This is a genomic window from Mycolicibacterium sp. XJ879 (genome assembly GCF_053483935.1).
In genome coordinates, this window is the sequence record NZ_JBEFTH010000002.1 from 1 (window position 1) to 57671 (window position 57671).

52 protein-coding genes and 1 pseudogene (1 of these 53 running past the window's edge) are annotated in these 57671 nt (G+C 64.1%); 10 read left to right on the forward strand and 43 right to left on the reverse strand.

Annotation, left to right across the window (positions count from 1 at the left end):
• Positions 1 to 487: 487 nt before the first annotated feature.
• The gene (locus ABQF13_RS03715) at positions 488 to 1684 is read left to right on the forward strand and encodes a cytochrome P450 (RefSeq protein ID WP_448391397.1); all 1197 of its coding nucleotides are present in this window, start codon (positions 488 to 490) and stop codon (positions 1682 to 1684) included.
• A gap of 36 nt (positions 1685 to 1720) precedes the next feature.
• Positions 1721 to 3178 carry an aldehyde dehydrogenase family protein gene (locus ABQF13_RS03720; protein ID WP_448391398.1) on the forward strand — a complete coding sequence of 486 codons (1458 nt, stop codon included), beginning with the start codon at positions 1721 to 1723 and terminating at the stop codon, positions 3176 to 3178.
• A 90-nt stretch (positions 3179 to 3268) separates the two neighbouring features.
• On the opposite strand, the gene ABQF13_RS03725 is transcribed toward ABQF13_RS03720, so the two are convergent.
• The 23 genes from ABQF13_RS03725 to ABQF13_RS03835 form a co-directional block, all read right to left on the reverse strand.
• Complete coding sequence (locus tag ABQF13_RS03725) at positions 3269 to 4381, reverse strand: acyl-CoA dehydrogenase family protein (protein ID WP_448391399.1); 1113 nt, start codon at positions 4379 to 4381, stop codon at positions 3269 to 3271.
• Between the two features lie 47 nt (positions 4382 to 4428).
• Entirely contained in the window at positions 4429 to 5907 is a 1479-nt protein-coding gene (locus ABQF13_RS03730) for an MCE family protein (protein WP_448391400.1), read from the reverse strand.
• A gap of 3 nt (positions 5908 to 5910) precedes the next feature.
• Complete coding sequence (locus ABQF13_RS03735; protein ID WP_448391401.1) at positions 5911 to 7041, reverse strand: MCE family protein; 1131 nt, start codon at positions 7039 to 7041, stop codon at positions 5911 to 5913.
• On the reverse strand, positions 7038 to 8432 hold the full coding sequence (locus ABQF13_RS03740) for an MCE family protein (protein ID WP_448391402.1): 1395 nt from the start codon (positions 8430 to 8432) through the stop codon (positions 7038 to 7040). The genes ABQF13_RS03735 and ABQF13_RS03740 overlap by 4 nt, the downstream gene beginning before the upstream one ends.
• Positions 8429 to 9778 (reverse strand): MCE family protein, encoded by a 1350-nt coding sequence (locus ABQF13_RS03745; protein ID WP_448391991.1) that lies wholly within the window; start codon positions 9776 to 9778, stop codon positions 8429 to 8431. Before ABQF13_RS03745 ends, ABQF13_RS03740 begins: the two co-directional genes overlap by 4 nt.
• Positions 9775 to 10800: an MCE family protein gene (locus ABQF13_RS03750; RefSeq protein WP_448391403.1), complete on the reverse strand. Its 1026-nt coding sequence runs from the start codon at positions 10798 to 10800 to the stop codon at positions 9775 to 9777. The genes ABQF13_RS03745 and ABQF13_RS03750 overlap by 4 nt, the downstream gene beginning before the upstream one ends.
• A 34-nt stretch (positions 10801 to 10834) precedes the next feature.
• Entirely contained in the window at positions 10835 to 12187 is a 1353-nt protein-coding gene (locus ABQF13_RS03755) for an MCE family protein (RefSeq protein ID WP_448391404.1), read from the reverse strand.
• A gap of 4 nt (positions 12188 to 12191) precedes the next feature.
• Positions 12192 to 13010: an ABC transporter permease gene (locus ABQF13_RS03760; RefSeq protein WP_448391992.1), complete on the reverse strand. Its 819-nt coding sequence runs from the start codon at positions 13008 to 13010 to the stop codon at positions 12192 to 12194.
• A gap of 29 nt (positions 13011 to 13039) precedes the next feature.
• Positions 13040 to 13810, reverse strand: a complete 771-nt coding sequence (locus ABQF13_RS03765) for an MlaE family ABC transporter permease (protein WP_448391405.1) — start codon at positions 13808 to 13810, stop codon at positions 13040 to 13042.
• Between the two features lie 381 nt (positions 13811 to 14191).
• Positions 14192 to 14938, reverse strand: a complete 747-nt coding sequence (locus tag ABQF13_RS03770) for an SDR family oxidoreductase (protein ID WP_448391406.1) — start codon at positions 14936 to 14938, stop codon at positions 14192 to 14194.
• Positions 14931 to 15362, reverse strand: coding sequence for a Zn-ribbon domain-containing OB-fold protein (locus ABQF13_RS03775; RefSeq protein ID WP_448391407.1), 432 nt, complete (start codon positions 15360 to 15362; stop codon positions 14931 to 14933). The genes ABQF13_RS03770 and ABQF13_RS03775 overlap by 8 nt, the downstream gene beginning before the upstream one ends.
• The gene (locus ABQF13_RS03780) at positions 15359 to 16495 is read right to left on the reverse strand and encodes a thiolase C-terminal domain-containing protein (RefSeq protein ID WP_448391993.1); all 1137 of its coding nucleotides are present in this window, start codon (positions 16493 to 16495) and stop codon (positions 15359 to 15361) included. The genes ABQF13_RS03775 and ABQF13_RS03780 overlap by 4 nt, the downstream gene beginning before the upstream one ends.
• Positions 16492 to 18123 (reverse strand): AMP-binding protein, encoded by a 1632-nt coding sequence (locus ABQF13_RS03785; RefSeq protein ID WP_448391408.1) that lies wholly within the window; start codon positions 18121 to 18123, stop codon positions 16492 to 16494. The genes ABQF13_RS03780 and ABQF13_RS03785 overlap by 4 nt, the downstream gene beginning before the upstream one ends.
• A gap of 133 nt (positions 18124 to 18256) precedes the next feature.
• A complete protein-coding gene (locus tag ABQF13_RS03790; protein WP_448391409.1) occupies positions 18257 to 19045 on the reverse strand; it encodes an enoyl-CoA hydratase/isomerase family protein in 789 nt (262 codons plus the stop codon).
• A gap of 37 nt (positions 19046 to 19082) precedes the next feature.
• Complete coding sequence (locus tag ABQF13_RS03795) at positions 19083 to 20066, reverse strand: acyl-CoA dehydrogenase family protein (RefSeq protein WP_448391410.1); 984 nt, start codon at positions 20064 to 20066, stop codon at positions 19083 to 19085.
• A gap of 47 nt (positions 20067 to 20113) precedes the next feature.
• Positions 20114 to 21328 (reverse strand): acyl-CoA dehydrogenase family protein, encoded by a 1215-nt coding sequence (locus ABQF13_RS03800; RefSeq protein ID WP_448391411.1) that lies wholly within the window; start codon positions 21326 to 21328, stop codon positions 20114 to 20116.
• Positions 21325 to 22587 (reverse strand): acyl-CoA dehydrogenase family protein, encoded by a 1263-nt coding sequence (locus tag ABQF13_RS03805; protein ID WP_448391412.1) that lies wholly within the window; start codon positions 22585 to 22587, stop codon positions 21325 to 21327. The genes ABQF13_RS03800 and ABQF13_RS03805 overlap by 4 nt, the downstream gene beginning before the upstream one ends.
• A 46-nt stretch (positions 22588 to 22633) precedes the next feature.
• Positions 22634 to 23413 (reverse strand): enoyl-CoA hydratase/isomerase family protein, encoded by a 780-nt coding sequence (locus tag ABQF13_RS03810; protein ID WP_448391413.1) that lies wholly within the window; start codon positions 23411 to 23413, stop codon positions 22634 to 22636.
• 30 nt (positions 23414 to 23443) lie between these two features.
• Positions 23444 to 23989 (reverse strand): MaoC family dehydratase, encoded by a 546-nt coding sequence (locus ABQF13_RS03815; RefSeq protein ID WP_448391414.1) that lies wholly within the window; start codon positions 23987 to 23989, stop codon positions 23444 to 23446.
• On the reverse strand, positions 23982 to 25202 hold the full coding sequence (locus tag ABQF13_RS03820) for a CaiB/BaiF CoA transferase family protein (RefSeq protein WP_448391415.1): 1221 nt from the start codon (positions 25200 to 25202) through the stop codon (positions 23982 to 23984). The genes ABQF13_RS03815 and ABQF13_RS03820 overlap by 8 nt, the downstream gene beginning before the upstream one ends.
• Positions 25199 to 26377 (reverse strand): acyl-CoA dehydrogenase family protein, encoded by a 1179-nt coding sequence (locus tag ABQF13_RS03825; protein WP_448391416.1) that lies wholly within the window; start codon positions 26375 to 26377, stop codon positions 25199 to 25201. Before ABQF13_RS03825 ends, ABQF13_RS03820 begins: the two co-directional genes overlap by 4 nt.
• Positions 26374 to 27282 (reverse strand): SDR family oxidoreductase, encoded by a 909-nt coding sequence (locus tag ABQF13_RS03830; protein ID WP_448391417.1) that lies wholly within the window; start codon positions 27280 to 27282, stop codon positions 26374 to 26376. Before ABQF13_RS03830 ends, ABQF13_RS03825 begins: the two co-directional genes overlap by 4 nt.
• Positions 27279 to 28469 carry an acetyl-CoA C-acyltransferase gene (locus ABQF13_RS03835; protein WP_448391418.1) on the reverse strand — a complete coding sequence of 397 codons (1191 nt, stop codon included), beginning with the start codon at positions 28467 to 28469 and terminating at the stop codon, positions 27279 to 27281. Before ABQF13_RS03835 ends, ABQF13_RS03830 begins: the two co-directional genes overlap by 4 nt.
• Before the next feature lie 263 nt (positions 28470 to 28732).
• Here ABQF13_RS03835 and ABQF13_RS03840 point away from each other — a divergent pair, with 263 nt between their 5' ends.
• The 6 genes from ABQF13_RS03840 (at position 28733) to ABQF13_RS03865 (ending at position 34895) form a co-directional block, all read left to right on the forward strand.
• Positions 28733 to 29548, forward strand: coding sequence for a FadR/GntR family transcriptional regulator (locus tag ABQF13_RS03840; protein ID WP_448391419.1), 816 nt, complete (start codon positions 28733 to 28735; stop codon positions 29546 to 29548).
• Between the two features lie 743 nt (positions 29549 to 30291).
• Positions 30292 to 31587 carry a class I adenylate-forming enzyme family protein gene (locus tag ABQF13_RS03845; RefSeq protein ID WP_448391420.1) on the forward strand — a complete coding sequence of 432 codons (1296 nt, stop codon included), beginning with the start codon at positions 30292 to 30294 and terminating at the stop codon, positions 31585 to 31587.
• Positions 31584 to 31982 (forward strand): FAS1-like dehydratase domain-containing protein, encoded by a 399-nt coding sequence (locus ABQF13_RS03850; RefSeq protein ID WP_448391994.1) that lies wholly within the window; start codon positions 31584 to 31586, stop codon positions 31980 to 31982. Before ABQF13_RS03845 ends, ABQF13_RS03850 begins: the two co-directional genes overlap by 4 nt.
• A complete protein-coding gene (locus ABQF13_RS03855) occupies positions 31979 to 32401 on the forward strand; it encodes a MaoC/PaaZ C-terminal domain-containing protein (protein ID WP_448391421.1) in 423 nt (140 codons plus the stop codon). The genes ABQF13_RS03850 and ABQF13_RS03855 overlap by 4 nt, the downstream gene beginning before the upstream one ends.
• A 456-nt stretch (positions 32402 to 32857) precedes the next feature.
• Positions 32858 to 33622: a pirin family protein gene (locus ABQF13_RS03860; protein WP_448391422.1), complete on the forward strand. Its 765-nt coding sequence runs from the start codon at positions 32858 to 32860 to the stop codon at positions 33620 to 33622.
• Positions 33600 to 34895 (forward strand): PQQ-dependent sugar dehydrogenase, encoded by a 1296-nt coding sequence (locus tag ABQF13_RS03865; protein ID WP_448391423.1) that lies wholly within the window; start codon positions 33600 to 33602, stop codon positions 34893 to 34895. The genes ABQF13_RS03860 and ABQF13_RS03865 overlap by 23 nt, the downstream gene beginning before the upstream one ends.
• Here the strand turns inward: ABQF13_RS03865 and ABQF13_RS03870 are convergent, their stop codons facing one another.
• Entirely contained in the window at positions 34896 to 35174 is a 279-nt protein-coding gene (locus ABQF13_RS03870; protein WP_448391424.1) for a GlsB/YeaQ/YmgE family stress response membrane protein, read from the reverse strand.
• Between the two features lie 214 nt (positions 35175 to 35388).
• Here ABQF13_RS03870 and ABQF13_RS03875 point away from each other — a divergent pair, with 214 nt between their 5' ends.
• Positions 35389 to 36489, forward strand: coding sequence for a phosphodiester glycosidase family protein (locus ABQF13_RS03875; RefSeq protein WP_448391995.1), 1101 nt, complete (start codon positions 35389 to 35391; stop codon positions 36487 to 36489).
• A 1-nt stretch (position 36490) separates the two neighbouring features.
• Here ABQF13_RS03875 and ABQF13_RS03880 read toward each other — a convergent pair whose 3' ends face one another.
• From ABQF13_RS03880 to fadD5, 17 genes and pseudogenes are all read right to left on the reverse strand, one after another.
• On the reverse strand, positions 36491 to 38773 hold the full coding sequence (locus tag ABQF13_RS03880) for an ATPase (RefSeq protein ID WP_448391426.1): 2283 nt from the start codon (positions 38771 to 38773) through the stop codon (positions 36491 to 36493).
• A gap of 152 nt (positions 38774 to 38925) precedes the next feature.
• Positions 38926 to 39695 (reverse strand): annotated as a pseudogene (locus tag ABQF13_RS03885) (fructosamine kinase family protein).
• Positions 39696 to 39697: 2 nt separating this feature from the next.
• Positions 39698 to 40528 carry an SDR family oxidoreductase gene (locus ABQF13_RS03890; RefSeq protein ID WP_448391427.1) on the reverse strand — a complete coding sequence of 277 codons (831 nt, stop codon included), beginning with the start codon at positions 40526 to 40528 and terminating at the stop codon, positions 39698 to 39700.
• Between the two features lie 62 nt (positions 40529 to 40590).
• Complete coding sequence (locus ABQF13_RS03895) at positions 40591 to 41274, reverse strand: YoaK family protein (protein ID WP_448391428.1); 684 nt, start codon at positions 41272 to 41274, stop codon at positions 40591 to 40593.
• A gap of 16 nt (positions 41275 to 41290) precedes the next feature.
• Positions 41291 to 42139: a mammalian cell entry protein gene (locus tag ABQF13_RS03900; protein WP_448391429.1), complete on the reverse strand. Its 849-nt coding sequence runs from the start codon at positions 42137 to 42139 to the stop codon at positions 41291 to 41293.
• Positions 42106 to 42657 (reverse strand): Rv1363c family protein, encoded by a 552-nt coding sequence (locus tag ABQF13_RS03905; RefSeq protein ID WP_448391430.1) that lies wholly within the window; start codon positions 42655 to 42657, stop codon positions 42106 to 42108. The genes ABQF13_RS03900 and ABQF13_RS03905 overlap by 34 nt, the downstream gene beginning before the upstream one ends.
• The gene (locus tag ABQF13_RS03910; RefSeq protein WP_448391996.1) at positions 42654 to 43625 is read right to left on the reverse strand and encodes an RDD family protein; all 972 of its coding nucleotides are present in this window, start codon (positions 43623 to 43625) and stop codon (positions 42654 to 42656) included. The genes ABQF13_RS03905 and ABQF13_RS03910 overlap by 4 nt, the downstream gene beginning before the upstream one ends.
• Positions 43626 to 43636: 11 nt before the next feature.
• Entirely contained in the window at positions 43637 to 44296 is a 660-nt protein-coding gene (locus ABQF13_RS03915) for an Rv1363c family protein (RefSeq protein ID WP_448391431.1), read from the reverse strand.
• Positions 44266 to 45828 carry an MCE family protein gene (locus ABQF13_RS03920; RefSeq protein WP_448391433.1) on the reverse strand — a complete coding sequence of 521 codons (1563 nt, stop codon included), beginning with the start codon at positions 45826 to 45828 and terminating at the stop codon, positions 44266 to 44268. The genes ABQF13_RS03915 and ABQF13_RS03920 overlap by 31 nt, the downstream gene beginning before the upstream one ends.
• 3 nt (positions 45829 to 45831) lie before the next feature.
• Positions 45832 to 46983 carry an MCE family protein gene (locus ABQF13_RS03925; RefSeq protein ID WP_448391434.1) on the reverse strand — a complete coding sequence of 384 codons (1152 nt, stop codon included), beginning with the start codon at positions 46981 to 46983 and terminating at the stop codon, positions 45832 to 45834.
• A gap of 32 nt (positions 46984 to 47015) precedes the next feature.
• Complete coding sequence (locus ABQF13_RS03930) at positions 47016 to 48647, reverse strand: virulence factor Mce family protein (protein ID WP_448391435.1); 1632 nt, start codon at positions 48645 to 48647, stop codon at positions 47016 to 47018.
• 11 nt (positions 48648 to 48658) lie between these two features.
• A complete protein-coding gene (locus ABQF13_RS03935) occupies positions 48659 to 50233 on the reverse strand; it encodes a virulence factor Mce family protein (protein ID WP_448391436.1) in 1575 nt (524 codons plus the stop codon).
• Positions 50230 to 51261, reverse strand: coding sequence for a virulence factor Mce family protein (locus tag ABQF13_RS03940; protein ID WP_448391437.1), 1032 nt, complete (start codon positions 51259 to 51261; stop codon positions 50230 to 50232). The genes ABQF13_RS03935 and ABQF13_RS03940 overlap by 4 nt, the downstream gene beginning before the upstream one ends.
• Entirely contained in the window at positions 51258 to 52469 is a 1212-nt protein-coding gene (locus ABQF13_RS03945) for an MCE family protein (protein WP_448391438.1), read from the reverse strand. Before ABQF13_RS03945 ends, ABQF13_RS03940 begins: the two co-directional genes overlap by 4 nt.
• 5 nt (positions 52470 to 52474) lie before the next feature.
• The gene (locus tag ABQF13_RS03950; RefSeq protein WP_448391439.1) at positions 52475 to 53344 is read right to left on the reverse strand and encodes an MlaE family ABC transporter permease; all 870 of its coding nucleotides are present in this window, start codon (positions 53342 to 53344) and stop codon (positions 52475 to 52477) included.
• A gap of 1 nt (position 53345) precedes the next feature.
• Positions 53346 to 54143, reverse strand: a complete 798-nt coding sequence (locus ABQF13_RS03955; protein ID WP_448391440.1) for an MlaE family ABC transporter permease — start codon at positions 54141 to 54143, stop codon at positions 53346 to 53348.
• Between the two features lie 213 nt (positions 54144 to 54356).
• Entirely contained in the window at positions 54357 to 56000 is a 1644-nt protein-coding gene (gene fadD5 / locus ABQF13_RS03960) for a fatty-acid--CoA ligase FadD5 (RefSeq protein WP_448391442.1), read from the reverse strand.
• A 139-nt stretch (positions 56001 to 56139) separates the two neighbouring features.
• On the opposite strand from fadD5, the gene ABQF13_RS03965 reads away from it, so the two are divergent.
• Entirely contained in the window at positions 56140 to 56832 is a 693-nt protein-coding gene (locus tag ABQF13_RS03965) for a GntR family transcriptional regulator (protein WP_448391443.1), read from the forward strand.
• 18 nt (positions 56833 to 56850) lie between these two features.
• Here the strand turns inward: ABQF13_RS03965 and ABQF13_RS03970 are convergent, their stop codons facing one another.
• Positions 56851 to 57291, reverse strand: a complete 441-nt coding sequence (locus tag ABQF13_RS03970) for an SRPBCC family protein (RefSeq protein WP_448391444.1) — start codon at positions 57289 to 57291, stop codon at positions 56851 to 56853.
• A 78-nt stretch (positions 57292 to 57369) separates the two neighbouring features.
• On the reverse strand, positions 57370 to 57671 hold the 3' portion of the coding sequence (locus ABQF13_RS03975) for an acyl-CoA thioesterase (RefSeq protein WP_448391445.1). Its footprint extends 136 nt past the window's final position; only the last 302 of its 438 coding nucleotides appear in the window; its start codon lies off the right edge, out of view — the gene reads right to left on this strand; it ends in the stop codon at positions 57370 to 57372.

The window sequence follows — 57671 nt, forward strand, 5'->3', positions numbered from 1 at the left end:
CCAAACTGGTGTGTATTCGCGTTGGCCCCGACCCGACGGCATCTTGGAACAAACGCTTGCGCGAATAATTCATGCGCAGTATATTTTCGCTCCGTAACATGTTGCGTTGCCCGCGGGGCCGGCTCCCGCGTCAAAGCATGATCCGATCATCGGAGGCCGCGGTGCCCCTTCAGAGCGCCATAACACTGAGGCGAGTAAGAGTTGGCTACTGACTCGGCTACGCAATGTCGTTGCGGTGTGAGACTCGGCGATACGGTGTTGCGCTCCTCCTCAGTGACCGGTGGGCAGTGCGTGCGAGGTGCACACTGTGGCCGCCGCGCCACAGCGACCCAAACAAGCACCCCTGTGCCGGAGAAGGATTCGATTTCTCGCGGCGACACCGTGCACCGGTGGAATCGCGAGTCGGGTATCCGGGTCTACAAGCCCACGCATCTATCTCAACCAGGCAAGCGGCCGAAAGGGGCCGGGGAAGAAGGAGCTCAACACGATGGATACCACCCAACGCTTTGACCCGCGGTTGGCGCCACTGAGCCGGTCGGTTGAACACATGGAGCATCCGCAGCATGTGTATTGCGAAAAGGCGCGCGACGTGCGAGCCGAACGCGTCGAGGGGGTCCTCACCCTGTACTGCCGTGAAGACATGGTCGCGGTGAACCGACATCCCGGCACCTTGGGACTTGGCGGCGGTGGCAGGTTCTTCGGTCATGACAACCCGATTATTCCCATTGAGATCGACGGTGAGGAGCACCGGAAGTGGCGCCGACTGCTGGATCCTATTTTTGCGCCTAAGCAGGTTCAGCGATACGAGAGATCAATTCGGACGCTCTCGCGCGACCTCATCGCGAAGTTTCGGTCCGTTGGCGAGGCGGAGCTCCACGACGATTTCTGCATGCCCCTGCCATGCATGTCATTCTTACGCATTGCGGGCGCCCCTCTTGAGGATCTGCCCTACTTCATGACATTCAAAGATGCCATCCTTCATCCCGAGGCCACGGGCGCGAACTCGATCGAAGAGATCAACGCGATCATGGCGGCTGCAGCCGGACAGTTCTTCGAGTACATCGCAGCCCTGTGCGAGAAGCGACGCGCAGAGCTCGAGCCCGCCGATGACGTCCTCGCCGTATTGCTCAGGTCGACTGTTGACGGGCGCCCAGTCAGGGACGACGAGGTTTACAACATCATGTTTCTACTGATGTTCGCGGGATTGGACACGGTTACTTCGTCCTTGTCATGCATTTTCAGCTGGCTCGGCGAACACACAGACGAGCGGAGGACCCTGATCGCGGACCCCGGTCTCATTCCCGCCGCGATCGAAGAACTGCTCCGGTTCGAGTCTCCGGTGCCACACGGTGCCCGATTCGCCACTGAACGGATCGACCTCGGTGAAGGACTTGTTGTCGAGCCCGGCGAGGCAATGCATACGGTTTGGGCTGCCGCAAATGTCGATCCCTCCGCGTACGAAGACCCACTCAATGTCGATTTCCATCGCGGCCGCATCAACCACATCGCTTTTGCCAGCGGCACGCATCGCTGCCTCGGTTCGCACCTCGCGCGCCTGGAACTTCGCGTCGCCGTGGAGGAATTCCTGAGCGCCATACCGGAGTACGAGGTGGCTGGGCCCGTCGTGTACTCGAACACCGCCGTGCGCGCGGCTCGAAAGCTGCCGATCCGATTTGAGGTTTGAGGGACTAATGCCGCAGCCAGGAAGGAAGGTACGACAATGGTTTTCGAGCAGCCAGTGCTACTCATCGACGGCGAGTTGACGTCCGCCGAGTCGGGTGCGACCTACGACAACATCAACCCTGCCGACGAGACTGTTCTAGGCCAGGCCGCGGATGCGTCGGTCCACGATGCCCAACATGCGGTTTCGGCGGCTCGGAGTGCATTTGACACTTCCAGTTGGAAGAGTGACACGGCGTTTCGGCAGCGTTGTCTGGCGCAGCTACAGGATGCGCTTCGGGAAAACATTCAGCACATCTACGACATCACGGTCGCCGAGGTAGGCTGCCCGCGCTCGATCACCGAGCCAGTTCAGGTCGATGGACCGGTGGACGGCATGTCGTTCATGATCGATCTGGCAGGCACTTATGAGTACGCTCGTCCGCTGCCGGATCGTGTGACCTGGGGAGTCCCAGTCCACCGGACCGTACTTCGCGAACCAGTCGGCGTGGTCGCGGCGATCACACCTTGGAATTACCCCTTGATGCTCAACCTCGCGAAGATCGTGCCCGCGTTGGCCTCTGGGTGCACCGTCGTACTGAAGGCGGCGCCTGATACGCCGTGGACGGCGGCGATGTTGGGCAGGCTCATCGCCGAGCATACGGACATGCCGCCGGGTGTCATCAACGTTCTCACCAGTTCGTCTCCGGCCGAGATCGGCGAAGTACTCATCAACCATCCCGATGTGAACGCGATCAGTTTCACCGGATCGACGGCCACCGGCCGGCACATCATGGAATGCGCATCTCGGACCGTCAAACGTGTGTTTCTGGAACTCGGTGGAAAGTCGGCCGCCGTCGCCCTGCCCGACGCGGATATCTCTGCTGCGACGGCGGCCACCGTGTCACAGGCCGTTATGCATTCCGGCCAGGGATGCGCCGCGACAACTCGGCTGTTGGTGCACCGTGATTACCTTGAAATCGCGACCGAGGCCGCGGCGCAGCTCATGAGCACCGTCGGCCACGGAGACCCCAACGACCCCGACGTCGTGTCGGGGCCACTGATCAACGCACGCCAGCGGGAGAGGGTCATCGACTTCATTGAAAGCGGAAAACGCGATGCCAAACTGGTGGTGGGGGGTGAATCCTCTCGGTTCGACAAGGGATTCTATGTTGCGCCCGCTCTCTTCACCGACGTGCCGAACGACTCTCGCATCGCTCGTGAGGAGATCTTCGGGCCCGTACTGGTGATCACCGGCTATCACACAGAGGACGAGGCGCTCGCGTTGGCCAACGATTCCATCTACGGGCTGGCGGGTGCAGTCTTTTCCGCCGATGTGCCTCGCGCCCAGCAATTTGCCGCTGGGTTGAATACCGGAAGCGTGAGCATCAACGGCGCCATGTGGCTGGCCCCGGACTCCCCCTTCGGAGGCCACAAGCAAAGCGGGATCGGTACCGAGCACGGTGTTGAGGGGTTCGAGGAGTATCTCACGGTGAAGACAGTGGCCCGGCCGGCATGAGGTCTGCGTTGCCACCAAACGGTCGCAGGTTCGGTTCGGCGTAGCTCTGCGCCTGCCGGCGCAGGAGAACGGCGCGACGAGTTCCTTGTACTATGCCAGCAGCTCGTTGGCGAGAACTTCGCGATGGGCCGCCGGGTGGCCGAACAGGTGAAGGTCCGCGCATGCACGGCGATAGTAGAGGTGAGCGGGATGCTCCCAAGTGAAGCCGATACCCCCATGAATCTGAATGTTCAGTTCCGCCACCCGTTTGAAAACATCCGAGCAATACGCCTTTGCCATGCTCGCCAAGGATGGAAGGTCGGGTGCACCCTGATCGGCAGCCATCAGGGCGTTCGCCGCCGCTGTGCGAGCACATTCGACGTCGAGAAGACTGTCGGCTAGTTCGTGCTTAATCACTTGGAAGGAACCGATGGGCCGGCCGAACTGATAGCGGATCTTTGCGTAACTCACAGCCATATCGAACGTGTGTTGCGCCCCGCCAACCTGTTCGGCCGCAACGCACGCGGCCGCCAAGTTGAACGTGCTGCCCAACAAGGGTTCTGCCGCCCCCTCGCCGCCCACGAGTCGAGCCCTGACTCCGTCGAACTCGACGGTGGCCTGTTTGCGCGTCATGTCCAAAGTCTCGGTCTGCCGGAAGTGAATTCCCGGTTCGCCTCTGTCGACGGCGAATAAGGAGATGCCGGATTGAGTCCGCGCCACCACGAGAATAAGTTGTGCCGACGCGCCGTCCACGACGTAGTGCTTTCGACCACGCAGCACCCAGTGGCCGTCGGACGGGGTAGCCGTGGTCTGCACGTCACCGGCATTCCACCCGGTAACGCGTTCCAGAAAGGCAATGGTGGCGGTCAACTCGCCGGCGACGATACGCGGTAGGTAGTCGGCCGCAACGTCGGTGTCATCAGCCGACTGCAGTGCGCTCGCGGCGAGTACAACTGTCGACAAATAGGGACTGCACAGCAGCGAGGCGCCCGCCACCTCCATGAGGACACCCAGTTCTATTGGCCCGCAACCGGACCCGCCGTATCTGGTATCGACTGCCAACCCGAGGAGATCCATTTCCGCCATGTGACGCCACGTCAGCGGATCCCAGCCGATATCGGTCGCCATGAGCTGACGGGTAACCTGTTCGGACGCACGCTCGGCGGTGAACGCACGCACGGCCTCCTGGAGATCGAGTTGGTCCTGCGTCAACGCAAACTGCATTCATACTCCTGCTCTGATTTCTCGGCCAGTCGACTACGGCTTCTGCGTCAGCTGCCTGGCGGTGTCAACATCGCCTGCCATGACTCCGCAGTTCGACTTTGTTGGCCGAGATCCGTTTGAGTGTAAGTATTTCCATCAGGTCCCACATAGGTTCCGGTCGCCGGGTCGTATTCCGCAATCGCGAGTGTGGGCACCGGTTGGACTTGCTCCGTCGAGGATCCGTGGCCCCCCTGCCCATCGGGCTGCGGCGAGGCGGCAGTAGGTAGCTGTGGCACACCCTGGCCGCTGAGCGTGGCGTTCGGGTCACCCTTCCAATTGAGGCCGTCGTTCAAAGGCACGTATTCCTCATCGCTTTCACACATGGCAACGGTCGGAGCACGCTTTCCCGGCTTGGTTGCGCAGGGGAGGTTGCGGGCGCCGCGTACGTGCCACGGCGAGTTCTGAGGAATCCTGCAGTAGAGATCGCCCGCTGGGCGGTCCGGAGCATCCTCGAAAGTTGCGCTGCGTCGTTGTTGTGCCGGGAGGAATCCGGTGTTACAGATCGGGGGGAGGTTCACGTTGGTGTTGAAGCTCAAATAGATCCCCTTATATGCCTGCTTCGTGTTGAGGTTCGCCATCGCCGTACCCTGCAGATTCGCCACCCCTTGCGGAATGAGGACCAGGAGCTGCTCGATATTCGCCCGGTACACCAACGCAACGTCGGCGACGCTGATGAGATTGGTCAGTATGACCGGTAGTGTGGGCGACAAGCTGTCCACCAGACTTCGTGCTTCGTCCGCTGCCAGGGAACCGTTGTCGAGGACGCCGCGAACTGCGTCGTCCTGACGCTGAAGCTGTGAGGTAACGGAGGCGACCTGTGTCGCCCAGTCCTGAATCGCATTCGACGTCTCGGATTGGGAAGCGAGCACGTCGGGGGCGGCGTCAATCAGGCTGGTGATTGCGTCCTGCTGGGCGCGCGCGTCGATGGCAACTCTGGTGGCACCGTTCACGAAGCGAGCGAGCTCGGGTCCGAGTCCGCCGAACGCGGTATATGCCTCGTCCAGAACGACTTTGACGTTTTCGCCCGGGATTCCGTGTAGCGCCCGGTTGGTCGCTTCCAGCAGTTCATTGACATTCGGGGGCACACTGGTTCGTGCCGCCGGAATCACATCGCCGTCCCTCAGGGGCGCGGCCTGGCCGTTGCGCGGGATCAAGGCGACGTACTGTTCGCCGACCGCGCTCTGGCTGTGAACATCTGCGTCAAGGTCCGACGGGATCTTCACATCAGAGTTGAGGTCGAGATCGGCCACTACACCGGAATTGGTGAGGCGGACGGCCGCGACACGCCCAACCTTGCTGCCTCGATAGGTGACATTCGCCTGTGGGTAGAGGCCACCCGCTGCGGGCAGCTCGACCGTGACGCGGTATTGCCCGATTCCGAAAAGCATCTGAGGCAGTCCGACGTAGCCGACCGCCATCACCACCAAACCCCCGATGGCGATGACGATGAACGCGATGAACTGTACCTTTGCTCGGCGTGTGATCATTGTCTACGGTCCCTGGTCCCATCGGTACGGAACGGTGAGTGGATTACCTGCGGTGTACGGGCTGGGGAACTGACCAATCGTTCTTCCCCATTGCAGTTCGAGTTCGGTGAGATCCCCTTCCCACCGCGTTCCGGTGAAGAGGCCGGCATCGATTCTGCTCAGCGTGAGGTCGACGATGAGGGTCAGATTGGCGTAGTCACCGCGCACCCAGTTCTCCAGTGTTTCGTTAGGCCACGGGTACGTCGCGAGATTGCTGAGCGACCTTGTCATCGCCGGGCCGGCGTTGGCCAGCGACTCCAGGATCGGACCGAGCGCCGTGAGTTGTGCGACCAGGCTCTCCTTCGAGCCTTCTATGACGTCGGTTGTCAATCCGCCGAACTTACCCAGCTTGTCAACGGCGTCGACCAGGTTTGTTCGTTGATCGTTCAAAACCTTCAGTGCATCCGGCAGCTTTTCGAGCGCAAAGTCGAGTTTGGGTTTCTGGTCGGCAAACTGGCCCACCAGGGAGTTGAGCTTATCAATCGCGTTGATGATGTCATCGCTCTGGTCGTCGAGGTACCTGACGAACCTATCGATCTCGCCGATGAGCCTCCGCATGTTCTCGCCGTTGTTGCCAAAGGCTTGGCTCATCGCGTGAGTGATGTCCTGGAGCTTTCCGATCCCTCCGCTGTTGAGCAACAGTGAGGCCGCGGCCAATGTCTGCTCGGTGGTGGGGTAACTGCCGCTGGACGCGAGCGGGATGAGTGATCCTTCGCGTAAACGACCGACGGGCTGAGCGTGCTCAGGCGTTGCGAGCTCGATATGAACGGAGCCAAGCAAGCTGGTCTGACCGAGCTTCGCAGCGGCGTTTTCGGGAAGTTCGACGTCACCAGCGAGCCTGAGCGTGACAAGGGCATGCCAGCCTTCGCGTTCGATCTTCGTTACGTTGCCGACGGTGACGTCGCCCACCCGTACCCGCGAATTCTGCTGCAGATTGGTGACATCGGGAAGCTGAACCATGACGTTGTATGCCCCTGGACCGCTCCCGGCGGTGCCCGGCAACGGCAGGGAGTTCAAGCCGCGCCACGAACAACCGCTGGTCAACAACAGACACGCCGATGCAACTACGGTGAGCGGTCTCAGAACGCCCCTCATTGTGTCGCTCCACCGGGCGTCATTAATCCGGCGAGCCCGGCCGACGGATCCGTGGAGACCGAGCGGTGCGGCGCGCCAACCGGGGGCGCCGGAGCGTCCGCGTGCGGCGCCTCCGCGGGCAGTACCTGTGCGGCGGGATTGGCCATCGCGGCGGTGGGCGGCGCTCCCCCGGCAGGGGGTGGACCTGTCAGGCCCCGCACCCGTCCAGCCTCCGTTAGCGGAGCCAGCCAGTCCTCGCTGAATGTGACCTCGTTCGGACGCGCCTGGGCTCCTACGAACGGATTGAAGCCCAGCGGCGGGAAGTTGAGCTGCCGATTCTTGACGATGGGTGCCAGATACTGCACGCACAGCTTTGCCGACTGATCGCTGTTCATCCGTGAGGCAGCCTGAATCGCAGCACAGATGAACTGGATCGGATTGGCGAAGTTGCCGACGGCCGCGACCCCCGTCAGAGCACCATTAGAGGGCTCGTAAATATTGACGAAATTGGCGAATGCGGTGGGCGTGATGTGCAGTGTCTGCTTGAGATCACCGATGCTGTCGCCAAGCGCCTTGCTGATCGATGCTAGCCGATCAAATGTCGTTCCGACGGGTTTGCGGTTCTCCTTGACGAAGCTCTCAACGTCGCGCACTGCGGTGTTCAACGTTTCGATCGCGTTCTCGATGGCCTCTGGATCGTTGGCCAGTAGACCCGACACCGCGTCAAGGTTGAGATTGAGTTGCCGCAGCAGGTCGGAACTGGATTGAAGACCCGTCGTCAGCAACGATAGATTCCGGATGCTCCCGAACAGGTCACCGCTATGGTCTCCGAGAGCCGAGAAGGTTTTCGACAACTCGATGATCGCGCTGCGGATAGCGCTACCCTGTCCACGGAAGTTGTCAGCGGCGGTGTTGACAAAAGCACCAAGAGTGCTGACGCCGCCGGCTTCTGTCGGCTGAAGTGCCTCGGTGAGTTTCTCGAGTTGTTCTCGCAGATCGTCATATTCGACGGGCACCGCGGTGCGGTCTTGCGGGATGACGGTTCCAGTGGTCATCGCGGGCCCACCGGTATAGGCGGGCGTGAGTTGAATTGCCCGGGCTGTCACCAGTGTCGGATTGATGATGACGGCTCGGGCGTTTGCGGGCACCTTGTGACCGCCGTCGACGGAGAAGGTGATCCTGGTGCGCGTGGGCTGGGGTTCGATGGCATCGATGGTTCCTACACGTACGCCCAGGATCAGTACGTCGTCGCCGACGTACACGCCATTACTTTCCTCGAAGTACGCTATGAGCCGAAGGCGCTCGGCCCGGTTGCTTAGGTCGATGGCCACGATCGCGCCAAGCACGAGGCAAGCTACCAGGCCGAAGGCGATCAAGAGCCGCCTTCTGCGCCACAACGAGAGTCGGGTCATCGTCCGGTACCTCCCTCGTTGGTGTGCGTGGTGCCGGACCCCTCTTTGGGAGCGACCGACGGTGACACTTCGTTCGGCACCGGGTGGTAAACCGGCGCGGGGGTGGGCTCGGCTGTCGACTGCAATCCGGGCGGTGCAGGGGCGGGTGGGCCAGGCGGCGGGCCTCCGGGTTCGGGCGCTGGAAGCGGCTCCCGGTAGGGATAGCTGGGATCACCCGGAACTCCGGTAATTGCGTCCGGCAGAGTCAGTCTCGGCGGTCCGCCTTGGCCGGTGCGGGGGTACGGTGCCGGCAATGCCGGGGTGCCTGGTTGCCCAACGGGTGGATCGGTGAGCTCCGATGGCAGAAGCACGTTCGGATCGAGGCCCAGATCGGAGAACGCCGCGTCGATAAACGGCTGACTGAACTGTCCGGGAAGGAGGTTTGCGACGTAGGCGTTGAAGAAGGGCCCTGATGCGACTGCCTCTCCGAGCGACATCGCATATGCGTTAAGCAGCTTTATCCCCTTCTGGACCTGCTCTTTTCGGTTGTCTACGATGGTGAGCACACCATTCAGCCGGTCCAGGGTCTGGTGCAGGTCGCTGTTCTCGGCCACCAATCCGGATAGTTGCACGCTGAGCGCCCGGATGTTCTCGGCTATCGACTCGAGTGATCCGCTCTCGGTGCGTAGTTCGGCCAGTAGCAGGTTCGTGTTGCGGATCAGATCGACGATCTGTTCGGTCCGTTGTCCGAGAACATCGGTCGCCTTCCTGGCGTTCGCCAGCAGATCACGAAGTTGAGCGTCCCGGTTGTTGATTGCCTTGGCAAATCTGGTCATACCCTGGACGGCGACCTGCAGATCTGGCGGCGTGTCTTTGAAGGTTTCCGAGAGAGTCGCCAGCGATTCTGACAGCTGCACCGTATTCAAGTCGCCGACCGTCGTCGTCAGTTCGCTCAGTGCATCCGTCAGCGAGTAGGGCGAGGTGGTCCGGTCGAGCGGAATCGGTCTTGTCAGGCGGCCCGTCCCGCGAGGCGTTACTTGCAAGATCTTGGTGCCGAGCAGCGTGTTCGTTCTGATCGCAGCCTCGGTTCGGTCTCCGAGCGCTATGTCGTCGTCGATCGTGAACTCGACGACCGCTTTGGATTCGGCGAGGCGCACCGATGAGACGGAACCGACGCTGACTCCGGAGACCTGGACGTCCGCCCCCGTCCGCAGCACGGCGGCGTCGGCGAAGTACGCGCTGTAGGCGTCGCGGCCGGCGAAGGACGTCAGTCTGTCCAGAGACAGCCCGCCCAACACGATCGCCGAGACGGCGGCAGTCGCTATGACGCCGACAGCCATTGGGTTACGTTCCGCGAAGCTTTTCATTTCGGTGCGCACCGCCCGGTGGATTGACCCGCCATCTTGACGAAGACGGGCTGCCCGCCCTTACCGTTGAGCTTCAGCAAGATGTCACAGAGGTAGAAGCTGAAGAAGTTTCCGTAAATGCCTTGGCGAGCGAGCACCTGGTAACGGTCAGGCAGTGTGTTCAGCAGGTTGTCGAGATACTCGTGGTCGGCGACCGCAAGAGACGCGACGCGATCGAGTTGACCGACCGTGGTGTGTAGCGGGGGACGGGCTTCCTGCAGGAGTCCGGCTACTGAGGCGGCGGCCCTATCGAGGTGCGCCACGCCGTTGGCGATGTCGGTCCGGCGCTGAGCCAAGCCATCGATGAGTTGAGACACATTGTCGACGCCGACGTCTAATTGCTTGCTCTGGTCACCAAGCGTTGTCATGACGGCGTTGAGGCTGGAGATGACTTCTCCGATCAAGGCGTCACGGTCGGCCAGCGTGCTGGAGAACGAACCGACATGTGCGAGTAACGATCCGAGCACTTCGCCTTGCCCTTGGAATGCGCGTATCAACTCGCCCGTCAGCTCGTTAACTTGCTTAGGGTTCAGCGCGCGGAACAAGGGCCGGAATCCGCCGACCAGTGCGTCGAGGTCCAACGCCGGTGCGGTGCGGTCCACGGGGATCGTCTGCCCGGGGCGGAGCCTTGCCCCTGCCTCGCCCTCCTCAAGCGCAAGGTATCGATCGCCGACGAGATTCTCGTAGCGGATCACGGCTCGGGTGCCATCGGTCAGGTGTACGGTCCGCTGGACATTGAAGTCGACGGCCACGGTCGTGTCCGGTTGGACGCGAACGTCGCTGACCTTCCCGACCTCCACGCCACCGATACGCACCAGTTGGCCGGACTTCAATCCGCTGGCATTGGTAAAGATCGCACGGTATGGATCTCTGTCGTCGAAACGAAACTGGCCGAACACTGCGATCATCGCGAAGATCCCAAAGAGGCACACCGTGATGAAAACGACGAGACGCCACACCGTGCCCCGAAGGCTTTCTCTCATCCGGGTTCCTCCCTTTAGCTTCGTGTTTCGTCGGTCATGGCGATGGTGCAGAGTTGTGCGGCGTCGCCGGCGGCGGGCCCGCAATGTCCGGCGCCTCGGCGGACGCCGGGCTTGGTGGTGGCGGCGGAGGCGGAGGCACAGCAACGGGTAACCCCGGAGAAGGGGGGCCCTGGCACCGAACACTGGGTGGTTCGGGCACGGCCCGGGTCACCGGTAGATAGTTCGCGTAGCAGGGGTGCCCGAGCCCGGGATTCGGACGGATGTCGATACCAGCGCTCCATCCGGTATTGGTGACCATCGCGCGCACCGGGAAGTTCTCGTATGCGTGGGGAAGCGAACCGCATCCAGGCCGGCCACCAGGACCTCCCTTTGCCGCCACGATCGGCAGATTGTTCGGATAGACGTACGGGTCGTTTCCGAGTAGTACCGCCGCGTCGACGAGAAGTGTCCGCCCGTTGCCGCCGGCGCCCGCATAGCCACCATTGTCCAGCCACCACTTCGCCCCAACGAGAAGACAAGTGAATGAGGGTTGGTATTTCATCAGCAGGTCCGTCGTCGGTCGCAACAGGTTGACAAGGTCGACGATCCCGTCCCCATTCGGTGCCAGCATGGCTGTTCCACTGTTGGCGAAGCCGATGGCGCTCAACAGCATCGAGTCGAGCGCACTCGCACGGTCTGTAATCGTGGATCCAGTGTTGGCTGCCGCATCCAGGATCTCCAATATCTCCTGTGCCGCAGAGGCGTACGTCGAACTGAAGTCGGCTAGTTCGCGCCAGTTCACATTTATCACGTCAGCTCGGGCGTTGAGCGCGGCCACCACGGAGTTCGCGCCGGCGACGGCGTCATTAATCTGTTGTCCGCGCCCGCGCAGTCCTTCCGCGAGTGCGGATAACACCCCATTGAGCTTCTCGGGATCGATCCGCTGGATGAGCGAAACGAGGTTGTCGAAGACTGTGTTGACCTCGGTGCTCACGTTCTGTGACCGCAGAACCGCTCCAGCTGCCAGTCTTGCTGCACTCGGCTGCTCGGGAATGATCAGGTCGATGTGCTTCGACCCGAAGGCAGTGTTGGCGGTGATCTGCGCAGCGACGTTGGCGGGAATGTAGTCGAGTTGTGATTTCAGAATCTCCAATTGGAGTCTCACCGGCTTGTCGCCTGTGCTGATGATCTTGTCGACGCGGCCTACGTCCACGCCGCGTAGTTTCACTCGCCCGCCGGGCTCCATCATCAACCCGGATCGCTCCGACGCCAGCGTCACTTGAATGTACGAGGTGAAGACACGCTCGAACGCCAGCCAACATGCCGCAATGTAGACCGCCATTACCGAGACCAGGATTGCGGCCCACCACCGGCGTGTGATCGCCCGTTTCTGTCTGTAGGTGGTCATCGCATCACCCCGAGAAGTTGAAGTTGCCCGTTGGGCCGTAAATAGCCAGCGAAACCAGCAGATTCGATGCAATTGCCATGACGAGGGAGGCCCGCACCGCGCGGCCGACGGACTCGCCGACCCCAGCTGGACCACCACTGGCGGTGTATCCGTAGTAGGTGTGAATAAGCATGATCACCACGGAACACGCGATTACCAATACGAAGGACCATATGAGGTCCACCGGCGACAGGAAGGTGTCGAAATAGTGGTCATACACACCCACCGATTGCCCATAGAGCAGGACCGTCACCTTCGCTGCCGTGAATGCCGTCATCGACGCGACGCAGTACAAGGGAATGACCACGATGACACCCGCGATGACTCGCGTTGAGGCAAGGTATGCGACCGACTGAACACCCATCACCTCCAGTGCATCTATCTCCTCATTGATCTTCATCGCACCAATCTGCGCAGTCGCCCCGGCGCCGATCGTGGCCGCCAGGCCCACAGTGGATACCATCGGTGCGACTACGCGGGTATTGAGATATGCCGATGCGAAGCCCGTCAGCGCCTCGACACCGACTTGCGACAGCGCGTCATAGCCCTGCACAGCCAGCACTGCACCGGCGAACAGCGTAAGAAACGCGACTATCACCACCGTTCCGCCGATCAAGGCCAGTGCCCCTGTACCGAGGCTCATTCCAGCGATAGCGCGCACCAACTCCGCCCGGTAGCTCACGAGGGCAACCCAAATGAGACGTATTGTGTTGGCGTAGAATTCGCCTTGCCTACCTAACGCATCCCAGGCGTCGGTCAGCCCCCCGAGCGGCCGGAGCGCCATGGTGGCGCGACCGGGCAGAGCGGTAGTTCTCATCTGTTGATCACCTGCAGACCGGTCGCCGTCGCTACCACGTTGATGACGAACAACGCCATGAATGTGTAGACGACGGTTTCGTTTACAGCGTTACCGACACCGGCGGAACCGCCCCCTACCGACAGGCCCTTGTAACACGCGATCAGGCTGGCCGCCAAGCCGAACAGCATCGCCTTCACCATTGCCACGATGACCTCTGGAAGTCCCACTAAGAGCGTCAGATTCGCGACATACGCACCCGGAGTGACATCCTGAATGTAGACGGAGAAGATGAACGACCCTCCCAGTCCGACGGAAGTGACCACGGCATTGAGCATCAAGGCGACGAAAGTCCCCGCGATCACACGGGGCACGACGAGCCGTTGCACCGGATTGATGCCAAGCACTCGCATGGCATCGACCTCCTCACGGATCGTCCGAGCTCCCAGGTCGGCGCACATCGCTGTCGCGGCGGCTCCTGCCACAACCACCACAGTTACGACGGGTCCAATCTGATTCACGGTGGCCATTGCTGCGCCGCTGCCTGACAGGTCTTTCGCCCCGATTTCGCCTAACAAGATGTTGATCATGAACACCGTCAAGGTGGTGAACGGTATCGAGAGCATCATCGTCGGCAAGAGGGAAACCCGCGCGACGAACCAGGTCTGCAACAACAGCTCGCGCCACGCGAATGGCGGCCGCAGAGTGAGCACGAACGCATCGAGCGCCATGGCGAAGAACTCACCGACGCCACGCACGGGCTTCGCAGCCACAGCCTGCAATGTCATCAACTCTCACCTGCCTCTCGCATGCGTCGCTTGAACTCGGTGCCGGGTGACGTCACGCACCTGCTCACCGATCGCCGCTGTCTAATTATGATCAGCTAGCTCTACTACACTAACGCTTGAACGCTGGTCTTGCAGTCATTATGAGATTATTTATGTGCATGATATAGCCGAGATTAGCAAGCCGTCCGTGCCGTGTCCAGAATCTCTTCCTTCGTTGGGCGGTGTGACGCAACGTCGCGGTGCGCTTCGGACTTCTTCTACTGCGTGCCTACCCGCTGGGTGGCAACGGAAGCCCTGGCCGTGCCGCGCGAATCGGTTCACCGCGACGCGGCCGATGACGGCATCTAAATCGGCACGGCCGGTATGCGAGCTATGCCTGAGTTAGCCCAGCAAGCTGTAACCTCCATCGACCCGCAAAATTTGGCCGGTGAAAGTGGAGAAGTCAGGTCCGACAAGTGCGCACGCGACCCTCGCGACGTCGGCGGGCGTCACGAGCTTGCGACGCAGCGGCGTCCGCTTCGCTGTTGTCTCCAGATGGCGCAGGACCGTGGGTGCCTCGTCGAAGTGCTGGAGATCATCAATCAAACAGGGGCTGATGCCGTTCACGGTGATGCCATATCGCCCGAATTCAACTGCAAGATAACGGACCACCGCTTCCAGTGCGCTTTTCGCCGGAGCGATGGCACCGTAGTAGGCGGCATAGCGCTCTGATCCGAGGCTACTGAAAGCGACCAGACTGCCTTCGGATTCAGAGAGGAACGGCTGCGCGGCCAGCGCTATTCCCCGGAATCCGTGTACGGTCACGCGCATCGCACTGTCGATGTCAGCGTCCTGGAGTTCAGTGAGTCTTCCGGTGATAATCGGAACTGCAGTGAAAATAACCGCATCCAGACCGCCGAGGCCGTTCGCGGCACGTGCCGCCATATCAGCGGCATCGGTGGCCACATCGCCCTGCACAAGGACGGCCCGCGAATCCGGGCCGAGTGACTCCGCGGTGATTCTGGCCGCCTCTTCGTTCTTGTGAAACCCTACGGCGACATCCCAGCCACGAAGCGATAATTCGACAGCAGTTGCCCGTCCGACCCCTCGGCTTCCGCCGACGACGAATGCACGCTTTCGTTCACTCATTGCCTACCTCCTGTAGTTGGGCCGTCGGCGCAGAGAAGTCACCGCCCGGCAGTTGATCCACCGACAGGCGTACTTCGTCACCGATAACCGGCTCGCGTCCGAGTGGATCGTCATCACCGACAACACACGCGATCCGGACACCTGGTTGTTCGACGAGCTCGACGATGACGATGTAGTAGGGCACCTCGAAGCCCGGCACCGATGCCCGGTCGACGCGTATCCAGCTGTGCACACGGCCGATACGCGATACCTCTTCGAACGACGTTTCCCCCCCGCAACGGCGGCATCGTTCCAGCGGCGGATGCATCCAGAGGTGACACGCTTGGCATCGGCAGATCGCGAGGACACCCGCACGCGTGGCATGCCAGTAGCCCTCGGAATCCGCATCCGGAAGGGGTTGCGGGTAGTTGACTGGTTCGTTCATACCGACTCCGACGAGTAGACGATCGCGCCCCCGTATGGTCCGGCCCCGGCCGTGGTCAAGGCGAGGGCCGCACCCGTGACCTGGCGTTCACCTCCGTCACCACGCAGCTGAATAACTGCCTCGTAATGGTGGTTCAAGCCATGAAGGTAGCCTTCCGACAGTAGGCCGCCGTGCGGATTTATCACGACCTCGCCGCCGAACGTTGCTCGGCCCGCGCGATAGAACTCGCCTGCCTCGCCCTTCTCGCAGAAGCCGTAATCCTCGACCGTAGCCAGGACCGTGTACGTGAAACAGTCGTACATCAGCGCGACGTCGATGTCGCTGGGGTGCAGGCCGGTTCGCGCCCACAGTCGTGGGGCTGCGACGCGTGAGTACATCGATGTCATGTCGCCCCAGCCCAACCATCCGGAGCCCGACGCGGAACTCGCGTGTCCGAGGATGGACACCGGCTTGGACGCGGTATCGACCGCCCGTTCTGCCGAGGTGATCAGTAACGCCACCGCCCCGTCGACCTCGAAGGCACAGTCGTTCACACGAAACGGCTCGCAGATCCATCGGCTGGCAAGGTAGGAGTCCATTGTCAGCGGATCTCGCATTGCGGCGTTCGGATTGCGTTGGGCATGTCGGCGCTGTGTCACCGCCACCGCGCCGAGGTCCTCGGACGTCGAGTTGTACTCGTGTTGATACCGCCGTGCCCACGCCGCGACGAACTGCGGTGGCACAAGCAATCCCGAAGGCGCATCGAACTGACCGGCGCCCCCGACAGCGATCCCGTCGGTCATGGTTCCGAATCGCATCCCGGACCGCCCGTTGAGGGACCGGTAGACAAGAACCGCATTGCATACACCGCGCTCCACCATCGCCGCGGCATTCGCAACGACCTGAACCGCCAGATCTCCACCACCAAGCGGGGCGGACGCCCAGGCGATTTCGTCACGGCCGAGCGCCCAGGCCACGTCGATTGGCATCGCCGAGTCGTTGTACTGAAAACAGGTCACGCCATCGACATCGTTGACATCCATGCCCGCATCATTCAGCGCGGCTCGGCACGCCTCGACGGCCATGGCGAGCGGCGTTCTTCCGGACGCACGACTGAATGCGGTCCGGCCAACTCCTACAATCACCGCGGTCATCTGCGGTCCCGCCGTTTCACCACGTATCCTGCCGCTTCCCGATCGTATGTAGTCGGGCTCACCCCGCACGCTCGGAGCTCGTTCTTCAGGATTCGGCCCACTGGGCCCCGAGGTAGCGAGTCGGTGAAATCGATATACCTGGGCACCGCAAAGTAGGGAACATTGGCGACGCAGTGATCGACGAGCTGCTCGTAGGTCAGATCGGCTCCGGGTGCGAGCACGGCAGTCACCATCACCTCGTCCTCACCGAGCTCGCTGGGAACACCGTAGACAGCACAGTCGTCGATCGCGGGATGTGCATTGATCGCCTGCTCTACCTCGAAGGAAGATATGTTCTCACTTCGTCGCCGGAGGTAGTCCTTCTTGCGATCGACGAACGCGATTTCGCCTTTCTCGTTCGCCCTGCCCAGATCACCTGTGTGGAACCAGTTGTTACGCCACGTCGCAACGGTCGCTTCGGGGTTGTTCCAGTAGCCCTCGAACATGACGTGTGGCTCCGTTGGCCGACAAACGATCTCACCAACTTCACCCGTCGGAACCTCGACATCATCTTCATCGAACAATCTGATGTCGAAGAGGGGATTTGCTCGGCCGGAATAACCTGGCTCCGGTGGATCCTCGTGTGAGTACAACAGCATCGGAACACACTCGGAAAGACCGTAGGACAACACGATACGAAAGCCATAGCGTTCTTCGATTGCCCGGTGGAGCTCCTTCGGGACCGGCACGGCGAGGCAGATGCGCACCGCGTTGTCGCGGTCGCTATCGGCGGCCGGGAGGTTCCACAGCATCTGCAACATCGGCCCGAGGATGGAGAGCTGAGTCGCTCCATGTCGCCTCACCCGATTCCAGAAGTCCGACACCGAGAAATGCTCGTCGATGACGGCCGTCGCGCCGCGTAGCAGAGGTCCCAGCGCTCCCAGCAGCATGGCGTTCTGGTGGAATAGCGGCAGGGGCGTGTAGTAGATGTCGTCCTCTCTGCCGTCCTTGATGTCGTCGATCTGGCTCGCTGCCCGAACGAGATAGTTGTGCGTCGCGACAGAGCCTTTTGAAGGGCCGGTTGTCCCCGCGGTGAAGACGACAGCGTTGTGATCCGTCCACTTCGGTTGGTAAGAACTCTTGAGTCGGCTACCGTCTGCGGCGCGAAGGCCGGACATCGGATGCACCGACATGCCGGCGAGTCCGGGCAATCCGTCCGCATCGCCCCGGACGATGACATGCTGAAGCGATTCGATCCGCGGTAGGACCTCGAATGCCGTTGCTGCCAAGTGGCAGTCGACGACGAACACCGGCGGTGCGACCACTCTCAGCTGATGTTCGAGGAACAATCCCGAGTAGGCGCTGTTAATCGGCACGAAGACCGCCCCCAGGAGGGAGGCGGCCAGCCACGTCAGCAATTGGTCGGTGGAGTTGCGCATCATCACCGCGACGCAGTCGTTCCGCTGTACGCCGAGCTCGGTCAGCCCATTGGCGACGGCCACTGTCTGCTCCCAAAGTCGGGAGTAGGTGAGCTCCTCGTCGGGGAATATGACGGCGGTCTTATCGGGACGAGCCTCCACGACAGGCCGTAAGGAGTCAGGAATGGTCAGCCGTGCGGGCTCTCGCCACGGTGCTCTAAGGCCCGTCATGGTAAGTCACCTTCCCGGTAAATCTTGTCGTCGTCAGCCATAGGCTTGTCGTCCTCCTTGAGTGCCGGGGTCTGAGTGGTTCGGCGACCGCCCAGGCATGCGGGCCGCTTCGTGGTTTCCTGGTTCATCAGCTCTACCGTCCGGTGAACACCGGCCTCCGCCGTTCGACGAACGAGCGCAGGCCTTCCTTGGCGTCCTCGGACCGCATGCATATCGTCTGGGCGAGCTCCTCCCGCGTCAGACACGCTTCTAGAGAGGACGTCGTGGCGGCCGTGAGAAGATCTTTCGTGATCGAGAGCGCCGTGGGTGCTGCGGCCGCGAGTTGCACGGCCCAACGCCACGCCGCGCCTTCGAGTTCGCCATGATCGACGAGCTTGTTGATCATGCCCAACCCGAGCGCTTCACGAGCTGTGACCGGCGTCGCGAGAAACGCGAGTTCCTTCGCCTTGCGTAGCCCTAGCGACTGGGTCAGCAACCAACTTGCCCCGCCGTCCACCGCCAGGCCCCGCTCGGCGAAAGACTGGCAGAAGGTGGCGGACTCGTCGGCGATTACCAGGTCGCATCCCAAGGCCAGGCTCGATCCGATTCCATAGGCGGACCCCTGAACGCACGCGATGGTGGGTTGCGGCAGCTCAGCAAGTGCCCGGCACAGATCGGTGATGCGGCGCAGAAACCACACACCGTCGCGCGCTGCGGCACCCTTCAAGTCGATGCCAGAGCAGAACGACGCACCCTCGCCGGCGAGGAGCACGACGCGGATGTTTCGATCGGTCGCGGCCACTCTGAACAGTCGGGTTAGCTCGCGGATCATAGCGCTGTCGATTGCGTTCAGCCGATGTGCCCGGTTGAGCGTAATCTTCAGTACCGCATCTTTGTTGACGTACGAGACGCCGACTTCGCTATCTGATTGATGGATGTTCACTGTCCGATCTCCTTGGGTTGTAAGAAGCGCGGTCGCATCAGGTGCGCTGTGTAGCGAGTGATCCGAATCGAGGCGCGTGGGCCATCTTGCTGAGGTGATGACCCAAAGCTGCGTCCAGCTGCCGGGTGGACCCGGTGAGGGCACTGAGTGCCCAACCCCGGCGCATGAATCGGTGCAGACCGTATTCGGTGGTGAATCCGATGGCACCATGGGTCTGCAGAGATGCGTCTCCGCTGCACCGGTGGGCGTCGGCGGCTAGCGCCTTCGTAACGGCCAGGTGCATCGGATCACGAGTCTCCCAGGCGGCTTCGGCGGAGAGGTCGGCGGATTCGATCGCCACGTGCACTTCGGCGAGCTGATGGCGGACAGCCTGAAATGATCCAATCGGACGCCCGAACTGACGTCGGTGCGATACGTGTTCTGTGGCCCGCTCGAGGAGCTGCCGCGCCAGCCCGATCAACTCGTAGGACAACGCGTGGCGCGTAGCCGCAGTGGTTGCTCTCCACGCGTCAACGGCGGCATCCCCTTCCAGCAGGACCCGCGCGGAGCCGGTCATCCTCACGACGTGCAATCCCAGCGAATCGTCGATACCCGCCACTCGGGCAGCCCGCACGTCACCGGCCCGGGGGTCGACCTCAACCAGAAGCATGGTTTCGCAATCGGCGATCGGCAGGATCAGCCTCTGGGCGTCGTCGAACCCGGCAAGCGTAAGCCCATGCGCCTGTAGTCGGCCCCCGGCCATCTCACCGCACACCGGGTTGAGATAGCGGTCGAGGTGCGCCTGTACCGGATACAGGATCGCTGTCGTTGATGCGTCATGGAGGAGTTGTTCGATTCCACCGTGCGCTGACAACGCCTGCAGTGCGACGAGGTCAAGCGTCGGTGCTGCATGTGCCAACATTTTCCCTTGAAGAGAGAACATCTCGCGCAGCACGATCTGGGGTTCTTCCTCGACGATGTCGAACCATCCATCGTTCAGGAGTCGCGACTTGAGGGCTGCTCCCGTCAGCCCCGTCGCCAACACACCGGCCAAGCTACTGCGGATCGTTGCAGCATTCTCTGACATGCTCAGCCCTTCTCTCCTGGCAGCTGCAGCACACGGTCGGCGAGTATTGTCCGCTGGATCTCCGCGCTACCGCCGTAGATCGATGCGGCGCGTGCGTAGAAGTAGTCGGCCCGAAGCGCGTCATCGGCCGGCCGATCGCCGAACTCGAAGGCCTGGTAGCGAAGTTCACGCACCACCTCGAAGACGGCTTGCTCCACCTTCGACAGCAGCAGTTTGTCAACGGAGATTCCCGGTCCCGGGTTGACTGCTCGCGCCAGACTGCCCAGTGTTCTACGGGTTGCCATCCGCAACGCATGGAGAATCCGATACGCCGCGCCGATACGTTCGTCGGTCGCCGCGCCTCTCGCGAGTTCGGGCTCTGCCAGCGCCTCGCCCAACACTGAATGCAAGTCGGCCTGCCGCTGCCACGCGTACATACCCCGCTCCCATTGCAGGAGGTACATGGCGGCCTCCCAGCCGGATCCGACCTGTCCGACGATTCTTTCGGCGGAAACCCGCACGTCTTGAAATACGATTTCCGCGAACTCGTTGCGTCCACTCGCCGCCGAGATTGGCCGTACCGTGATCCCCGGTGCGTCGAGATCGACAAGGAGAAAGGTTAGCCCTCGGTGACGTTCCTCCGGATGTCCCGTTCTCGCCAACAACAGGCAGCGGTCCGCCAGGTGCCCCGAACTCGACCATATCTTCTCGCCATTGATGACGTAGTCCCGGTCGTCGCGTTGAGCGCTACACCGCAGGCTCGCAAGATCACTTCCCGCTTCCGGTTCTGAGAATCCTTGTGCCCATGTCTTATTGCCGCTGATCAACTCATTTACGAACCGCTTTGCCAATGGTCTGTCGTACTCGATCACCACCGGCGCAAGAGTCTCGAGCAACAGCATGGACTCTGGTAGCCGCATTCCGAACCGGCACAACTCCTCGTGAAGGATACCGCGCAACAGAACCGAGCCGCCGAATCCGCCGACGTCTGCCGGCCAACCCCAACGGATCCAGCCGACGTCATACAGAAGCCGGTGCAGAGGCCGCAACAGCGCATCGCGCGTCTCGATGGTGAGGGGTATGACTTCGCGGAAGTGTTGCAGGAGGGCGGTGTGGCTGGCGAGCCACTCGCGCAAGCCAACACTGAACTCGTCGGGGTCGGGTGCGCGACCGAGTTCCTCCGTGAACATCGGCGCAGGCACCGGTTCGGGGACGGTCGGCTTTACTGTCGTGCTCATCTCGCCGTCCCAACGGTTATCTCCCGGAAGGCGACAGCGCGATCAGGTGCCGCCTCGCGCGGCAGTCCAAGCACTCGTTCGGCGAGGATGTTCCGCTGAATCTGGTCGGTGCCGCCATAGATCGAGGATGCGAGATTGAACAAGACGTAGTCCACGACAGCGCCCGACTTCGGAGAGTCCACGCCGGCGAGCGTCGCGTCCATTCCGATTACGTCGCTGATGATCTCATTTGCGAGACGGCTGATGCGGCTGGTCTGTAGTTTGCTGGTCAGCGCTTCAACGCCCATTTCGGGATTCACCTTTCGTAGCGCGCGTGCACGTCTGGCATTCGCCTTCAGAATCGTTTGGTAGCTGTGGAGCTGGGCGATCTTCTGTCGTATTGCGGGATCTTCGCTACGACCGTATTGACGAATCAGATCGATCACGAGCCGCGAGCCACCTCCGCCGAGCGACATCGCGGTGCCGCTGCTTCGGCGCTTCCCCGCCATGTCGCCAGCTCGGCGGGTGAGGTAGCCGGCCCGCGAGCCGCCCGGCACCCCGGAAAGTACGTCTCCACCTTCGCCGAACCCGGCGCGTTCCGCGGCGAGCGTTGTCTGAGCGACCCGCCAGCCGTCGCCCGGCTTTCCGAGCAGCGCCGAAGCCGGGATGACGGCCTCGGTGAGGAATACCTCGTTGAACAGCGCTCTGCCGGTGAGTTCTCGCAGGGGCCGAACAGTGACTGCGTCGCCTTGACTCATTGGGCAGAGGAAAAACGAGATGCCCTTGTGCTTAGGAACTTCCGGATCGGTTCGGGCTATCAACAGCCCGAAGTCGGCATGATGTGCGTTCGACGTCCACACTTTCTGGCCGCTGACCACATAATCGTCGCCACGGCGTACCGCCCTTGTTTGGACGGCGGCCAGGTCCGACCCCGCCCCTGGTTCGCTGAACAACTGGCACCACGCATGCTCACCGGTGGCGATCGGCCACAGGTACCGCTCCTTCTGCTGGGTCGTGCCGTGCGCGAGAATGGTCGGGGCAGCCAGCGCAACGCCCAAACCCGCCGGCGGACCGAGCGCACCCGCTGCGACTCGTTCCTCGTCGACGGCCCTGGCCTCAGCTGCGGAGTACGAGCGCCCGTACCACTCGCGTGGCCACCGTGGCAGCCCCCATCCGCTTTCTGCCAGTCGCTGCCACCACTGACCCGTCGTCAGATCTGGATCCCAGTTCCGCTCGAACCATGACCGTGCGGCGCGACGAACCACGTCTTCGTCCCTCATTCGATCGACGCTTCGGTCATTTCACCGTTATCGTGCGAGACCCATATCACGTCAGAGACCTTGCCAGGAAGGCACTTACGATCGCTTGGTGATCGGAACGGTCGAATGACTTGAACTCCTCGGCGAATGCGTAATCGAGTACCCCGGGGGAAGCAGACAGCAGGTGCAGATTCAGGGTCCTTCTGGTGGACTGCACGGCTTGGGGCGGTAGCGCCGCGAGGCGTAGTGCGAAACCCTTCGCCTCGGAGAGAAGTTCGTCTTCCGATACCACTCGGTTCGCGATCCCGATTGCGACCGCTTGCCGGGCGGGGATGCGGTCGCCGGTGAGGAGATACTCTTTGGCACGAAGCAGGCTCGTCATGAACGGCCACGCCAGTGGACCGCCGTCCCCCGCGGTGAGGCCGACGGCGACATGTGGATCGGCCATGTAGGCGTTCTCTGCGATGAACACCATGTCGCTCAGAACAGCCAAACTCGCACCTAAGCCGACAGCGGCTCCATTCACCGCAGCGACAATCGGCAGCGGGAAGTTCAGCATGTGCTCAACGATGGTCCTCGCCTCGATGAGAAGGCGCGAACGTTGGTCGACGTCCCCCTGCATCTCCTGCACGAGTCGGAGATCCCCGCCGGCGCAGAAGAGGCGGCCCGCACCGGTCAGGACAACCGCGCGCGCGTCAGTGTCCTCTGCGATGTGCCCCCACACCTGCGCAAGCGCTCGGTGCAGATCCTTGTCAACGGAGTTCAGTGTCTCCGGGTGGTTGAGGGTGATCAGCCGGATGGCACCCACCTCCTCGACAAGGATGTGTGGTTCAAATGGATTGGACATCGCGTCACTTCCGTTTCGATTGGCCTGCATTCAATTACCGGCTTGATCAAGCCCGACCCGGGTCGCGATCGAAGTCTGCGGATCGGGAAACTTGCGGTTAGCCGTGCCGCGAGTCCGTTTGAGAATCAACACAGACCTCCGGTAGCTCAGGACTTCCGTGCCATCCTGATTGATGCCGCGGGTGAAACAGGTCAAGATTCCGGCGTCTGGTCGACTACGGGATTCGCGGACTCCAGTCACGATGCTTTCGGCGTACAACGTGTCGCCGACGAATACCGGTGCAGATAGCCGAATCTCGTTCCAACCAAGGTTGGCCAAGGCGTTCTGGCTGAGGTCCGACACCGAAAGGCCTAGAATCAGCGCCACGGTGAAGCCCGAGTTCACGATGGGTCGTCCGTGCTGCGATTCCGCGGCGACCGCGTTGTTGAAGTGGAGTTCGTTGGTATTCAGGGTAAGCAGGGTGAACCATGCATTGTCGGCATCCAGGATCGTCCTACCGAGCGGATGCCGGAACACATCGCCGGCGGCGAAGTCCTCGAAGAAGAGGCCCAGATTTCTGCGCATCGTGCTAGCCACTACGCGCCTCCGTCCCTGCCGGCTCGAGGCTGCGGTTGTCGGACTCGAACCCCGGGCCGGCGCTGCTGCACTCGTAGCCGATTTCACGGAATACGTCGTCGTTGTCGCGGCCGAGCTCACCTGCTTGCCGCATGGCCCCGGCGCGCTCGTCCGCGAATCGCACCGCCGGATTCGCCTGCCTCATCCGCCCCAGGACGGGATGCGGGAACTCGTCGATCACCCCTCCCGCGCGAATCTGAGGGTGCTCGTGCAACTCGTTCAATTCGACGACAGGAGCGACTGGAATGTCTAAGTTCGACAGCAATTCCACCGCCTCGGACGTAGATAGTGCCCGTACCCTGCGCACCACTTCGGTGAAGATGTCACCGCCGAGTCTGTGTACGCCTGCGGTCGGCAGATCGGCCGCGCCCGGAAGCCCTAGCCCCTCGGCAAGGCGTTTGAACGCGGCAGCCTTCACCAGAATGAAGGCAATGAGTCCGTCGGCCGTCGCGGTCAGCTGGAAGCTTCGCGCGATCGACGGCTGAGCGTCGTGCGGTTCCAACAGAGTGTTGCTCATCATCGCATCCGGCCACAGCGTTGCAACGGCCACATCCAGCATGCGTACCTCGATCGTGCGTCCGACACCGGTCCGGGCGCGTTGGAGCAGTGCCGCCGTGGTGGCCTGTGCGGCAGCCAACCCCGTCAGTTTGTCGATGATGCCTTGACGCACCAGTGCCGGCTGCGAGGTTGCCTCCTGCGTCATTCTCTGATTGGCGGCATAGCCCGACATAGCCTGAATCACGTGGTCGTACGCCGGCCGATTGCCGTAGGGCCCGACCGTCCCGAAGCCGGTGATCTCGATGCAGATCAGATCGGGCCGGTCGCGACGTACGGTCGCCGCGTCCACCCCGAGTCGTTCGGCCACACCGGGCCGGAAGTTGTGGATTACGACGTCTGCCCAATCCAACAGTTTGTCGATCAGCTCCGCGCCTTCCGACGATTTCAGATCGGCCGACACGAACCGCTTGGAGCGGTTGAGATTTGCGAAATACGCCGACATGCCGTTGCGCGCCGAACCCAAGGCGCGGATCACATCGCCTTCCGGAGGTTCCACCTTGACCACGTCAGCGCCCTGGTCGCCGAGGATCATCGTCGCCATCGGGCCTGACATGTTGGCGGTGAAATCGAGGATGTGAAAGCCCGCAAGCGGTGCCGCACGCACGTTGTCGGTCATCGCAGCGCTGCTTCGGCCAGCAAGCGCTTGGCGATCACCACGCGCTGAATTTCGTTGGTACCCTCGCCGATACAAAGCAGCGGCGCATCGCGGAAGTACCGTTCGACATGGGCTTCAGTCGAGTAGCCATAAGCGCCATGAATGCGCAGGGCGTCGGTGGCGTTACTCAGCGCTGCCTCTGTGGCCATCAGCTTCGCCATTCCTGCTTCCAGGTCGCAACGCTGGCCGGCATCGAACGCCGCTGCTGCCTCCCGCGTGAGAAGCTCCGCCGCGCGCGCCCGGCATCCCATGTCGGCGAGTTTGAGGGCGATGGCCTGGTGGTCTCCGATCGGCTTCCCCATGGTGTGTCGCATCCCGCTATATCGCACCGCAGCATTCAGCGCGGCATTGGCGACGCCGCAACCGCGGGCCGCCACGTTGATACGGCCCAGTTCCAGTCCGCCCAGAGCGTGATGAAACCCCTGCCCTTCGCGCTCCCCCAGTAGCCGGTTGGGGGGCACTTCGACGTCGTTGAACTCGACCTCGACCGTGTCGATACCTCGATATCCGAGCTTGCCGAGCTTGGGTCCGGCCACGTAGCCGTCGGTCTCCCTCTCCATCAGAAACATTGACATTCCGGTGTGGCGCGGACGTACCTTCATATTGGTCTTCGCCAGTAGGGCAAGACAATTGCCATACCGTGCGTTGGTGATCCACATCTTGCGCCCAGTGATTCGGTATGTGCCGTGCGAGGTCCGCGTCGCCACCGTTCGGATGGCCTGTAGGTCTGTGCCACAGTCGGGTTCGGTCAGGGCAAGCCCACCGCGGAGAGTTCCGGTCGCGAGCCGTGGTAGGTACTCCTGTTGTTGGGCACGGGTTCCAAAACGCGCGATGAGGTGGGCCATCATCAAATGGGAGTTCAGCACACCTGTCAGCGACATCCACGTTTCGGCGATCAGCGTGACCACGTGACTGTAAGCGGCCGCCGAGAGCCCCAGGCCGCCGTATTCGACGGGTATCGTTGCACCGAACAATCCGAAAGATGCCATTTGTTCGACGATGTCCGTTGGATAGGTGTCGCTGTGCTCAAGCTGCAGGACCACTGGTTCGACTTCCTTGTCAAGCCAACGCTTCAGGACGCCCAGCATGTCCTGAAAATCTTGGTCGCTCGGTAAGGTTGTGAGCCCAACGGTCATGACAGCGCCCGCTTCAGCGCGCGAAAGTCGTCATTCATCCCCTGAGGCAGGGTGAATCTTGAGGTGTCATTGATCTCGCTCCAGTGGTCACGTACATCTTCAGGAGTCAACTGGTCGTCCGTTCTGGTCCAGCCTTCCGTCATCGCGGTGAAGAATTTCGCCACGCGACCGCCTCCCACCGTGTAAACGCTCCCTGTCTCGGAGCACTGATCGCTTGCGAGATAGGCGACCAGCGGCGAGACAAGACCAGGACGCACCCTCGGCGCCAACGGTCCGATGATCGATTCGGTCATCCGTGTTACGGCGAATGGTGCGATGGCATTGGCAGTAATGCCATACTTGGCTCCCTCGATGGAGAGCGTTTTCGTTAGCCCGACGAGTCCCGCCTTGGCAGTGCCGTAGACAGCCTGGCCAAAGTTCCCGAAGATACCCGCCGGCGAGGTGGTGTTTATGACACGTCCGTGCTTCTGCTCGCGAAACGTCGGCCAAGCCGCCCGGGTCACGTTGATCGCGCCGCCGAGATGCACTGCGAACACCGCATCTACAGTGTCCGGGTCGACCTTGGCGAAACTCTGGTCGCGAAGGATGCCAGCGTTGTTGACGACAATGTCGAGCCCCCCATAGCTTTCAATGGCCGTCTCGACAATGTGAGCGCCACCTTCGGGCGTCGCCACCGAGCTGAAATTGGCTACGGCCTCTCCGCCCAGTGCGACGATCTCGTCCACGACGTTCTGCGCCGGCGATGTATCGTGTCCGGATCCGTCTACCGAGCCGCCCACGTCGTTGACGACCACACGAGCCCCGCGAGCTGCAAGGACAAGAGCGTGCTCGCGCCCCAACCCTCCTCCCGCGCCGGTCACCACGGCCACTTTGCCGTCGAACCTGACCTCATCTGCGGCGGTCACGACGCTCTCTCCAACAGTGTCCCGGTGGCCTCACCGCCGCCGCAGCACATTGTGACCAGCGCGGTCTCCTTGTCTGCGCGGATGAGTTCGCTTATGGCCTTGGTCACCAAGACACAACCAGTGCTCCCCAGCGCGTGGCCGTGCGCGATCGCACCGCCGTTGGGGTTGACTCTGCTGTCGTCTGGCTTGATCTCGCGTTCCCACGCAATCACCACTGAGGCGAACGCCTCGTTGATCTCGATAACGTCGATGTCAGAGATCGACAGGGAGTTTCGTTTCAAGAGCAGCTCGGTGGCCGGAATCGGGCCGGTGAGCATGAGTGTCGGATCGCTGCCGACCAAACACACATCACGGACACGCGCCAGCGGTGTCAGATCGAGCTCTGCGGCGCGGCGGGCCGTCGTCAGCAGTACGGCCGATGCCGCGTCGGCGATCTGCGAAGAGCTTCCTGCAGTGTGAACTCCATCGTCACCGACTACGGGCTTGAGGCCGGCCAAGCCGTCCAGTGTGGTAGGCCGCAGACATTCGTCTTTTTCGAACCGTTGGCTGGCTCCGGTCGGTCGCCCGTCATCATCGAGTACCGGGACGTCGACATGCGTCAATTGTGTGTTGAAGCGCGAGTCCTCCCATGCATCTGCCGCCCGCCCCTGGGACTTGACTCCGAACTCGTCAGCGTCGCGGCGGGTAATCCCCCACTCCTTTGCAATGAGCTCCGCGGCCTCGAACTGGGTTGTGTACTTGTGCCGGGCGAAATATGAACGCGGAATGCCCTTTCCGAAGCTTCCGCCTGCCAGTGCTGCACCAAGCGGCACGCGGCTCATGACCTCGACACCGCAAGCGACGGCGACGTCGATGACCCCCGCCTTGAGCAAGCCGAACGCCAGTGTCAACGCTTGCTGCGACGAACCACACTGGCTGTCCACGGTGGTCGATGGGACGGACACGGGCAGCCCCCCGGTGAGCCATGCCGTGCGCGTGACGTTGAAAGCCTGCTGACCGACCTGGCCGATGCAACCACCCACGACCTGACCGACAAGCGTTGGATCGATTCCCGACCGCTCGATGACCGCTGTTTGGACCACGGCGAGGAGGTCCGCCGAGTGCATGGTCGACAAGGCCCCATGCCGCTTACCGATCGGAGTTCTCACCGCCTCGACGATCACGACATCGTCGTCTCGCTGATTCATACGCCTAACGCTCCTTCTCATTTGACTACTCGAGAATCGCGGGCTCGCACCCGTTGACCGAGACGGTCTGATCGTTCCGCTCGCGCCACCCGCAGCGGGGGCCAGTTCGGACCGTCTTGATATCTATGAACATAGATAGACCAGGCGGACGATGTCTGTCAAGGGTTTAGGCCGCCTCGAGGGGTTTTCGGAGAGTCACGATGCGCATCGATCGGCGCCTACCTATAAGGTGGTGCCAACGACGACATTCCGCAGAAGGGCCAATGCCGAACGACAAGCGAACTACGAGGCTGGATCCGAAGCGTCCGCCGCCGGACGCCGACAGCGAAGAAGGCCAGCATGGCGATGAAGCCGGCAGGCGGCCAAAGTTGGCCGAGGTCGTCGCGCGCTCGTTGCTGGGCCAGATCGCAAACGGCGACCTCGTGGCGGGCGATTCACTGCCTAACGAACGCGTCATGATCGAGTCGTTCGGTGTGGGACGCAGCACCGTGCGTGAAGCGCTGCGACTTCTCGAGCATCAAGGTGTGATTTCGCTGCGTACAGGTCCCGGTGGTGGTCCAGTGATCCTTCCGCCGGACCCCGAGCGATTCGGCCGGGCGCTTACGCTGCAGATGCAGTACTTCGGGGCCACATTCGGGGAGATCGTGGACGCCCGGGTGGTAATGGAGCCCGACATTGTGGCCGCGGCCGCACTCGCCAGGAACGAACGGGATCTGGCGACCTTGGAGTCACACCTGACGAAATTTGCGCAGGCTGTCCCCGACATTGCTTTGTCACGGGACGCCTACAGCGATTTTTATGATGCGCTGGCCGAGGCTACCCACAATGCCGTTCTCCGGTTGATTTGCGTCGTGATCCGACGGATCGGAGATGAGTTCCATCGAGAGGTGGTAATGCGTCCCCGGGGTATGCGGCGCACTGTCGGGTTGCACCAGCAGATGTTCGAGGCAATCAAGGAGGGCGATGCCGATGCCGCCCGTGCTATAAGCAGCACATACTTGCAGGAACATCGACGCTCGATCGAATCCTTGACCCCCTATCTCCTTGAGCGAACGGTGAGTTGGTCCATCGGCCCGTAAGTCTTGGAAGTATGTGTCCAACCGCACGCCGTGGGTAACCGGCCAACAGTTGTCGGTGGGATTCGACCCAGACAGCGGCCCGGCCCGATGTCCCGGCGGCGGAAGCGGAAGTCGGGGTTGGGGTTGACTGCACCCAGTCCGCCGCCGTGATGGCATCCGGGCAGTAATCGGGTGCTTGCACCACCGGCGCAGGCCCGCCGTTTCCATCATCTGCCGGTTATCTCTGCATACAAAGGCATCTCAGCAGGTCTCTACGTCACCATGGTTATCGATGAGAATCGCAGCCAGTCGCCGGAAGTAGCCGTAGGCTGGCGCGGCATAGTGTCCTGACCGGGTTAGCGGTGTGTCATGCGGTTTCTTCCGCATAAGTTAGCCGTCTGCGCGCGTCTCACAGCCATCTGCTCGGCCCCTCCAGCAGGTGCGCACGACGCCCAACGCGTTGACATATCTCTTAACTATGATTATGAATATTCCATGCGACATGATCCCGTCACTACGGCGACTTGGTCGCAGTTGGTGCACCACGTCGCGGAATACGGGTCTCCAGCGGTCCTGAGCCCAACAGGGTCGTTTTCGGGGAGGGATTTACTCGGGCTTGCCGGCGGCGCCGCCACCCTCCTCGACGACCTCAGCGTGCCGGTCGGCGCGCCCATCGCCGGCTTGATCGATGACCTCGAAACCTCTATCGCACTTCTTCTTGCCGGTTCGGCCCTTCGACGACCGTATGCTCCTCTAGGTGTGCGGTGACTGCGGCCGAACTCGCACCGATCGTTGCGGGGCTCGACACACCCGTCGTACTTTTCTCAAGTCCGCATCGGGAATTGGCTGAAGCGATCGCGATGCGAGTTGGCGTCGCGGTTGCCGAGGTGACAGGGCTTCCACACGGTATCCCTCCCCCACCGGCAACCGATCCCGGTGCGGTCGCGGCAATTCTGCACACGTCGGGAACGACCGGCGCGCCCAAGGCGGTCGCCTACACCGAAGCGCGTTTGGCCGCGCGGTTGAACACCTGGGACGGAATCGTACCGCTCGGACCCGGGGATACGTATCTGTCGTGCGCCTCCTTCCATCACGTAGCCGGACTGGGAGCCGCCACCATGGCGCTGGGCAGAGGCGCGGCGGTCGGGCAGATTGACCGCTTCAACACGAAGAGCTGGCTCGCCTTCGGGGACCGCGGCATCACGCACGCAACCCTCGTTCCTGCCATGATTGACGGCTTGCTGAAGGCGGGCACGCTTGCTCGCATGTCATGTTTGCGGTACCTGGTCTATGGCGCCAGCCCGATCGACGCTGGCCTCCTCAAGTCCGCCATGTCAGCACTCCCCGGCGTCCATTTCGTCCAGATCTACGGACAGACCGAGGGCACGCCGATCACAATCCTGACAGGCCAAGAGCATTCGGCAGCGGCTTCGGGTCGTCCGGAACTCCTTCGAAGTTGCGGGCGCGCCGCACCAGGCGTTGAGTTGCGCATCAAGGCGCCCGACGACGACGGGGTCGGCGAGGTCTTGGCGCGTGCAGAACATCTGTCGACCGGTAGCGACGGCTGGCTCCATACCGGCGATGTCGGCCGACTAAGTGGTGATGGATACCTCTTCTTACGAGGACGGCTGGGCGACACCATCATCCGCGGAGGTGAGAATGTGCACCCCTTAGAGGTCGAGGCTGCGGTTCGAAGGCACCCGGGCGTTCTGGACGTCGCTGTCGTGGGCGTTCCGGACCCAGCTATGGGACAACGTGTGATGGCGTTCGTCGTGCCGGCCCAACACACAACGCCCGATTGGTGCGAAGTTCGCCAAGCTGCTCGAGCGCAACTTGCCGGCTTCAAAGTGCCCGAACTATGGCGAACGATCAATCGCTTACCTCGGAATGCCAATGGAAAGCTCCTTCGTCGCGAGTTGGTGGAGACCTATCTCGCCGAGATTGCCTCGCACCCGTCGCACGTGAAGACACGCGGGGACAAAGAAGTCGCCACTATCCAAAAGCGGGTCGACCGAACTAGGTCAGCCATGGGAGGAACATGTCACAACCATTCACGATGAGAGTAGAACTTGGCAAAGTCCGCGAGTTTGCACGCGCGACCCGTTCCCGGCAACCGGAGCACTACAACGAAAGCGCAGGGGTTAGTCCGGTGACATTCCTCGTGTCGTCCGCGCTGTGGGAAGAGCCCGACTCGTCCCCGGTGCGCGGCAAGATCGATTTGGCACGAGTACTTCACGGTTCGCAGGAATTCGTTTTCCACGGCCAGCCACCGGCAGTTGGTGCAGTGCTGTCCGCCCAGATGCGGCTAGGTAACCAGTACGCGAAGGACGGTAAACGCGGGGGGACGATGACGTTCACCGAAGTGATCACTGAATTCATCGACGAGGATGGAACATTGGTGGCAGAGATGACATCGACACTCATCGAAACCTCACGACCGGCGGCAAGCTCATGACCGCGGCGGTTCGTTGGGATGATCTGAAGGTCGGCGCCGAAGGTGAGCCGTTCTCCGAACCCGCGTTGCGAATCACCGACTTCGTCCGATACCAGGGCGCATCGGGCGATATGAACCCCATTCACCACGACACAGAATTCGCTAAGCGCGCCGGCTACCCCGGCCCCTTCGCCGTCGGGATGCGCCAGGCGGGCGTTCTCGCCGCATGGGTGACCGACTGGTTCGGGGCGCGAAACGTGCGACGCTTCGGTGTGAGGTTCCGAGAACAGGCTTGGCCAGGCGACATCCTGACCTACACCGGGCGGGTGACCGAGAAGCGCATCATCGACTCCGTGCGACAAGCGGATCTCGAGCTGTCGTGTACCCGGCAGACGGGCGGGATCCACCTCGTCGGCTGGGCCACCGTAATTATTCCCTAGTCCGGGTTCATATTCCCGTGGAAAACACAGTGCGGCGCACCAGCTCGGGTGTGCCTCGGTGGGCTGTCTGCAATGCCCTGAGCCACATCGGGTCAGCCGGACGATCGCTTTGCGCCGACCGTCACCGCTGTCTTGGCTTCGAGCAGCCCCGCACGTGTGTGCGGCGAATCTGGTGCGGCAGCCGCCTATGCTCCCACGCGAGCGTCTCCGCCAGCTCGTTGATCCGCCTCGGACCACCCTCTGACAGCTTCGACCGGCACGTCCTCCTCCGCCAGCGGCAACTCGCAGCCCTGCTTACCTTGCCGTGCATCCCGTTCTGCAGCAGCCTCGTGGCGGTCAGGTAACCTCGCGACGGGCTTGTCCCGCGCCGTCAGCAACGTGGAATACACGGCAGATCATCTATGTTGTGGCGTCGCGTAGCCGTCTCTAGGCTGGGATCCGGACCGAGAGGTAGCCATGACCGCCCACATCACCGTCGACATCCGTCGAGCCGGCGACCGCGCGCAGACCAAGATCGACTGGCTGCATTCCCGCCATTCATTCTCCTTCGGCAGCCACTACGAGCCCGAGAACACCCACCACGGCCTGCTGCTGGTGAACAACGCCGACATCGTTAAGGCCGGCACCGGCTTTGACACCCATCCGCATCGCGACATGGAGATCGTGACGTGGGTGCTGCGCGGATCGCTGGTGCACCGGGACTCCACCGGAAACTCCGGGGTGATTTATCCCGGTCTGGCCCAACGGATGTCGGCCGGGCGAGGCATTCTGCACTCCGAGAAGAACGACTCCTGGACTTTGACGGGTTCCGAAACCCACGACGAGCCAGTGTGTTTCATACAGATGTGGGTGGTGCCCGACGAGGCCGGCCTCACGCCGGGCTACCAGCAACTCGAGATCGACGACGAGCTATTGCGTGGCGGCCTGGTCACCATCGCCTCGGGCATGCCGCGGCACCGCAACCACACTGCGATCACGATCCACAACAGCCGCGCCGCCCTGCACGGTGCGCGGATGCAGCCCGCCGACAGCGTCGAGTTGCCCGACGCGCCTTATCTTCACCTCTTCGTCGCCCGCGGTGAGGTCAGGCTCGAAGGGGCGGGCGCATTGCAGGAGGGCGACGCCGTGCGGTTTACCGGCTCCGGCGGTCAGCGCGTCACCGCGGCCGAACCGGCCGAGATCCTAGTCTGGGAGATGCATGCGGGTTTGGGTGCGGCGTAACCGAATCGGCGCCTGGCTCGGTGGCGTGGCGGTGTTGGCCGCATGCTCGACGAGCCCGGCACCGCCGACGCAACCGACCACGCCCGAGCCGTCCGCGCCGCCCGCGACCGAGCTGGTACCTGTCGACGTCGAGGTCGACGCCGAAACAGCGCAGCAGCCGTTCGACGAGCCGCGCCAGGCGTTGGTCCCCGACGGATGGACACTGTCGGTGTGGGCCCGGGTTCCGCGGGCCAGGCTGGCGGCGTGGGCGCCCGACGGAGCGCTGCTGGTCTCGGTTCCGGGCTCCGGGCAGGTGCTGCACCTGCGTCCCACGGAGTCTCGACCGGACCAGACGGTTCTGCTCGACGGGCTCGACCAGCCGCACGGGCTGGCGTTCGACCGCGACACGCTCTACGTCGCCGAAAGCGACCAGATCGACGCCTACGACTACGCCGAGGGGTCCGCGACCAATCGGCGCACCATCGCCGCGGACCTGCCCGACGCGGAAAGCCCCGACCTGCGCGGTACGTATGCGCACGCGCTCAAGAGCGTTGCCGTGGGCGCCGACGGCAACGTGTACTTCTCCATCGGGTCGACTGGCAACATCTCGGCCGAAGACCGCGAGGCCGACCCGCCGCGCGCGACGATCATGCGGGTCGCTCCCGGCGGTGGACCCGTCGAGACCTTCGCGACGGGCGTACGCAACGGGACCGGTCTGGCCGTCGCGCCGGACGGATCACTGTGGACGGCGGTCAACGGTCGCGACAACGTCGCCGACCCTGCGACCGGTGAAGTGGACCCCGCCTACGTCAATGACCATCCGCCCGAGCAGGTCGCCAGGCTGACCGAAAGGCGCGAGCTGGGTTGGCCGTACTGCAATTCCGACGGGGGTCCCGCCGACCTGCCGTTCATCCGCGATGTGCAAACCAACGCCGACGGAAGCAAACTCGACTGCGCGGCCCTGCCGCCGGTCGAGCAGAGCCTGGGCGCGCACGCGGCGCCGCTGGGAATGAGCTTCAGCGATGGCGTTCTGCCCGCACCGTATGACAGCGGCGCGCTGATCGGCGTGCACGGCTCATGGAACCGAGAACCGCCACAGCCCCCGGAGGTGGCGTTTTTCCCCTGGCGCGACGGCGGTTTGGGGAACAAGCAGACGCTGGTCGGCGGGCTTCAGGCAGCCGACGGCTCACGATGGGGCCGTCCGGTCGCCGCCGTAGCGGGACCGGACGGCGCGGTGTACATCACCGATGACTATGCGGATGCCGTCTATCGCCTGGCACCACCTGGACGTTGATCAGGTGCGCGGTGTGCCCGCACCCCGGCGTCCGGTGATCGCCACGTAGATCGCGATCAGGATGATCGCCACGACCAAGCCGATGACAAACGGAATCGGCGAGAACATCTTGTCTCCCGTGCCGAACGCCGCGTTGGAGATCCACGAGCCGAGCAGTGCGCCGACCGCGCCCAGCAGGACGGTGATCAGCACGCCGACATTTTGCTTACCCGGCAAGATGAGTCGCGCCAACGCGCCCAGAATGGCGCCGACGATGAGAGCAACGATGATCGTCCACATATCTGACTCCTTCGGTTGCGGCGCGGGTGCGCCGTCATAGGACAATGCCCGGCACAGAACCTTCCTAACCTCATTCGGGTCCGACAAGATCTATCGAACTCCTGGAAGCGCAGTTTCGAAACGCAATGGGCGATAACGCGATCAGATTGTGATGCGAATGTGACGCAAGTTGACTGTGTTTCGCATGTGATTACAGTTGTCATGTTGTAGGGCAATCCCGGAAGGGTCAACTGTGTCGACTCCATTGGCAAACGTTCGGCGATTCGCGGCCACCGCTGCGGCGCTGTTGCTGTGCGTTGCCTTGGCGACGACGGCCGGTGTGCCCACCGCACACGGCGCCAGCGCGCGCGAACTGCTGGCCAGCGCCATCGCCAACACCCGGGGGTCCTACCTGGTCTACAACTTCGGAAGCGGCCACCCGGCACCGATGGTCAACGCTGCCGGCCACGCCTACGAGATGAACAACGGCGGCCACCTGATGATCATCAAGGCCGCGTCGGGACGTCTGGCGCCCCGCCTGCTCGCCGACACCCACCGCGGCTATCAGGCGCGGTGCGAGCGCGATCCGCGGGCGCGCACCGGCGAAGGGCTGGTGCAGGCGTCGGAGATCTTCACGCCGCTGCAGGCATGGCAGGCACTCGGCCAACCCACGATCGCGATCAACGCCAACTTCTTCGACGTGCGCGGGCAGCGAGGGGGGTCGTGGAAGTCCACGGGCTGCAGTTCCCCGCTCGGCGCCTACGTCGACAACACCCGCGGCCTGGGCCGGACCAACACTGTGGTCACCGGCCGGATCGCGTATGCGGGTAAGCAGGGTCTGTCGGGCGGCAGTGAGCACTGGAAGGCGCTGTCCACGATGATCCTGCCCGTTGCGGGGCCGCCGTTCGTGGTGTCCCCGAAAAGCCCCGACGACTACGACGCCGCATCGCCGGTGATCGAGGACCTGGTCGAAAAGGGTGTCCGGTTCGTGGCGGTCGCGGGCATCGGCCTGCTGTCGCCTACAGATACCAGCCAGCTCAACGACGGTGGACCCAGCGCCGCCCGCACGGCCATCGCCTACGCCAAGGCTAAGGACGAGATGTACGTCTTCCAGGGCGGCAGCTACACACCGGACCAGATCCAGGATCTGTTCCGCGGTCTGGGCGGCGACAGCGCGATCCTGCTCGACGGCGGCGGGTCGTCGTCGATCGTGTTACGCCGCGACACTGGCGGCATGTGGGCGGGTGCCGGCGTCCCGCGCGGGTCGTGTGACACCCGACAGGTGCTGTGCGACTCCCGTGAGCGCGCGTTGCCGAGCTGGCTGGCGTTCAACTAGCTCAAGCGGCAGCATCCGACGATCCGCCGTCGGATCCGTCCGAATCTGTTGAGCTGTCAGTCGATTCCGTGCCGGTGTCGGTCGTCGTCGACTCTTGGTCGTCGGACTCGTCCGCGTCGGAGGGTTCGTCGTCAGCGTCCGCGTCGTCGGGCTCCTCCTCGTCATACTCCAAGTCGTCGTCAAGCTCCTCGTCGACTTCTTCGTCTTCGGCGTCTTCCTCCGTCAGCTCTTCGTCGGCTTCTTCCTCGGATGTCTTTCCGGTCGGCTCGAAATCCGCATTTTCGAAATCCGCATCCTCGGAATCGGTTTCGTCGGACAGGGACTCGTCCACCTCGGTGGTCGACGACGTCAGCATCCGGGCGCCTTCGGACGCCGAGGCGGGCGCGTCGGCGGCCTGGGCGCTCTCCTGTCGCGGCAGCGCGGGCAGGTTCAGGTTTCCGACGATGTCACCGACGAGGTCTTCGAGCTGGCCGCCCAGATTGCCGAACGGCAAGGACCCCAACAGGTCTCCACCGGTGAGGTAGTCAATCAGGTTGAGGATCGCGTTCGGGGTGGCCGGTGTGGGATTGCCGCTGAGGAATTCCTTCTGGAATCCGCGGACCAGCAGGTTGACGATGTCGAACGGGACCTGCAGCGGGTTGATCCCCGATGGGAACGACAGGAACGGTGTCGGGACACCGCCCTCGGTCAACGTTCTGGTGTAGCTGCCGTCCGGGTTGCGGACCACGTCGGTGTAGCCCAGGTTGTTGAGTGCCTGAACCGCCGGCGCGAGCGCGTTGGCGAACATGCCAACCGGGTTGACCGCCAACGCCCCGAACGTGGCGATGCTGATGATGTCGGAGAGCAGATACAACGGTTCGAGCAGCGGCTGCGTGGCCGACGGCAGTGTGGCGTAGAGGTTCAGCGCCAGCTTCCCGTCGACGAGGTTCTCCAACGCATCGTCGACCTGCCCGGTGAGCTGGTCGGTCACGGTGTCCAGCGTCAGCCCCCGAAGCATGTACGTCGGCAGCAGCCCGGCCAGCAGGTTGTTGGCGAGCGAGAAGGGGTTCGGCCAGGCGGCCAGGTCCGACAACGGGTGATACTGCACGCCGACGTCGATCAACACCGGGATGATGTTCGCGCCGCCGAGGGACAGCCCGAAGGGCAACTGCGCCAACCCACCGCTGCTGGTCACCTCGGTCTCCGGGTTGATCGTGTCGATGCCCAATAAACCGAACAGCGGGTAGAACCGCGCCAACGCCCCGCCGTTGGGGCGGGCGGGGTTGAGCAGAAGCAACATCGGCAGCACGGTGATGCTGCCCAGTAGCGGGTCGAGTCCGTCGTAGTTGGCTCCGCCGGGCTGGTTGGCCAGGTCGGCGAGCACATCATCGAAGCCCGTGGCGATGGCGAACGCGCCCATCCCGATGCCCACAGACACCGGGGCGCGCAGGTGCACGGCGTCGGGCAGGACGTCGCCCAGCAGGCCCTCGATGACGTTGCTCAACAGCGGGATCAACGGATTGCCCGGCAACGTTTCGGTGAGCTCGTCGAGCAATGTGGTGAGCAATCCGACCGCCCCGACTTCGAGGTAGTCGGTGCCGTTGATGTCGCCGGCGACCGAGTTCGGCAGCGCCGGCACCCAGCCGAGATCGGCACCGAGCAGCTTCAGCATCGTGAATACCGGGCCCGCGGTGACGACGTTCAGGCCGGGTATGTCGAGGTTGCCGAGGTTGAGCGGATCGCTGAGGTCCAGGCCGACCAGACCCAGCAGCCTCAGCAGGTCGGTGACGCCCTGCGCATCGGTGATCCCCAGGAGTTGCAGGACCGGAACAAGGACCGTGTCGGTGACGAGCCCCCCGACCAACTCCTCGAGCACGGGCGTCAGGTCGATGGGGATCTCACCGAGCACACCACCCAGAACGTTGTTCACCAGGAAGTTGGGGTCACCGAGCAGGCCCTCGATGAGGCTCTCCGGATCCTGGCCCGCTGCCCTGGCCAGCGCGGCCAGGTTGAAGTTCTCGACCACCGCGCGGGCGACGAAATCGACGACGGTTTGGGTGATGTCGTAACCGAAGGTGCCGAGCCCCGCTGTCACATCGGGGATCCGACCGGGTGCGGGCCACTGGTTGACGGCCGCGAGGAGCTCGGCGTCGACGTGGCGGACGTTCGCTGTCGCGGCGTTGACCTCGGGCGGCGGAGCCACGGTGATCAGCGCCGTCGCCGTCGCGGTTGCAGCACTGAAGGCGGAGGCCTTCCTAGCGAACTTCTTGGCGTTCTTACGGCGCGTGCGATGTCTGCCAGCCAATTGACCTGTCCTCTCGGCCCCCAGCTCCGTGTTGACCAGACCGTAGCATGCGCCGAAAGCTTCTGGCTAAAGAAGGTCAATGCTTGCTGTGGTGATTAGCGCCGGTTACCGGTACAGGGTCTTGAAACAGCAAATTGGTCAATAACGCGCTGTCAGCACAGCGACAGTGCGCTGTCGGCAGCACGAGCCACTTGTCGTGCGTAACCGCCACCGAAAATCACGACGTGAGCCAGCAACGCAAAGAGCTGGTGCAGTCCAAGCCGGTCGCGCCAGCCGTCGCGCAGCGGATGCCGCGACTGGTAGCCGTCGATCACCGCGTCGAAGAACGGACAGCCGAACAACTCGAGCGTCGCTACGTCGGCCTCCCGATGCCCGCCGTGGGCGGCCGGATCGATGAGCACCACACCGTCTGGGGTCCACATCACGTTGCCGCTCCACAGATCGCCGTGCAACCGTGCCGGCGCATCGCCGTCCTCGAAATCACCGGCCTCACACCGTGCGATCACGGCGTCGACGGTTTGGTGCGTAGCCGCGTCGAGGCCCGCACCGGCGCGAGACGCCATCGGGCCCAGCCGCTCCCTGGCATAGAACCGTCCCCAGACGTCATGGGTGCTGAACGACATCGGTAGCGGATGGTGCAGCGGTCCGAAGTATCCCGGTCCTGCCCACCGTGCGGGGCTGCGCCGAACCCGTCCGCACCGGCGTCGTGGGTGCTGATCAGACGGCGGCCGAACTCATACGCGGCAGCCGCGGACGGTGCGGTGGTCTGCAGGTGTTCCAGCGTGAGGCTGTCGTCGGTGTGGCCGAGCACCTGCGCGCACCGCACGCCGCCGGGTGCCGACGAAAGCCATTGCAGCCCTGCGGCTTCGCACGCAAAGAAGTCCGGCGGCGCCCCGGCGCGGTGTTTGACGAACTCCGGCATGCCTACGGCAGACCGAACATCCGCCGCTGCACGCGGTCGCGGAACCCGGTCGGCAGTCGCCCCATCAAGCCCACCTGGATTTTCGGGCCGAGACCGACCACGTACCGGGGGCGCGGCCGGCGTGCGGTGAGCGCCTGCTCGACGACGGCGGTCACCTTTGCCGAAGGCGCTGCGGTCCGCTGCGCGATCGGGATGATCTTCTTCATGCCCGCAATGTGTTTCGCATAGAGGTCACGGTGTTCGGCGGTGAGGTTCGCCTCGGTCTCGGACACCATGATGTCGGCGGTGCGCCACATGTCGGTGTCGGTCTGCGCGGGTTCGACCACGACCACGGGGATGTCCCACGGGGTCAACTCGACGCGTAGCGCGTCGGCGGCGGCCTCCAGCGCGAACTTGCTCGCCGAGTACGCGCCCATCAGCGGCATCGACATGCGGCCGTTGACGCTGGAGATGAACACAATCCGGCCCCGCGACTCCCGCAGCCTCGGCAGCACCTCCTGGGTCACCGCGACCTGTCCGATAACATTGACTTCCAACTGTTTTCGCCAGTCGGCAATCGGTATGGTCTCCACCGCGCCCGCGACGACGATGCCGGCGTTGTTCACCACCGCGTCGAGGCGGGCCGGCAGCGAGGTCGCCAATGCGTCGATGTGCTCAGCGTCGGTGACGTCGAGGATGACTGCCGATATGCGCTGCGGGTTGACCGCGGTCACCGCGTCCGCGTCGGTTTGGCTTCGGACGCCCGCGATTACGTCCCAGCCGCGCGCGGCCAGGTGTTCGGTGATCGCCCTGCCGATTCCTCGGGAGGCGCCGGTGACCAGTACGGAAGGCATGTCTTCTCCTCAGGCGGCTGGCAGCAGCAGTTGTCACACTACGGCGTGGGTCAGCCCGCGGACTACCCCGCCGAATGCCGGGGGCCGAACCAGAAGATCGCGGCGCCGGCCGCGATGAACGCCGCGGCCAGCGCGATGACGGGAGCGACCGTGACCCGGGTCAGCGTCGCACCCACTACCGCGCCCCCGCACATCGTGAAAACCACGCCGTAACGCAGCTTTTCCCGTTCGCCGGTGCCGCCGGCCAACCGGCTGTCGAAGCCCAGCCCGGAGATGGTCGATGTCAGCACGGTGGTGGACAGCTCCTGCACGCCGAACTGGCGCGCGGTCACGTTCTGGATGCCGAACACGACGGCCAGTCCGGCGATCAGGATGAGCTTGGTGTCGTTCTCGTAGTCGAGCACACCCGCGCCGGCCAGGATCGCAAGCACCATCAGCGTCACCACTTCCACGCCGAGGGTGATGCCCAGCCAGCGGCGAACCTCGGCGTCGAGGTGTCGGGCGAACCGGCCGCCGATGACCGCGCCCGCCACGAAGGCGACAAACGCGACCAGCGCGGCGGTCATGTCCACACCGGAGTCCGGCACGAACCAGAAGCCGAGGAAGATGACGTTGCCCGTCATGTTGGCGACGAAGACATGTCCCAGCACCAGCACGCTGACCGCGTCGACCAGCCCGGTCGCGAACGTGAGCAGAAACAGCGCGACGTAGGTCAGCCGCTGCGAGACAGGCGATTGAACGGCCACGAAGGTGGTTTCGGTGCTACAGCTGTGGTGTGAGGTCCAGTGACGTCACCGTGGACATCCGGGTGATCAACCATTTCGCGTCTTCACGCTGCATCGTCAACCGATACGACAAATAGCGCAGCGACGGGATGTTCTTGGTGACAGGGCTGGTGGCAACCGAGTTGGTGTAGACGATCGCGGTCGCCTCGGTGGGCGTCAGCGATTCCACCGCCGCGCCCATCACCTCGGTGGTGTTGGAGACCTGCGCCTGCTTGTTGGGTGCGACGATCGCGTCGATGTACTTGCGGTATTCGTACTCGAAGTCGCCGCCGAGATACGCCGCGGACCGGTCCGGAAGGCTCTCCATGTCTTCGGGCGTGTAGGTCCACAGCGTGGTGATCGCGTCGGCGGCGGTTCGCGCCACGTCGAGTTTGATCTGCACGGTCGCCCGTTCGGACAGATGCGGCTGCACCATCGCGGCGGCGAAGCCTGCGGCGCCGACGAACAGCACAGCGGCAACGATCGCGGCGATCGCCAACCGCCTACCCGCGGGCCGGTGCGCAACGAGTACCGGTTGTTCCTCAGGCTCCTCAGGCTCCTCGTTCATCTCGGTTTCGGGCGCTTCGTCGGCGACCGCGTCCTGCTCTGAAACCTCCGGCTCCGTGATTTCCGACTTGCTGGTGCGGGCCGCCTTACCGCGCGGCACCGGCTTGGGCTGCTCCGGCTCGACGCTCTGATCCTGCTCGGTAACGTCCTCGGCCCCAGTGGTTTTCCTACCACGACGCAAGGAGAACCAGCGGCGCCGACCGGCGGGCGCCGACGGCTCGGCGTCCTTGGCATCCTCGGCGGCGGTCAGATCACCTGAATCAGCTGGCTGATCTTCCACTGCTCTCCTTCCTGGACAGTCGTTGCGATCCAACGACTTCCGCTCTCATAAGTCTGCGTGCCGTCCGGGGACTTGGAAGTGACCGTCGTCGCGACGAGCACGTCGGCGCTGCCGTCGTCGTTCCAGCGCTGCACCCCGGCCTCCACCACGGTGCCGGTGGTCGGCTCCTGGCGCGCCACCTGGACCAGAATCGCGTTCTTCTTCTCGTTGAACATCGACGCGAACTCACCGGTGCCCTCGGCGAGGATTCGGTCCACATATGCGTTGGCGTGGAACGGATCCAGCGAGGTGTAGTCGGTCATGAACTCGCGCACATAGCCCAGCGCCATCGCATCCTTGACCGCCGTCCGGCGGTCCGCCTCATGGTTGATCAGCATCAGCGTGCCGAGCGTGATCGCGGCGACCATCAACAGCGACGCCACCGTGGCGATCACCGGCAGTCCCCAGCGGCGCGGAGCCTTCGGCGTCACCTCGAAGAAGTCGGGTTCGGCGGCGTCGATACGGCGGCGCGGGCTCATTGGCCTTCCGGGTTCATCAGCGGTCTCTTGAGTACCGTCAGATCGGCGACGCGCCACTGCCCGTCGGTCTTCTCGAAGTTCACCCGCACGGTCGCGGTGATGAACTTCAGGTTGTTCGGGTCGTCACCACGCTGGCCCTGCATCGCCAGCAGCATCGACGCGCTGTCGGGGGTGACGGGTGGATTTGGCAGCACCGCGCTGCTGACAGCCCAGTACTCGTTTGACGTCACCCCGGCGTTCTGAACCGCCTGCTGCTGGGCGATCAGCTGCTCGCGGTAGGACTCGGTAGTCAGGGACTGGGCGTGGGCGAAGTCCTGCTGCAGGGTGTCCTTCTTGTAGGTCAGCATCTGCTCGACGATGCGTGGCCCCTGCTCGGCGATCTGCACGCGCGCGGTCTCGATCGCGCGGTCGTGGCGGTACACCACCAGAGCGCTCAACGCTACCGCCGCCGCCGACAACAGCGCCGCCGCGATCAACACCATCGCGGTGAGCCGGCGCACGTCGCGGGGCCCTGATTCGACCCGGTGCACTTCGGTGCGAACCAGCAGATCGGCGAACGTGCGCCGGCGCCTGTCCCACAGCGGCCACAACCAGCCGATGAACAATGCCGCGGTGTCCAGCAGGTGCGCCAGGTCGCGCACCAGCAGCCGCCACACCCCGACCGGCGATCCGGTCCGGTTCACCACGGCGATGCCGAACAGTGCGCGCCCCAGGCTGAATCCCTTGACCGCGGGTAACACCAGCCGGTTCACGGCCATCGCCAGCACCACGATCGCCGCCGTCACCGTGAACACCCACCACAGCCAGCCCCGCAGCGGGGCCGTCCACGCCACCAACGCCAGCGTCGCGAGCACGCCGAGTCCCACCAGCACGTCGACGGCGAAGGCACCGGCCCGCGCGGGCCACGACGCCAGCGGCGGCACCACCTCGTCGGTGGCCGGGATGTCGGTAGCGATGTCGAGCGTCATGGTCGGTGGCGTCACGAGGTGACCTGGTCCAGCCTGGCGACTTTGTAGGTGCCCTCGTCGGGCGCCATCTGGACGCGCAGCCGGTACCCCTGTTCCTGGTCTTCGGTGTCGGAGTTGGTCACCTGGACCCGCACCGCGACCAGGACGTCGAAGGAGCCGTCGGCGTTGTGCTTTTCGACCGCCGCGCGCATATCGGACACCTGCACCTGAACGTCGGCCGCTTGGTAGGCGTCGACCAGCACCCCGCTGTACAGCGAGGCCTGCACGGCGAAGTCACCCGTCGAACATTCGATGATCTTGGTCTGTGCCGCGCTCATCGCCTCGGTGTCGGGTGCGTGCGTCGCCGCCACGCAGTCTTTCGCGGCCTGCAGGGCAGCCGCCTCCGCACGTGCGGTCGCCTCGCTTTGTTGGTTGGCCTTCAGCGCCAGATAGCCGCCGACCCCGCCGGCGGCTGCCAGCAGCACCAACGTCGCGCAGATACCTACCGCCCAGCCGCGACCCAGCCGCGGTGCGCGGCGCTGGTCGGGTGAACTTTCGGCCTGTTCTTCTGTGGATACTGCTAACGACTCGTCGGGCTCGGGACGCGCATCGTCGCGCTTTGCGGAAGCATCCTCCGGCACAGCATCAGCATCGGTGGGGTTCAGCTGGCGGGTGCCAGCATCTCCTTCCATCCGTCGTCTCCTGGGTTACTCGAGTTGCTGACGTTGTACCTGACGCCATCGGGTCCGACCACCTGGCCGCTGGTCGGGCTGTACACCGCCGTGGAGCCGGGTGGCCCTGGTGCCGGAGTGTAGATGCAGGGGTTGGGTTGCTGTCCACTGCAGCTGACGGTGCCCTGTCCCGGGGGGCTCAGCGGATCGCTGACCGGCGCCGTCGACAATGCCGGCGGCAGTTCGCTGGCCGGCATCGGGTTGACGCCGCTGTTGACCGATGGCGCGGGAACGACGAAACCGGGGTTGACGCCCTGATCGCAGCGCGCGCCGGGAGCCGGGCACGACAACACCTGGTTGGGGTCGCCGTACCACGGGTTGGTGCCCAACGGCACGTAGGGTTGATCGCTGCGGCATTCCATCGGCGTCGCTGCGCGCTTGCCCGGCACGTCGACGCATGGATAGTTGCGCGCGCCACGAACGACGTTGCCCTGGTAGTCCTTCGGGATCTTGCAGTAGGTGCCCTTGGGGAGCGGCTCCATGCTGGTGTCGGCGGGCGAACGCCATTCCGATGCGGGCAGGAAGCCGGTCAGACACGGCGGCGGCTGGTTGATGGACAGTGCCAGCGGCAGCTGGCCCAGGTCCTCGAACAACGTGCCGGCCTGGGTGGCCGCGGCCCCCTGGGGGAGGATCACCAGCGTCTGCTCCAGGCCCTTGTGGTAGCGCTTGAGCATGTCGATGACCACCGACAGGTTCGCCAAGGTCTGCGGCAGCGACTCCTGCACGGCACCGAACACCGCGCTGACCTGATCCAGCGTCGGCGGCGCCTGCTGCAGACCGCTGCGCAACGCCGCATCCTCCTGGGCGGCCTGCGCCGCGATCACATTGAGGTTGCGCGACCACTGCGCGATGTTGTCGCCCGACTGCACTTGGCTGTCCAGGATGGGGCGCGCGTTGACGATGATGTCGTCGACCTGGGGCAGGTGCTCCTGGAAGCCCGCCGCAAGGCTGGACGTCGAATCGACCAGGCGCTGCAGCGCAGGGCCCAACCCGCCGACGGCCTTCGACGTCTCGGTGAGCAGGGTGTCGATCTTCTCCTTCGGCAGCACGGCCAGGCCCTCGTTGGCCGCGTCCAGTGCCGGACCGACCTCGCTGGGCACCGTGCTCTCGGTGATCGTCGCGCCCGGCTGTAGATACTGGCCCGGGTCACCTGTGGACACCAGGTCCAGGTACTGCTCGCCGATCGCCGACACCGAATGCACGTTGGCCGTCGCATCGGCCGGGATCCTGTAGCGGTCGTCGATGCTCATCGTGGCGCGCGCACCGGTCTCGGTTGGCTCTACCTCGGTCACCTTGCCGATCTGGGTGCCGCGGTAGGTGACGTTGGCGGTGGCGTACAACCCACCGGAACGCGGCAACTCGGCGTGCAGCGTGTACTGGCCGATCCCGACCAGCGCAGGCAGCCGCAGGTAATACCAGCCCAGCACCACGAGGGCGAGGACGGTCAGGATGGTGAACAACACCAGCTGGATCTTGATGAATCTGGTCAGCACAGCTCACTCATGCCTTTCCACCAGCGGTCCACCCGGCGCGTTGTGCGGGTTCGGGGTGAACCGCACGTCCGGGATCATCGTCGCCGGGTCGCGACCCCACGACTGCTCGAGCGCGCGCAGCATGCCCGAAATCCCGGTGCCGGTCAGCACGCCGTTGTCGAGGGCCGACAGCGTGAGGTCGACCATCAGCGACACGTTGAGGTAGTCACCGCGGACCACCTTCGGCACGTTCTCGATCGAGAACGGTGCGGTGAGCATCAGCTTGAGCGCGCCCAGCAGGTACGGCGACGCCTTACCCAGCTCCCTCAGCGGCCGCTGCAGGTTGGCCAGGTTGGTGTTGAGGTCGTCGCTGGCCGGGCCCAACGACTCGTCGGCGGCCACGCTGATCCGCCCGACCGCCTCGACCGCGTCGGCGAACAGGTCGCGGGTCTCGGCGAAATGCTTGATCAGCGGCGGGAACTCGGTCAGCACCCGGTCCAGGGTGTTGTTGCGCTGAGCCACGATCGCCAACAACCGGTCGGTCGAGTCGATGGCCCGCGTGATGTCCTGGCGCTGCTGGTTGAGCTCGTCGGTGAAGGTGTCCAGCTTGTTGAGGAACTCCCGGATCTGGTCGGCCCGGCCGGTCAGCACGTTGTTGATCTCGGTCTGGATGACCTCGAGGTTCTGCACCCCGCCGCCGCGCAGGATGGTGGCGATGCTGGCCAGCACCCGTTCGGTGGTGGGATACGCCGACGCGTTCTGCAGGGGGATCGTGTCACCGTCGCGTAGCGGTTCCGACGACGGATCCGGCGGCGGCTCCAGCTCCACATGCTGCGAGCCCAGCAGGCTGGTCTGACCGATCTTGGCCAGCGCGTTCTTCGGCAGCTCCACGCTGGGCTCCAAATCCAGCGTCAGCGTCGCGACCCAGTTGTTCAGCTCGATCGCACGCACCCGGCCCACATACACATCGGCGACACGCACCCGGCTGTTGACGTTGAGCGCCAAGGTGTCCGGCATCTGCACGTACACCGTCCACGCGTTCCCGCCCGTTCCCGGACCGCCGGGCAGCGGAACGTTCGCAATGCCCTTCCAAGACCCGCAGGAGCTCACCACGAGCGCGATCGCACCCAGCGCCACCGCACGGCGGATCAGCGTGCTCACCCTGCGAGCGCTCATTGCCGAACCCCTGTTCCTCGCGCGAGCGGTCATCACCCACCTGCCTCTGCCGGTAGTGCGGGTCCCGCCGGCGCCGCCGGCGCAGGTCCGCTGGGCGCCGGCGCGGGTCCGGCCAGCGGCGAGCCACCCGGATCACCCGGGATCACTCCCGGTGCCGGTGCCGGCGGCGGCCCTGGCTGCGGGTACCACGGTGGTGGCAGCGGCGTGTTCTCCGTGTAGGCGTTCGGGGGCCCGGCCTGATGCGGTCCACCGAAGGTGGGCGGCGCAGGCGGAATGACGCAGTCGGGCCCGCCCATCAGTTCAGCGAGGCATTCCGGGGTCATCATGTTCGCGGTGAACGGCTGCACGTCCACGCCCTGCATACCCGGCGCGGCCACCCAGCCCTGCTCGTGGTTGCCGTGCGAGAACAACGTGTCACGCGACCAGATGCCCGGCACCGTGGTGTCCTTGTAGCCCGCCGGCGGCTGCAACCTCGGCTCGGAGTACGCGACCTGCTTGGGCAACGTCAACGCCGAGGAGAACTGGTTGAGCCCGAACGGCGGGAAGTTGAACTTGATCGCATCGAGGATCGGCGCCAGGTACTGCGCGCACAACTCGGCCGATTCCTGATAACCCAGCCGGCTGGCCGCCTGGATCGAACTGCACACGAACTGCAGCGGGTTGGCGAAGTTGTTGATTACCGGGATGCCCATCACGCCGCCCGTCACCGGCGAGATGATGTTCATCAGGTTGGCCCCCAGGTTCGGGAACACGTGCAGCGCGGTCTCCAAACCGTCGCGCGGTTCGGGCTGCAGGATCGCCGTGGTGGCCGACGACAGGTTGTTGATGTCGTGCGTCAGCACCTCGGCGTTCTCATCGAGGAACTGCCGGGTGGTGGTCAGCAGTTCGTTGAGGTCGCGCAGCGCATTGGACACCTCGCGGTCGGTGTTGGTGAACGCGTTGGTGAACTCGGCCAGATCGTTGTTCAGCGCGACGAACTGCTGATCGCTTTGATGCAGCGCGTTGACGAACATCGCCAGGCTCTTGACCACGCCGAAGAAGTCGGTGCGACCTTCGTTGAGCGCGAACAGCGCTTCGGACAACCCGTTGAGCGTCCGGTTGAGCTGCTCGCCCTTGCCCGCGAAACCGTCGGCGGCCGATTCGATGATTTCGCCGAACGGACCGGACGGCTGTTCGGGTGTCGGGCCCAGGTCGGTCAGGATCCGGTTGATCGAGTTACGCAGTTCGTCGTACTCGACCGGCACCTGGGTGCGCTCCAGCGGGATGACGGTGTTGTCCTCCATCACCGGCCCACCGGTGTAGGGCGGGGCGAGCTGGATGGTGCGCGACGCGACCAGGCTCGGGTTCAGGATCGACGCGGTGGCGTTGGCGGGCACCTTGAACTTGTTGTCGTAGTGGAAGGTGACCTTCATCTTGTCGCCGGCCGGTTCGATGCTGTCGATCGAACCGACCTTGACGCCCATGATCTGCACCTTGTCGCCGGGGTACAGCGCCAGCGTGTCGGTGAAATAGGCGACAACGGTGTTGGTGGTCAGCTTGCGGTACAGGTTGTACCCGACGATGGCCGCCACCACCGCGAGCACCACGACCAGCACGCCGATGATCACCGCGGCACGAGAAACCTGGGGTAGCCGCAGGTTTCGGACGTTGAAGATAGTTGACATCGCTTAGCCCCCTATCCCTGTGAGCCCGGCGGAAGGAACGGTGGATTGCCCGGTAGTGGCGGCTGCCCGGCAGGCGCCAACTGCTGCCCCGGTCCCGGCGCCGGCGGTGCGGGTAGCGCAGGCGGCAACGGCGCGATGCCAGGGGTGAAGTCCGCGGGTAATGGCGGCTGCGAAGGGTCCTGCCCCACCGGCACGGTGCGGGCGCCGGGCGGTCCGGCGGCCGGCTGGCCGTGCGCGCCCGGCACGGGTGGCGGCGTCTGGCCCGGGATCGCCGCGGCCGGCACACCCGGCGACGGCTGCGGTCCGTGCACGTTCGGGTCGGAGGTGACCACGTCGATCGGACCGTAGGCTGGGCCGCCGAACGGACCGGTCGTCAGGTCCGCACACGGCAGCGGGTCCTCCGGCCGCGGCAGGCCGTCGGCCGGCGGCGTGTACGAGCACGGATGGCCCTTGAGCACGCCGGGTCCGGGATGTTCGGGTGTGCCTTCCAGCACGGCGGGTCCCGGTGGCGGGGCGCCGTTGTCGAAGCCCTGCGCGTTGGGATCCGGGAACCGCCAGGCCGGCAGCCCCGCATCGCGCCAGAACTTCTGCGGATCGATGCCGCGCTTCTTGAACGCCGAGTCGATGAACGGCTGCAGGATCTGCCCCGGCAACAGGTTCACCAGCATCACCTTGAAGTACGGGCCGGAGGCTACGGCCTCACCCAGCGACGCCACGAAGCTGGCGATCGTGGTGAGCGTGTCCATCAGGTCGTATTGGCGTTCCCGCAACACGTCGCTGACCACGCGGAGTTGTTCGAGGACGCGGTTGAGGTTCGGGTTGTCGTCGATGAAGCCCTTGAGCTGGTCGGAGAACGCGCTGACCCGCTCCAGCAGGGCACCGACGGCGTAACTGCGCTCGTTGATCGCGCCGAGCAGGGTCTGGGCGTTGACCAGCAACTGGTTGACCTGCTCGCTGCGGTTGCCGAGCACCCCGGCGATTTTGTTGGCGTTGGCCAACAGCTTCTTGACGTCGTCGTCGCGTTTGCCGATGGTCTCGGAGAACCGTGCCACCCCGTCGAGCGCCGCGCTCAGGTGCGGGTAGGTCTGGTCAATGGTCTCCGACAACACGTTCAGCGATCGCCTGACGGTTTCGGTGTCCCACTCGGAGGCCGCCTTTGTCACGTCGAAGAATGCGTCGTAGATCTGGTACGGCGTGGTGGTCTGGCCGAGCGGGAGGGCGCCGTTGGCGCGCAGCGGATCAGACCCGCGTGGCTCGATCTCGATGTTGCGTCGGCCCAGGATGGTGTCGGTGCGGATGGCCGCGCGGCTGTCGGTGCCGATCTGCGTACCGCCCAGCGAGTATCCGATCTTGACCTTGTCGCCCTCGATGTCCATGCTGCGCACCCGGCCGACGTCGACGCCGGCGATGCGGACCTTGTCACCGTTGGTCAGACCGCCGGTGTCGGAGAAGTAGGCGTAGTAGGTCGGCGTCGCGAACAGCATCGGCACGCTGGCGAAGCTTTGTCCCACACCGATGACCAAGACCAGGATGATGATGCCCATCAACCCGTTTCGGACCCGGTTCGATCCCTCCAGGGTTCTCATTGTGGCGTGCACCTACCCGACGGTTGGCTGAAGAGTTTGACGGTCCGCACCGGCCCGCCGGGTTGCAGCCCGTTCATCCGAATCGAGATGTCGCAGGCGTAGAAGTTGAAGAAGTCACCGTAGATGCCGCCCGCGCGCCCGATGATCTTGAACGCGGTGGGCAGCCTGACCAGCAGATCGTTGAGGCCGTCGCGCTGGTCGACCAGCGGCTGCTGAACGTTCTCCAGGTGGCCGATCGTGCTCTGCAGCAGCGGGCGGTTGTCGGCGAGCAGATCGGCGACCGTGCCTGCCGCGTCGCTGATACCCGCGACGGACGTGGCGATCGGATCGGCCCGGTTCTTCAGCCCCGTGATCAGCGTCTCGAAATCCTGCACGGTCTCGTCGAACTGTTGCTGATGGCGCACCGTGGTGTCCAGCACCGTGTTGAGGTTGCGGATCACCTCGCCGATCGCCTGGTCCCGGTCGGCCAGCGCCGACGTCAGCGACGCGGTCTGGTCGAGGATGTCGTTGATGGTGCCGCCCTGACCCTGGAAGACGGTGATGATCGACTGAGCGATGTTGTTGACCTTGTCGGGGTCCAGCGCCCGGAACACCGGGCGAAACCCGCCGATCAGCGCGTCCAGGTCCAGTGCGGGTTCAGTGCGCTCGAGGGGTATCGTGCCGCCGCTGGGCATCCGCTCGTCACTGTCGCCGCGCTTGAGTTCCATGAAGCGGTCGCCGATCAGGTTCAGGTAGCGGATCGACGCGGTGGTGCCCTCGAACAGCGGCAGCGAGCGGTCGACGTTGAAGCCGACCTCCACCTGGGAGCCGCCGTTGATCAGCTTGACGCTTTCGACCTTGCCGACTTCCACACCCGAGGCGCGGACGAACTGGCCTTCGCGCAACCCGCTGGCGTTGGAGAAGATCGCCGTATACCCAGTGGTGCGGTCGAAGCGCATCTGCCCGAACACCACGATGATCATCGCGGTGAACAGCAGTAGCACCAGCGAGAAGACGCCGAGTTTGACGGCGGTACCGGTAATTCTCATGGGTTGATCGTGTTCTCCCCAATCTGGCGTCCCCAGACGTACTCGATCAGGATCGGCTGGCCCAATTCGAAGTGGTTGTACGGCGCAATCGAGGCGCCGCTGTCCATCACCAGATACGGCGCGGGCCACAGGTCATGGGTGATCGGCTGCCAGCAGCCCGGGCGACCTTCCGGACCGCCGCTGGCGTTCACCCGCGGCAGGTTGTCCGGGTACACGTACGGGTTGGCGGCGCCCATCAGCCACGACATCGTCCGTAGGGAGTAGCCGTTGCCGCCCAGCGATGCCGCCACCTTGGGTTCCGAATCGTGGTAGTTGCGGATCGTGCAGTACAGCGCCGGGCTGTACTCGTCGAGGATCTCCGAGGCCACGATGAGGTCCTCGGCGCCGCGCACCAGATACGGACCGCCGCGTTCGAAGATGTCGCCGCCGGTGTTGCCGAAGCCGATCGCGGCCATCAACGCCTGGTCGATGTTGCCCTGCTGCTCGTTGAGCGTCTGCGCGGTGGTCACCGCGTTCTCCAGACCGTCGAACAGGTCGGGCGCCGCGGTGGCGTACACCTCGCCGAGGTCGGCGAGCAACCGGTTGTCCTCGGCGATCTCGGGCATCCGCGGGTTGATATCGGACAAGATTTCGTTGCCGTGGATGATCGACTGCCCGAACCGGTCACCGAGCCCGTCGAGGGCTTCCGCGGTGGCCGCCAGCGTCTGGTTCAGCTTGATCGGGTCGACCTGCTGGGAGATCTCGACAACTGTCTCGAAGAGGGTGTTGAACTCGGTGGTCACCGACGTCACGTCGATGACGTCGGCTGACGTGATCCGTTCCTTGGTGGGGTTTTTCGGCGCGGAGAAGTTGATGTACTTGTTGCCGAAAACGGTGGTGGCGTCGATGCTGGCGTCGACGTTCTTCGGTATCAGGTCGAGGTACTTGGGGTCGACGTCGAGGGTGATCTTCGCCTGCGGTTCGTCGCCGACGGTGACCGCGTCGACCCCGGTGACCCGGCCGATCTCCACCCCGTTGTAGGTGACCTTGGCGCCGGGGTCCATCGACAGGCCCGCACGCGCGGAGATCACGGTCAGCTGTGTGCGGGGCAGGAAGTCACCGCGGAACTGGAGGTACACCAGGACCAGGGCGACGATGGACAACACCACCAGTACCAGCCCCGCCAGCTTGTACGGCGGGGTCCGGGGTGCGTTCAAAGGTGCGGTCATCGCGGCTACACCGTCAAGTTGAAGTTCGGGTCGACGCCGTAGAGCGCCAACGAGGCCAACAGGACCACAACAACGATCGCGACCAGCGATGCCCGCATCGATCGGCCGACGGCCTCGCCGACGCCCACCGGACCGCCGCTGGCGAAGTATCCGTAGTAGCAGTGGTTGATCATCACGATGACGGAGATGATCACCGCCTGGATGAACGACCAGAACACATCGTCGGGCCGCAGGAATGTGCGGAAGTAGTGCTCGTAGGTGCCGATCGACTGCCCGTAGAAGAACGTCGTGGTCACCTGCGCGGACAGGAAGCTCATGATGATCGCCATCGCGTACAGCGGGATGATCACGATGAAGCCGGCCATGATCCGCGTCGACACCAGGTACGAGATGGACTTGATGCCCATCACCTCCAGCGCGTCGATCTCCTCGGCGATGCGCATGGCACCGAGTTCGGCGGTGGCGCCGGCGCCGACGGTGGCCGCCAGCGCCTGACCCGCGACGACGGGCGCGGCGATGCGGACGTTGATCAGCGCCGCGAAGAAGCCGGTGAACGCTTCGACGCCAATGTTGCCGAGGGAGGCGAAGCCCTGGATCGCGACCAGCGACGAACCGGACAACGTCACAAAGCCGACGATGGCCACGGTGCCGCCGATGACGGCCATCGCGCCGGTGCCCATCCCGATCTCGGCGATCAGCCGCAGGGTCTCCCTGCGGTAGTAGCGCAGCGCGTGCCCGATCGAGCCGATCGCCGTGACGATGAACCAGGCGACGTGCCCGACACTGTCGAGAAACCGGGCCGGCGCGGAGACCACGTTCTGGGTGCGGGTGTACCCCCGCGGAAACCGGGAACGCAGGACAGTTGTCGTGGACACGTCAGTTCCCCGTTCCGAAGCGGACACCGATCGTGGTCAGCACCACGTTGACTGCGAACAGGGCGATGACGCAGAGCACCAGGGTCTCGTTGACCGCGGTGCCGACGCCCTTGGCGCCGCCCGCGACCGTCAGGCCGCGGTAGCAGCCGACCAGGCCGGCGATCAGGCCGAAGGTGCCTGCCTTGATGATCGAGATGACCACCTCGGGCAGCCCGGTGATCAGCGTCAACGTCGAGACGTACGCGCCCGCCGAGACGTTCTGCAGGTACACCCCGAAGATGAAGCCGCCGACCAACCCGACGGTGATGACCGCACCGTTGAGCAACACCGCCACGAACGTCGAGGCCACCACACGGGGAACGACCAGGCGGTGGATCGGGTCGATGCCGAGCACCTCCAGCGCGTCGATCTCCTCGCGGATGGTGCGGGCGCCGAGGTCGGCGCAGATGGCCGTCGAACCGGCCCCGGCAACCACGAGCACGGTAACCAGCGGACCCAACTGGGTAACGGCGCCGATCGCCGCACCGGCTCCGGAGACGTCGGCGGCGCCGAATTCGGCGAGCAGGATGTTCAGCGTGAAGATCAGGAGCACGGTCAGCGGGATGGAGACCGCCAGCGTCGGCAGGAACGCCACCCGGCAGAGGAACCAGCTCTGCAGAATGAACTCGCGCCACTGGAACGGCGGCTTGAACAGCGCCTTTCCGGTGAGCACGCACATCCGGACAAAGCCGCCAACGGCCTCAAGACCCGGCCTGACCTGCTCACGCACATAACCGGTCATGCCGGTTGTGGCCGTCACCAGTGTCCTCCCACGACGTAGTCGCGACTGTCGTGGCGCAACAGCTGCGCCTGTCGCACGCGCCCTCCTTGCCCGAGCCTGGTGCCTGTGACCTTCGTCTCCTTACTCGCCAGTAGTAAGGCAGACCACCGGACTGTACCCGATCGCATCCGCGCCGTGCACGGCATCTGCAGTATTCGCGTCGTCGGCGTCGCCCACCCTCTGTTCATTTCTTTAGCCTTCTTGCGCCCCGGCAGAAACTGTTGGCGGAGTACGGCTTTCGCCGGCATCGGTGGGTCCGGCTGCCGCGAAGCGGGTCCGCAACTCGGTTTTGAGCACCTTCCCCGCCGGGTTTCGCGGCAGCGCGTCGACCACCTCGAGAGCCTTCGGGTGCTTGTACCGGGCCAGCCGTTCCGATAGGAACCGATCGAGATCACGCAGGTCAAGATCGGTGCCGGCGTCGGGGCCGAGCGCCACTACCGCGACGGGCACCTCGCCCCACTTCTCGTCCGCGCGGCCGATCACCGCCACCTCGGCGATAGCCGGGTGGCCGGCGAGCGCGTTCTCGACCTCCGCGCAGTAGATGTTCTCGCCGCCGGAGATGATCATGTCCTTCTTGCGGTCGACGACCCAGATGTAGCCTTCCTCGTCCTGGCGAACCAGGTCGCCGGAGTGGAACCACCCGCCGGCGAACGCCTCGGCGGTGGCTTTCGGGTTGTTCCAGTAGCCGGCCATCAGAGTCGGCGCCCGGTAGACGATCTCACCCACCTCGCCGATCGGCACGTCGTTCATCTCGTCGTCGACGACGCGCGCGGCGACGGTCGGGATCACCTTGCCGACTGAGCCGAGCTTGCGGACCGCGTCGTCGCCCAACAACATGCATGTCACCGGCGACATCTCGGTCTGGCCGAACGCCGCAAGGATCTGCGAGCCGGGGAAGGTCTCGGACATGGTGCGCAGCAACGTGTCCGAGGCCGGCGCCGCACCCCACGACAGCACACGCAACTGCAGTTGGCGGGGCCGGGCTTGCTGTTCGGCACACACCGCCTGCCACTGTGCGGGTACCAGGAAGATCCCCGTCACCCGCTCGGCCTCGAGCACGTCGAGCAGCGCGCCGGGATCGAATGCGCCCAGCGGATAGACGACCGTCGGCCGTCCCAGCAGCAGCCCGGGGATCATGTTGCCGATACCGGCGATGTGGAACAGCGGGACGCCGATGAATCCGACGTCGTTGTTGATGTCGGCGCCGTTGGTGAACAGAAACGTCAGCGCCTGCCCGGCGATGTTGGTGTGGGTGAGCACCGCGCCCTTCGGACGGCCGGTGGTGCCCGAGGTGTACATGATCAGCGCGGGCGAGTCGTTGGGGATATCTGGAACTTCGGGGGTCTCTGCGGCTCTACCGCCCTCGGCGATCAGGTCGTCGTAGCCGAGCACGTTCTGGTCGGTCGCACCGCCGGCGACGATCACGGTGGTCAGCGTCGCGTCCAGGTCACGGACCGCGGTCGCGACGTTGGCGAGCACCTCCTCGGTGATGACCACGTTGGCCTGACAGTCGCTGACCAGATACGCGATCTCGGGCGGGGTCATCCGGAAGTTGACCGGGACGGCGATCGCGCCGAGCTTGTTGACCGCGAGGAACGACTCGATGAACTCGGCGCGGTTGAGCATGAGGATCAGCACCCGGTCACCGAAGCCCACCCCGCGCCGGCTCAGCGCGCCCGCGAGGTTGGTGACGCGCTCGTCGAGTTCACGCCAGGTGGTGGTGCGACCGAGGAAGCGCAGCGCGACGCCGTCGGGCTGCATCAGTGCGTGGCGGGCGAGCTGATTGGTCCAGTTCTGCCTGCGCGCCAGGTACGGCTGCTCCGTCTGGTCCGGCATCGGGGACGAGGTCAACAGCATCTGCTCCATCTCTGGGTTGCGCAGCGTTGATATTTGATCAAACATTGGTGTTGCCCCGGTCACACTATGGCCTCGGCGGCGCAGGGACAAGTCCTCGCCTTGATGACCGGAGACGATAGTGAACGCACCCGCCACCCCGTTCCGGGGGCCTCACCGCGGGATGCGTCGCGAACAGCTGTCCGACGAGGTCGCCGGCCGACTCCGCGCCGAAATCATGACCGGAGCGCTGCGCTCGGGCACCTACATCCGGCTCGACGAGACCGCCGCTCGGCTGGGCGTCAGCATCACTCCGGTGCGAGAAGCACTGCGCACCCTGCGCGGGGAAGGCATGGTGCAGCTGGAACCGCACCGCGGACATGTGGTCGTCCCGCTGACGCGTTCCGACGTCGAGGACATCTTCTGGCTGCAGGGCACGATCGCCAAGGAGCTGGCCGCGACGGTCGCCGAACGCATCACCGACGCGCAGATCGACGAGCTCGAGGAGCTCAACGACGCCCTGGCCGCCGCGATCGAGCAGGGCGACGCCAAGGAGATCTCGGCCGCCGAGTTCGCGTTCCACCGGGCGTTCAACCTGGCCGCCGGGCGGCTCAAGCTGGCGTGGTTCCTGCTGCACGTCGCCCGCTATCTGCCGGGCCGGGTCTACACCCGCGATCCGGGCTGGGGCGCGTCAGCGGTGGCCCGGCACACCGAGCTCATCGCCGCGCTGCGCAGACGCGACGCCGCCAGCGTCGTCCGGCTGACCGGAGGCGAATTCACCGACGGCGCGCAGCGGCTGATCGCGCGGCTGGAGGAATCGGGGCTGTGGAGCTGAGCCGCCCCACCCCGGGTCCTACGTGGCGGCGAGCTGCTCGGCGCGGGCCTTGAGGTTGTCGGCCAGATAGTCGAGAGTGTCGGCGATCGCCTTCTTGACCATCGTCTTGGGGATTGCGAGCTTGGTCTCGACGTCGAGGTCGACGGTCAGCAGCGCTGTCGACCCGATCGGCACCACCGAGAACTTCTGCTCCTGTTTCTCGAAGTGGTCACCCTGCTGCAGCACCGTGTAGATCTGGTTGTCGCCCGGGTAGTACACCGCGGTGATGAAGGTGCCCGACTGCCCCTGCACGACGACGTCGAGGCGCAGCTGACTCGGTCTGCCGTCGTCGTAGCGGGCAAGCACCCAGCAGCCCTTGATCTCGGGGTTCCATTCCGGATACGACTCGAAGTCGACGACGATCCCCATGATCGCTTCGGCGGGCGCCGACACCTCGACGGTCTTGCTCACGAGCGGCATTCGTCGAGCATATCGACTATTCCTGATTGGTCGAACTCCTCAACGCGGCTCGTGCCTCGCCGCTTGATCGTCGTCCGACTATTCCGTGCGTGCCGTTTCCAGCAGTGCGCGGATCGGCTCGGGTATCGGCACCGGCCTGCGGCCGGCCCGGTCGACATAGACGTGCACCCAGCGCCCCACCGCGGCGACCGGCCCGTTGGACCGCCATAGCCCCAACCGGTAGGTGACGCTGCTGGTGCCCAACCGGGTCACCGCGAGGCCGACCGTCAACGGGTCGGGGAATTTCAGCTCGGAGAAGTAGCGGCAGCCGGACTCGGCCACCACGCCGAGCCAGGGCGCCGTCACCGGGTCGATCCGGCAGGTGGTGTTGATCCAGCCGT

Bases quoted from the DNA above. Each gene is read 5' to 3' on its own strand.
- ABQF13_RS03715 (WP_448391397.1), top strand. From the start codon at position 488: ATGGATACCACCCAACGCTTTGACCCGCGGTTGGCGCCACTGAGCCGG.
- ABQF13_RS03720 (WP_448391398.1), top strand. From the start codon at position 1,721: ATGGTTTTCGAGCAGCCAGTGCTACTCATCGACGGCGAGTTGACGTCC.
- ABQF13_RS03725 (WP_448391399.1), bottom strand. From the start codon at position 4,381: ATGCAGTTTGCGTTGACGCAGGACCAACTCGATCTCCAGGAGGCCGTG.
- ABQF13_RS03730 (WP_448391400.1), bottom strand. From the start codon at position 5,907: ATGATCACACGCCGAGCAAAGGTACAGTTCATCGCGTTCATCGTCATC.
- ABQF13_RS03735 (WP_448391401.1), bottom strand. From the start codon at position 7,041: ATGAGGGGCGTTCTGAGACCGCTCACCGTAGTTGCATCGGCGTGTCTG.
- ABQF13_RS03740 (WP_448391402.1), bottom strand. From the start codon at position 8,432: ATGACCCGACTCTCGTTGTGGCGCAGAAGGCGGCTCTTGATCGCCTTC.
- ABQF13_RS03745 (WP_448391991.1), bottom strand. From the start codon at position 9,778: ATGAAAAGCTTCGCGGAACGTAACCCAATGGCTGTCGGCGTCATAGCG.
- ABQF13_RS03750 (WP_448391403.1), bottom strand. From the start codon at position 10,800: ATGAGAGAAAGCCTTCGGGGCACGGTGTGGCGTCTCGTCGTTTTCATC.
- ABQF13_RS03755 (WP_448391404.1), bottom strand. From the start codon at position 12,187: ATGACCACCTACAGACAGAAACGGGCGATCACACGCCGGTGGTGGGCC.
- ABQF13_RS03760 (WP_448391992.1), bottom strand. From the start codon at position 13,010: ATGGCGCTCCGGCCGCTCGGGGGGCTGACCGACGCCTGGGATGCGTTA.
- ABQF13_RS03765 (WP_448391405.1), bottom strand. From the start codon at position 13,810: ATGACATTGCAGGCTGTGGCTGCGAAGCCCGTGCGTGGCGTCGGTGAG.
- ABQF13_RS03770 (WP_448391406.1), bottom strand. From the start codon at position 14,938: ATGAGTGAACGAAAGCGTGCATTCGTCGTCGGCGGAAGCCGAGGGGTC.
- ABQF13_RS03775 (WP_448391407.1), bottom strand. From the start codon at position 15,362: ATGAACGAACCAGTCAACTACCCGCAACCCCTTCCGGATGCGGATTCC.
- ABQF13_RS03780 (WP_448391993.1), bottom strand. From the start codon at position 16,495: ATGACCGCGGTGATTGTAGGAGTTGGCCGGACCGCATTCAGTCGTGCG.
- ABQF13_RS03785 (WP_448391408.1), bottom strand. From the start codon at position 18,123: ATGACGGGCCTTAGAGCACCGTGGCGAGAGCCCGCACGGCTGACCATT.
- ABQF13_RS03800 (WP_448391411.1), bottom strand. From the start codon at position 21,328: ATGAGCACGACAGTAAAGCCGACCGTCCCCGAACCGGTGCCTGCGCCG.
- ABQF13_RS03805 (WP_448391412.1), bottom strand. From the start codon at position 22,587: ATGAGGGACGAAGACGTGGTTCGTCGCGCCGCACGGTCATGGTTCGAG.
- ABQF13_RS03810 (WP_448391413.1), bottom strand. From the start codon at position 23,413: ATGTCCAATCCATTTGAACCACACATCCTTGTCGAGGAGGTGGGTGCC.
- ABQF13_RS03820 (WP_448391415.1), bottom strand. From the start codon at position 25,202: ATGACCGACAACGTGCGTGCGGCACCGCTTGCGGGCTTTCACATCCTC.
- ABQF13_RS03825 (WP_448391416.1), bottom strand. From the start codon at position 26,377: ATGACCGTTGGGCTCACAACCTTACCGAGCGACCAAGATTTTCAGGAC.
- ABQF13_RS03835 (WP_448391418.1), bottom strand. From the start codon at position 28,469: ATGAATCAGCGAGACGACGATGTCGTGATCGTCGAGGCGGTGAGAACT.
- ABQF13_RS03840 (WP_448391419.1), top strand. From the start codon at position 28,733: ATGCCGAACGACAAGCGAACTACGAGGCTGGATCCGAAGCGTCCGCCG.
- ABQF13_RS03850 (WP_448391994.1), top strand. From the start codon at position 31,584: ATGAGAGTAGAACTTGGCAAAGTCCGCGAGTTTGCACGCGCGACCCGT.
- ABQF13_RS03855 (WP_448391421.1), top strand. From the start codon at position 31,979: ATGACCGCGGCGGTTCGTTGGGATGATCTGAAGGTCGGCGCCGAAGGT.
- ABQF13_RS03860 (WP_448391422.1), top strand. From the start codon at position 32,858: ATGACCGCCCACATCACCGTCGACATCCGTCGAGCCGGCGACCGCGCG.
- ABQF13_RS03865 (WP_448391423.1), top strand. From the start codon at position 33,600: ATGCGGGTTTGGGTGCGGCGTAACCGAATCGGCGCCTGGCTCGGTGGC.
- ABQF13_RS03870 (WP_448391424.1), bottom strand. From the start codon at position 35,174: ATGTGGACGATCATCGTTGCTCTCATCGTCGGCGCCATTCTGGGCGCG.
- ABQF13_RS03890 (WP_448391427.1), bottom strand. From the start codon at position 40,528: ATGCCTTCCGTACTGGTCACCGGCGCCTCCCGAGGAATCGGCAGGGCG.
- ABQF13_RS03905 (WP_448391430.1), bottom strand. From the start codon at position 42,657: ATGAGCCCGCGCCGCCGTATCGACGCCGCCGAACCCGACTTCTTCGAG.
- ABQF13_RS03910 (WP_448391996.1), bottom strand. From the start codon at position 43,625: ATGACGCTCGACATCGCTACCGACATCCCGGCCACCGACGAGGTGGTG.
- ABQF13_RS03915 (WP_448391431.1), bottom strand. From the start codon at position 44,296: ATGGAAGGAGATGCTGGCACCCGCCAGCTGAACCCCACCGATGCTGAT.
- ABQF13_RS03925 (WP_448391434.1), bottom strand. From the start codon at position 46,983: ATGAGCGCTCGCAGGGTGAGCACGCTGATCCGCCGTGCGGTGGCGCTG.
- ABQF13_RS03930 (WP_448391435.1), bottom strand. From the start codon at position 48,647: ATGTCAACTATCTTCAACGTCCGAAACCTGCGGCTACCCCAGGTTTCT.
- ABQF13_RS03935 (WP_448391436.1), bottom strand. From the start codon at position 50,233: ATGAGAACCCTGGAGGGATCGAACCGGGTCCGAAACGGGTTGATGGGC.
- ABQF13_RS03940 (WP_448391437.1), bottom strand. From the start codon at position 51,261: ATGAGAATTACCGGTACCGCCGTCAAACTCGGCGTCTTCTCGCTGGTG.
- ABQF13_RS03945 (WP_448391438.1), bottom strand. From the start codon at position 52,469: ATGACCGCACCTTTGAACGCACCCCGGACCCCGCCGTACAAGCTGGCG.
- fadD5 (WP_448391442.1), bottom strand. From the start codon at position 56,000: ATGCCGGACCAGACGGAGCAGCCGTACCTGGCGCGCAGGCAGAACTGG.
- ABQF13_RS03970 (WP_448391444.1), bottom strand. From the start codon at position 57,291: ATGCCGCTCGTGAGCAAGACCGTCGAGGTGTCGGCGCCCGCCGAAGCG.